This is a genomic window from Pseudomonas sp. TWI628, from assembly GCF_039673865.1.
Taxonomy (GTDB): Bacteria; Pseudomonadota; Gammaproteobacteria; order Pseudomonadales; family Pseudomonadaceae; genus Aquipseudomonas.
The window spans coordinates 57,672-115,342 of sequence record NZ_JBDJMM010000011.1 but is presented as its reverse complement, the minus strand read 5'-3'; the positions used below and the strand labels follow the sequence as shown (position 1 = coordinate 115,342).

51 protein-coding genes and 3 pseudogenes (2 of these 54 cut by a window edge) are annotated in these 57,671 nt (G+C 52.1%); 35 read left to right on the top strand and 19 right to left on the bottom strand.

The genetic code is table 11. The annotated features are described in order from the left end of the window. The 3 genes in view from ABE528_RS10780 to ABE528_RS10770 are tightly spaced (at most 11 nt apart) and all read right to left on the bottom strand, a layout consistent with a single transcriptional unit that may run on beyond the window. Positions 1 to 871, bottom strand: the 5' portion of a protein-coding gene (locus ABE528_RS10780; RefSeq protein ID WP_346652920.1) for an NAD(P)H-quinone oxidoreductase. Its footprint begins 125 nt before the window's first position; the window shows 871 of its 996 coding nt (coding positions 1-871); its start codon is at positions 869 to 871; the stop codon falls past the left edge of the window. Further along, positions 868 to 1,206, bottom strand: a complete 339-nt coding sequence (locus tag ABE528_RS10775; protein ID WP_213883142.1) for a carboxymuconolactone decarboxylase family protein — start codon at positions 1,204 to 1,206, stop codon at positions 868 to 870. The genes ABE528_RS10780 and ABE528_RS10775 overlap by 4 nt, the downstream gene beginning before the upstream one ends. Positions 1,207 to 1,217: 11 nt before the next feature. Then, entirely contained in the window at positions 1,218 to 2,654 is a 1,437-nt protein-coding gene (locus tag ABE528_RS10770; protein WP_267273191.1) for an NAD-dependent succinate-semialdehyde dehydrogenase, read from the bottom strand. Positions 2,655 to 2,882: 228 nt separating this feature from the next. Between ABE528_RS10770 and ABE528_RS10765 the strand changes: the two genes are divergently transcribed. Together ABE528_RS10765 and ABE528_RS10760 are read left to right on the top strand one after the other, a co-directional pair. Further along, positions 2,883 to 3,812 carry a LysR family transcriptional regulator gene (locus ABE528_RS10765; RefSeq protein ID WP_346652948.1) on the top strand — a complete coding sequence of 310 codons (930 nt, stop codon included), beginning with the start codon at positions 2,883 to 2,885 and terminating at the stop codon, positions 3,810 to 3,812. A 421-nt stretch (positions 3,813 to 4,233) separates the two neighbouring features. Next, entirely contained in the window at positions 4,234 to 4,443 is a 210-nt protein-coding gene (locus tag ABE528_RS10760; protein WP_338444692.1) for a hypothetical protein, read from the top strand. A gap of 9 nt (positions 4,444 to 4,452) precedes the next feature. Here the strand turns inward: ABE528_RS10760 and ABE528_RS10755 are convergent, their stop codons facing one another. Continuing rightward, the gene (locus ABE528_RS10755; RefSeq protein ID WP_346652947.1) at positions 4,453 to 4,929 is read right to left on the bottom strand and encodes an SH3 domain-containing protein; all 477 of its coding nucleotides are present in this window, start codon (positions 4,927 to 4,929) and stop codon (positions 4,453 to 4,455) included. 959 nt (positions 4,930 to 5,888) lie between these two features. Between ABE528_RS10755 and ABE528_RS10750 the strand changes: the two are divergent. The 4 genes and pseudogenes from ABE528_RS10750 to ABE528_RS10735 all read left to right on the top strand — a co-directional run bounded on the left by ABE528_RS10750 (position 5,889) and on the right by ABE528_RS10735 (position 8,554). Next, positions 5,889 to 6,213: pseudogene (locus ABE528_RS10750) on the top strand (hypothetical protein). Further along, positions 6,213 to 7,391, top strand: a complete 1,179-nt coding sequence (locus ABE528_RS10745) for a hypothetical protein (protein ID WP_346652919.1) — start codon at positions 6,213 to 6,215, stop codon at positions 7,389 to 7,391. Before ABE528_RS10750 ends, ABE528_RS10745 begins: the two are co-directional and overlap by 1 nt. A gap of 73 nt (positions 7,392 to 7,464) precedes the next feature. Next, positions 7,465 to 7,830 carry a histone-like nucleoid-structuring protein, MvaT/MvaU family gene (locus ABE528_RS10740; protein ID WP_121161486.1) on the top strand — a complete coding sequence of 122 codons (366 nt, stop codon included), beginning with the start codon at positions 7,465 to 7,467 and terminating at the stop codon, positions 7,828 to 7,830. Positions 7,831 to 8,320: 490 nt separating this feature from the next. Further along, on the top strand, positions 8,321 to 8,554 hold the full coding sequence (locus tag ABE528_RS10735; RefSeq protein ID WP_346652918.1) for a hypothetical protein: 234 nt from the start codon (positions 8,321 to 8,323) through the stop codon (positions 8,552 to 8,554). A gap of 83 nt (positions 8,555 to 8,637) precedes the next feature. On the opposite strand, the gene ABE528_RS10730 is transcribed toward ABE528_RS10735, so the two are convergent. Then, complete coding sequence (locus tag ABE528_RS10730; protein WP_346652917.1) at positions 8,638 to 8,973, bottom strand: XRE family transcriptional regulator; 336 nt, start codon at positions 8,971 to 8,973, stop codon at positions 8,638 to 8,640. A 198-nt stretch (positions 8,974 to 9,171) separates the two neighbouring features. Here ABE528_RS10730 and ABE528_RS10725 point away from each other — a divergent pair, with 198 nt between their 5' ends. The 12 genes from ABE528_RS10725 to ABE528_RS10670 all read left to right on the top strand — a co-directional run bounded on the left by ABE528_RS10725 (position 9,172) and on the right by ABE528_RS10670 (position 22,128). After that, positions 9,172 to 9,420 carry a hypothetical protein gene (locus ABE528_RS10725; RefSeq protein ID WP_346652916.1) on the top strand — a complete coding sequence of 83 codons (249 nt, stop codon included), beginning with the start codon at positions 9,172 to 9,174 and terminating at the stop codon, positions 9,418 to 9,420. Between the two features lie 189 nt (positions 9,421 to 9,609). Further along, complete coding sequence (locus ABE528_RS10720) at positions 9,610 to 10,968, top strand: DUF4041 domain-containing protein (RefSeq protein ID WP_346652915.1); 1,359 nt, start codon at positions 9,610 to 9,612, stop codon at positions 10,966 to 10,968. A 49-nt stretch (positions 10,969 to 11,017) separates the two neighbouring features. Beyond that, positions 11,018 to 14,824: a hypothetical protein gene (locus ABE528_RS10715; RefSeq protein WP_346652914.1), complete on the top strand. Its 3,807-nt coding sequence runs from the start codon at positions 11,018 to 11,020 to the stop codon at positions 14,822 to 14,824. A gap of 83 nt (positions 14,825 to 14,907) precedes the next feature. Beyond that, positions 14,908 to 15,117 carry a hypothetical protein gene (locus tag ABE528_RS10710; RefSeq protein ID WP_346652913.1) on the top strand — a complete coding sequence of 70 codons (210 nt, stop codon included), beginning with the start codon at positions 14,908 to 14,910 and terminating at the stop codon, positions 15,115 to 15,117. 517 nt (positions 15,118 to 15,634) lie between these two features. Further along, positions 15,635 to 16,051, top strand: a complete 417-nt coding sequence (locus ABE528_RS10705) for a hypothetical protein (RefSeq protein WP_346652912.1) — start codon at positions 15,635 to 15,637, stop codon at positions 16,049 to 16,051. 685 nt (positions 16,052 to 16,736) lie between these two features. After that, positions 16,737 to 16,946 carry a hypothetical protein gene (locus ABE528_RS10700; RefSeq protein WP_346652946.1) on the top strand — a complete coding sequence of 70 codons (210 nt, stop codon included), beginning with the start codon at positions 16,737 to 16,739 and terminating at the stop codon, positions 16,944 to 16,946. 126 nt (positions 16,947 to 17,072) lie between these two features. After that, positions 17,073 to 17,282, top strand: coding sequence for a hypothetical protein (locus ABE528_RS10695; protein ID WP_346652911.1), 210 nt, complete (start codon positions 17,073 to 17,075; stop codon positions 17,280 to 17,282). Positions 17,283 to 17,663: 381 nt separating this feature from the next. Then, positions 17,664 to 18,473, top strand: coding sequence for a hypothetical protein (locus tag ABE528_RS10690; RefSeq protein WP_346652910.1), 810 nt, complete (start codon positions 17,664 to 17,666; stop codon positions 18,471 to 18,473). Positions 18,474 to 18,553: 80 nt separating this feature from the next. Beyond that, positions 18,554 to 19,144, top strand: a complete 591-nt coding sequence (locus ABE528_RS10685) for a hypothetical protein (RefSeq protein ID WP_346652909.1) — start codon at positions 18,554 to 18,556, stop codon at positions 19,142 to 19,144. Between the two features lie 163 nt (positions 19,145 to 19,307). Beyond that, positions 19,308 to 20,504: a phospholipase D-like domain-containing protein gene (locus tag ABE528_RS10680; protein WP_346652908.1), complete on the top strand. Its 1,197-nt coding sequence runs from the start codon at positions 19,308 to 19,310 to the stop codon at positions 20,502 to 20,504. Positions 20,505 to 20,616: 112 nt separating this feature from the next. Next, on the top strand, positions 20,617 to 21,732 hold the full coding sequence (locus ABE528_RS10675) for a hypothetical protein (protein ID WP_346652907.1): 1,116 nt from the start codon (positions 20,617 to 20,619) through the stop codon (positions 21,730 to 21,732). A gap of 246 nt (positions 21,733 to 21,978) precedes the next feature. Further along, positions 21,979 to 22,128 carry a hypothetical protein gene (locus ABE528_RS10670; RefSeq protein WP_346652906.1) on the top strand — a complete coding sequence of 50 codons (150 nt, stop codon included), beginning with the start codon at positions 21,979 to 21,981 and terminating at the stop codon, positions 22,126 to 22,128. Positions 22,129 to 22,587: 459 nt separating this feature from the next. Here the strand turns inward: ABE528_RS10670 and ABE528_RS10665 are convergent, their stop codons facing one another. Both ABE528_RS10665 and ABE528_RS10660 read right to left on the bottom strand, forming a co-directional pair. Next, positions 22,588 to 23,553 (bottom strand): LA2681 family HEPN domain-containing protein, encoded by a 966-nt coding sequence (locus ABE528_RS10665; protein ID WP_346652905.1) that lies wholly within the window; start codon positions 23,551 to 23,553, stop codon positions 22,588 to 22,590. Between the two features lie 68 nt (positions 23,554 to 23,621). Beyond that, positions 23,622 to 23,936: a hypothetical protein gene (locus tag ABE528_RS10660; protein WP_346652945.1), complete on the bottom strand. Its 315-nt coding sequence runs from the start codon at positions 23,934 to 23,936 to the stop codon at positions 23,622 to 23,624. Between the two features lie 259 nt (positions 23,937 to 24,195). On the opposite strand from ABE528_RS10660, the gene ABE528_RS10655 reads away from it, so the two are divergent. The 4 genes from ABE528_RS10655 to ABE528_RS10640 all read left to right on the top strand — a co-directional run bounded on the left by ABE528_RS10655 (position 24,196) and on the right by ABE528_RS10640 (position 30,601). Then, complete coding sequence (locus ABE528_RS10655) at positions 24,196 to 26,313, top strand: AAA family ATPase (protein ID WP_346652904.1); 2,118 nt, start codon at positions 24,196 to 24,198, stop codon at positions 26,311 to 26,313. Then, on the top strand, positions 26,310 to 28,313 hold the full coding sequence (locus tag ABE528_RS10650; RefSeq protein WP_346652903.1) for a UvrD-helicase domain-containing protein: 2,004 nt from the start codon (positions 26,310 to 26,312) through the stop codon (positions 28,311 to 28,313). Before ABE528_RS10655 ends, ABE528_RS10650 begins: the two co-directional genes overlap by 4 nt. 49 nt (positions 28,314 to 28,362) lie before the next feature. After that, the gene (locus tag ABE528_RS10645; RefSeq protein ID WP_346652902.1) at positions 28,363 to 29,196 is read left to right on the top strand and encodes a hypothetical protein; all 834 of its coding nucleotides are present in this window, start codon (positions 28,363 to 28,365) and stop codon (positions 29,194 to 29,196) included. Between the two features lie 1,084 nt (positions 29,197 to 30,280). Continuing rightward, on the top strand, positions 30,281 to 30,601 hold the full coding sequence (locus ABE528_RS10640) for a hypothetical protein (RefSeq protein ID WP_346652944.1): 321 nt from the start codon (positions 30,281 to 30,283) through the stop codon (positions 30,599 to 30,601). A 118-nt stretch (positions 30,602 to 30,719) separates the two neighbouring features. On the opposite strand, the gene ABE528_RS10635 is transcribed toward ABE528_RS10640, so the two are convergent. After that, complete coding sequence (locus ABE528_RS10635) at positions 30,720 to 31,970, bottom strand: hypothetical protein (RefSeq protein ID WP_346652901.1); 1,251 nt, start codon at positions 31,968 to 31,970, stop codon at positions 30,720 to 30,722. Next, on the bottom strand, positions 31,963 to 33,210 hold the full coding sequence (locus ABE528_RS10630; RefSeq protein ID WP_346652900.1) for a site-specific integrase: 1,248 nt from the start codon (positions 33,208 to 33,210) through the stop codon (positions 31,963 to 31,965). Before ABE528_RS10630 ends, ABE528_RS10635 begins: the two co-directional genes overlap by 8 nt. A gap of 1,246 nt (positions 33,211 to 34,456) precedes the next feature. Here ABE528_RS10630 and ABE528_RS10625 point away from each other — a divergent pair. The 5 genes from ABE528_RS10625 to ABE528_RS10605 are packed head-to-tail and all read left to right on the top strand — an operon-like array spanning position 34,457 to position 39,773. After that, positions 34,457 to 35,710 (top strand): site-specific integrase, encoded by a 1,254-nt coding sequence (locus tag ABE528_RS10625; protein WP_346652899.1) that lies wholly within the window; start codon positions 34,457 to 34,459, stop codon positions 35,708 to 35,710. Positions 35,711 to 35,721: 11 nt separating this feature from the next. Continuing rightward, positions 35,722 to 37,242, top strand: coding sequence for a tyrosine-type recombinase/integrase (locus ABE528_RS10620; RefSeq protein ID WP_346652898.1), 1,521 nt, complete (start codon positions 35,722 to 35,724; stop codon positions 37,240 to 37,242). After that, positions 37,229 to 37,912: a hypothetical protein gene (locus ABE528_RS10615; RefSeq protein ID WP_346652897.1), complete on the top strand. Its 684-nt coding sequence runs from the start codon at positions 37,229 to 37,231 to the stop codon at positions 37,910 to 37,912. Before ABE528_RS10620 ends, ABE528_RS10615 begins: the two co-directional genes overlap by 14 nt. Next, positions 37,864 to 39,342, top strand: a complete 1,479-nt coding sequence (locus ABE528_RS10610) for a hypothetical protein (RefSeq protein ID WP_346652896.1) — start codon at positions 37,864 to 37,866, stop codon at positions 39,340 to 39,342. The genes ABE528_RS10615 and ABE528_RS10610 overlap by 49 nt, the downstream gene beginning before the upstream one ends. Before the next feature lie 8 nt (positions 39,343 to 39,350). Then, complete coding sequence (locus tag ABE528_RS10605; RefSeq protein ID WP_319901043.1) at positions 39,351 to 39,773, top strand: hypothetical protein; 423 nt, start codon at positions 39,351 to 39,353, stop codon at positions 39,771 to 39,773. A 231-nt stretch (positions 39,774 to 40,004) separates the two neighbouring features. Here ABE528_RS10605 and drt3b read toward each other — a convergent pair whose 3' ends face one another. Continuing rightward, positions 40,005 to 41,966, bottom strand: a complete 1,962-nt coding sequence (drt3b, locus tag ABE528_RS10600; protein ID WP_346652895.1) for an antiviral reverse transcriptase Drt3b — start codon at positions 41,964 to 41,966, stop codon at positions 40,005 to 40,007. Then, positions 41,959 to 43,227 carry an antiviral reverse transcriptase Drt3a gene (gene drt3a / locus ABE528_RS10595; protein WP_346652894.1) on the bottom strand — a complete coding sequence of 423 codons (1,269 nt, stop codon included), beginning with the start codon at positions 43,225 to 43,227 and terminating at the stop codon, positions 41,959 to 41,961. Before drt3a ends, drt3b begins: the two co-directional genes overlap by 8 nt. 79 nt (positions 43,228 to 43,306) lie before the next feature. Between drt3a and ABE528_RS10590 the strand changes: the two genes are divergently transcribed. Together ABE528_RS10590 and ABE528_RS10585 are read left to right on the top strand one after the other, a co-directional pair. Further along, positions 43,307 to 43,786 carry a hypothetical protein gene (locus tag ABE528_RS10590; RefSeq protein ID WP_346652893.1) on the top strand — a complete coding sequence of 160 codons (480 nt, stop codon included), beginning with the start codon at positions 43,307 to 43,309 and terminating at the stop codon, positions 43,784 to 43,786. A 75-nt stretch (positions 43,787 to 43,861) separates the two neighbouring features. Next, the gene (locus ABE528_RS10585; protein WP_346652892.1) at positions 43,862 to 44,143 is read left to right on the top strand and encodes a HigA family addiction module antitoxin; all 282 of its coding nucleotides are present in this window, start codon (positions 43,862 to 43,864) and stop codon (positions 44,141 to 44,143) included. Between the two features lie 11 nt (positions 44,144 to 44,154). Here the strand turns inward: ABE528_RS10585 and ABE528_RS10580 are convergent, their stop codons facing one another. Next, the gene (locus ABE528_RS10580) at positions 44,155 to 45,654 is read right to left on the bottom strand and encodes a hypothetical protein (protein WP_346652891.1); all 1,500 of its coding nucleotides are present in this window, start codon (positions 45,652 to 45,654) and stop codon (positions 44,155 to 44,157) included. A 181-nt stretch (positions 45,655 to 45,835) separates the two neighbouring features. Beyond that, positions 45,836 to 46,150 (bottom strand): annotated as a pseudogene (locus tag ABE528_RS10575) (IS5/IS1182 family transposase); the annotation flags it as partial. A 103-nt stretch (positions 46,151 to 46,253) separates the two neighbouring features. On the opposite strand from ABE528_RS10575, the gene ABE528_RS10570 reads away from it, so the two are divergent. The 3 genes from ABE528_RS10570 to ABE528_RS10560 all read left to right on the top strand — a co-directional run bounded on the left by ABE528_RS10570 (position 46,254) and on the right by ABE528_RS10560 (position 49,068). Then, positions 46,254 to 47,177 (top strand): hypothetical protein, encoded by a 924-nt coding sequence (locus ABE528_RS10570; protein WP_346652890.1) that lies wholly within the window; start codon positions 46,254 to 46,256, stop codon positions 47,175 to 47,177. Positions 47,178 to 47,653: 476 nt separating this feature from the next. After that, entirely contained in the window at positions 47,654 to 47,935 is a 282-nt protein-coding gene (locus ABE528_RS10565; protein ID WP_346652889.1) for a hypothetical protein, read from the top strand. A gap of 203 nt (positions 47,936 to 48,138) precedes the next feature. After that, positions 48,139 to 49,068: a hypothetical protein gene (locus ABE528_RS10560; protein WP_346652888.1), complete on the top strand. Its 930-nt coding sequence runs from the start codon at positions 48,139 to 48,141 to the stop codon at positions 49,066 to 49,068. Between the two features lie 110 nt (positions 49,069 to 49,178). On the opposite strand, the gene ABE528_RS10555 is transcribed toward ABE528_RS10560, so the two are convergent. The 4 genes and pseudogenes from ABE528_RS10555 to ABE528_RS10540 all read right to left on the bottom strand — a co-directional run bounded on the left by ABE528_RS10555 (position 49,179) and on the right by ABE528_RS10540 (position 53,290). Then, positions 49,179 to 50,090, bottom strand: coding sequence for a hypothetical protein (locus ABE528_RS10555; protein ID WP_346652887.1), 912 nt, complete (start codon positions 50,088 to 50,090; stop codon positions 49,179 to 49,181). A gap of 2 nt (positions 50,091 to 50,092) precedes the next feature. Further along, complete coding sequence (locus tag ABE528_RS10550; RefSeq protein ID WP_346652886.1) at positions 50,093 to 51,814, bottom strand: AAA family ATPase; 1,722 nt, start codon at positions 51,812 to 51,814, stop codon at positions 50,093 to 50,095. Positions 51,815 to 51,971: 157 nt separating this feature from the next. Continuing rightward, positions 51,972 to 52,162: pseudogene (locus ABE528_RS10545) on the bottom strand (DUF1302 domain-containing protein); the annotation flags it as partial. A gap of 198 nt (positions 52,163 to 52,360) precedes the next feature. Further along, the gene (locus tag ABE528_RS10540) at positions 52,361 to 53,290 is read right to left on the bottom strand and encodes a LysR family transcriptional regulator (protein WP_152957403.1); all 930 of its coding nucleotides are present in this window, start codon (positions 53,288 to 53,290) and stop codon (positions 52,361 to 52,363) included. A gap of 228 nt (positions 53,291 to 53,518) precedes the next feature. Here ABE528_RS10540 and ABE528_RS10535 point away from each other — a divergent pair, with 228 nt between their 5' ends. From ABE528_RS10535 to ABE528_RS10525, 3 genes are read left to right on the top strand one after another with little or no spacing between them, the layout of a single operon-like run. Next, positions 53,519 to 54,955 (top strand): NAD-dependent succinate-semialdehyde dehydrogenase, encoded by a 1,437-nt coding sequence (locus ABE528_RS10535; protein WP_152957402.1) that lies wholly within the window; start codon positions 53,519 to 53,521, stop codon positions 54,953 to 54,955. A gap of 11 nt (positions 54,956 to 54,966) precedes the next feature. Further along, positions 54,967 to 55,188 (top strand): carboxymuconolactone decarboxylase family protein, encoded by a 222-nt coding sequence (locus tag ABE528_RS10530; protein WP_152957401.1) that lies wholly within the window; start codon positions 54,967 to 54,969, stop codon positions 55,186 to 55,188. Beyond that, positions 55,185 to 56,207, top strand: a complete 1,023-nt coding sequence (locus ABE528_RS10525; RefSeq protein ID WP_346652885.1) for an NAD(P)H-quinone oxidoreductase — start codon at positions 55,185 to 55,187, stop codon at positions 56,205 to 56,207. Before ABE528_RS10530 ends, ABE528_RS10525 begins: the two co-directional genes overlap by 4 nt. Positions 56,208 to 56,254: 47 nt before the next feature. On the opposite strand, the gene ABE528_RS10520 is transcribed toward ABE528_RS10525, so the two are convergent. Further along, positions 56,255 to 57,160, bottom strand: coding sequence for a MurR/RpiR family transcriptional regulator (locus ABE528_RS10520; RefSeq protein ID WP_346652884.1), 906 nt, complete (start codon positions 57,158 to 57,160; stop codon positions 56,255 to 56,257). 12 nt (positions 57,161 to 57,172) lie between these two features. After that, positions 57,173 to 57,671: the end of a C45 family peptidase gene (locus tag ABE528_RS10515; RefSeq protein ID WP_346652883.1), read on the bottom strand. Its footprint extends 539 nt past the window's final position; only the last 499 of its 1,038 coding nucleotides appear in the window; the start codon falls outside the window, past its right edge; it ends in the stop codon at positions 57,173 to 57,175.

Here is a 57,671-nt window from a genome sequence, read left to right as displayed (position 1 = left end):
CTCCCTCAAAACGATCAAGCCAATGTTCGCGGAAGCGTTTGACCATCGCATGTTTTTCGGGCTGTGTGCGGGACTTCATTACCGTGCCTATGATCTGCAGGTGGCGATACAGAATGTCCTCCAATCTGAGGCCGACATCGCCCCCGCCGCCCAGGATACCGACCTGTACCAGTCGGCCACCCTTGGCGAGCGACTTGATATTCCTAATGAAGTAGGGCTCGCCCACAAAATCGATGATGACATCCACACCTTGACCATTGGTGTGATTTGCGACGACCTGGGCGAAGTCCTGCGTTCTGTAGTCGATGGTGAAGTCGGCTCCCAAATGCTCGACGCGGGACATCTTGCCGCCCTCGGTCGTGGCAAAAACCTTGGCGCCTGTGGCGTAAGCAAGCTGCACGGCTGCTGAGCCAACGCCTCCAGCAGCAGCATGAATGAGTACTGACTCGCCTTGTTTCAGTTTCGCCAGGTGGATCATCGCTTCGTGAGCGGTCACAAAGACTTCCGGGATCGCTGCAGCATGCACGTAGTCGAGTGCAGCAGGAATCGGCATCGCCATGCGGTAATCGATACGCGCGATTTCAGCATAGGCGCCGCCACCTACAACCCCCATCACCCGATCGCCGACCTGATAACCTGACACCTCGCTGCCAACCTCGAGCACCTCACCCGAAATTTCCAGGCCGATGATCAGCGAGTCGCCGAAGTTGGGACGCCCATAGCCACCGGTACGATGGGTCAGATCAGCTCGGTTAACGCCGGCAGCATGCACGCGAACCAGCAGGTCGGAGGGGCGAACTTCTGGCACAGGTACATCACTTACCTGGAGGACTTCAGGGCCGCCAAAGGTTTCAAAGGTGATCGCTTTCATGGCTTCAAAGGCTCCGAGTCAACGAGCGTGGAATGGGCTATGGCAGATGCAGTGATCGCTGCAGGAAATCCTGCATAAAAGGAGAGGTGGGTAATTGCTCCGGCAAGCTCTTCACGCGTTATCCCGTTGGCAACGGCTCGCCGTAGGTGGGCCGGCAATTCATCGGAGTGGCCGCCAGCAATCAGTGCTGCGATGGTGATCAGACTGCGGTCGCGTGGTGACAAAGAGGCGTCCCCCCAAATTTGTGGGTACAGCGTTGAGTCAATGAACTCCGATAGTTTCGGCGTGAAAGCCCTGGCGGCCTCACGAGGGCTTGTAAAGTTGAGACCTGTCATGGAGCGGCTCCTCAAATCTGGCTGATGAATTTGTTGGTGAGGTAGTGCTCGATACCTTCGATGCCGCCTTCCGAACCGTAACCGCTATCCTTGATGCCGCCGAAGGGAAGCTCTGTGGCAACGATGCGGTACTGATTGATCCCGATCATGCCGGCCTCCAAACCTTCGGCAACATCGATTGCCGTCCGTGCATTGGTGGTGAAGGCATAGGCCGACAGGCCATAGGGCAAGCGGTTAGCTTCGGCCAATCCATCAGCCAGGCCATCGAATGGCATCACGATAGCGATGGGGCCGAACGGCTCTTCATGCATGATTCGAGCGTCCATCGGCACCTCGGCCAACACCGTTGGCGCGAAGAAGAAGCCCGGGCCAGGCAACGCCTCACCGCCGGCCAACACCTGAGCCCCCTTGGCCACGGCATCAGCCACCAGTTCCTCCATCTTGTTTAGTTGTCGCAGGTTGGCGAGTGGCCCGACCTGCGTATGGGGGTGCATGCCGTTTCCAACCCTCAGTGCTTTAGTAGCAGCCACGAAGTGGTCGACGAATTGCTCGTAGACACCCCGTTGAACCAGGAAACGGGTTGAAGAAATGCAGACCTGGCCGGTACCGCGGAAGCGGTTGGCGACGCCCTCCACAGCGGCTCGCTTCACATCGGCATCATCGAACACCAGCACCGGGCCATGGCCACCTAGTTCTAGCGTGATCGGCTTGACGCCTTCGGCTGCGCGACGCGACAACAGACGGCCAATAGGCACAGAGCCCGTGAAGGTAACTTTGCGAATTATCGGCGAGGCGATCAGTTGGCTGGAGACCTCATCGGGCACGCCGAAAACTACCTGCAGCACGCCTTTGGGCAACCCAGCATCATCCAAGGCACGAGCAAGGGCGAGGGCAGTGGAGGGGCTTTCCTCACCAGGTTTGAGAATGACACTGCAGCCGGCCGCCAGCGCAGCAGACAATTTTCGTGCTGGCGTAATTGCCGGGAAATTCCACGGTGTGAACGCGGCAACGGGGCCTATTGGCTGGCGCTTGACCAGCTGCAGCACACCTTGGCGGTTGGCGGGCACCACACGGCCATCGATGCGACGCGCACTTTCAGCGAACCACTCGAAATATTCTGCCGCCCGGGTGACCTCATCCATGGCTTCGCCAATGGGCTTGCCTTCTTCCTGCGTCATTTGCGCAGCGATTTGTGCCGTACGTTCCAGGATCAGGTCAGCAGCGCGCTTGAGAACCCGGGCACGCTCAGCTGGAACCGTGTTGCGCCATTGCTCAAACCCTCGCTGTGCCACCTCAAGGGCGAGATTGAGCTCTTCAGCAGTAGCCAGCGGCACCTGACCGATGATTTCTTCAGTTGCGGGGTTTCTGACGGTCGCAGTTTTATGGCCGTCTGCGTCGATCCATTTGCCGCCGATGAAAAGATAAAGCGAGTCATAAGGTGTGTTCATGGCTGTGACCTTCATAGAGTTCTCTGGTTGGCCTGCACTGGAAGCTACGCAGGGCTTGGAAGACGGTGGCTGGCGCCGGCCCGTGGAATTGAGTCTATGGAGGTCGCCGTGATGGATTTAGCCCAGATGAAGGGAATGATTGTTGTGCAGAAAGGCAAAGTCGCTTTCAAAAGCGCACGGATTTGCACACAGTGGCAGATGAATGAGCCGGCTCAGGGGAAGAGGGTGATGGACAAGTTTTCTAATATGTCGGTGTTCGTGAAGGTCGTTGAAATGGGCAGCTTCACAGCGGTTGCCAACCATCTCGACTCAACCGTGGGGAATGTTTCGCGGGCGGTGTCGGCACTCGAGCAGATGCTTGATACGCGCCTGTTACAGCGCTCCACCCGGCGCTTGTCGGTCACCGATGCGGGCAGACGATTCTATGAGCGCTGCACCGCCATCCTTGCCGACCTCGAGAACGCTGAAGCAGAGGCGAGTAATGCATTGCTCCAACCCCGAGGCACGCTTCGCGTCCATTGCGTGCCTGGGCTCGCTCGACACCTTGTAACTGAGGCTGCACTGCAATACCGAAAGGCGTTTGGTGACGTTACAGTCGATTTGATGCTCTCACAGCGCATGCCAAACCTGCTAGAAGACCAGTTGGACGTGTCCATTCAGATCGCCAGGGTGCTGCCAGACTCAAGCTATGTCAGCCAAAAAATTGGGGTCAGCCACTGCGTGTTGGTGGCATCGCCCGAATACTTGGCGAACCATGGAGCACCCGAGACACCCGCAGAGCTGGTTGATCACCAATGTCTCTTACTGGGTACTGTGGATTACGCGCGAGATGAGTGGCAACTGAAGAGTCGAATGGGTGATGCGACGTTTATTCCCAGCGGGCCAAGCTTCAGTGTGAATGACATGGAGGCCATGTCTGTTGCTGTCAGAAGCGGTGCGGGTATCGGCTTGCTCGCGGGCTTTGCAGCCATCAACGATCTACGCTCGGGGAAAGTGGTGCGTGTGCTACCCAATTATTTCACTGAGGAACGGAATGTGTACGCGGTGTATTCATCGCGGCAGTTCATCGACGCCAAGATCACCCGGTTCATTGAGTCTCTGAAGGACAAGGTCGGGAGCCAGCTGGCGGTGATTGCCGAGGAGCTAATAAATAGTTAACGCTGGTGAGCGCTCCAGTCCAACGGACGAATGCCCCGAAACGATGAGGAGTTGCGGGCAAAAAGAAAGCCCGCTGATAGACGGATAAGGGAGCCTGTATCACACGTAGGGGTAGCTACAGCCTCTTGGCGTCCGTTGTCACGGGACAGGCCCATGCGGACTTCTGCTGGGCTGCCCAGTTTCTTGAGGGAGTCTCCCGCTGCGCTTTTGGTGCGGTGTAGGAACGATGGCAGTGTAAGCATTGAGATTCGCAGAAGGCTAAAGGATTCCGCGCCGTGGGAGTGGCCTAAACTGGATAATCTTGAACTGGCCTCCCTGCTCAACTGGGATCTAGTTGAGTCCGATGCTTCAAATATTGAAATGCTTCGAGCCGTCGTCATCGACTCAGAGCTACCCGTACCCATGTCTCAGAGTAATCAAGATGAAGAAGGATCTCAGCAAGGTTTTGCTTCCAGACCATCCGATGTACACCGATGCAGTGGATGCTTTGAAACGGTACCACCAAGCTCAAGCCAACGGTGTGACGGGGGCTGAGCTTGAGCGCCTTCGTCTCATGGCGGAGTACCAGTTTCAAGCAGTCACCGACTATCAACTGCGCGCGCTCGGTGGGCCGGCGGAGCCTAGCCACTGAAAGTCCCTATTACACACCGTACCGCTTGTTCCCACCAGAAGTGATGCAGTAGCGACCGCCCCGGGGGCCTATACAGACTCGACCTGAAGAGCAGGGGCACGAAGAGCTATAGTCGGACGTGTTGATGCGCGCAGGCTGGGGAGCTGGCTGGTTTCTTTTCGGCTGCCGGGTAGCGAAGCAGTTGGAGCCGCTGCAAAGATTTTTGTAAGAGATCCATCGTTGCGGCTGGCCGTCGAGGCTGATACGCGCCCATTCCTGTTTCTGGTCATAGACCTGAACCTTCTCCCCGCGCTTGAGGCTGGAGATCACTATCCCTCCCGGTTGAGCGCGCAGATTTAGCTTGTCCGCGTTGACGAAATACTCCGGTGCCGAGGCTTGTGTAGGTTGTGGTGCTGGTGATGAGGTTGCGGCCAAATTACTAACCGGCGTCTGGCTGGGTGGTGGCTCAGTTTTAGGCGAATCATTCTTGCCAATGGCCCAGACCATAACGAAGAGAACTAGAAGCGGCAGAAACCATGATTGACCATTTTTGCGCATATCCTTTGCACCCTCGAAATGATATCTGTCCTTTTAGAGGTGGCCGGCTGGGGCCTGGCGAGCAATTTTTCATCTTCCATCGTCGATACTATTCAGCTTAGCCGAGTGAGGCTGTTTGGAGCGGCAGTCGTCTTAGCGGTCTCAACCGGCCTTCGAAAGATCATTAAATGATAGACCGCAAGCGGAGCGCGCCGCGCTGATAGAGGGTCGCCCAAGGGCCGAGTCATTGCAAGGCGGTGGCTCGGTTCACGACAGCCGGGCCTGGTAGGGTACGCCCTAAACGCTCTACAAGGCTTTCAACATGCGCTCCAGGCTCTGATGCTCCCATGTCGATAATAGGGCAACCGGATCTGTCCGGTCGCCAGGATCGAAATCCCAGCGCTGTCCATCTGGGCTAACGCACCGCTCGCAGTAGTCCAGCTCATCACAGTCGTTGTAGATCGTGATCCGCCATCCCTCTACGTCGACTTCGAAATGGCTAGCGTACACCTGCTCCCAGGACTGGCTGCCAATCTTAGTCATTGTCCGGCGACCGAACACCGCCTCTCGCAACACTTGGCAGACGTCTCGCGCCGTCAAAGCGCCTGATGGTGCGTCGTGCCGGTTATGTTCAGTCATACGCTGCCTGTGTCTCTTAGTGATCAGACATCGATAATACCCTGTGTCAAAGGTGCTCCGGAAAAAACGCAGGGTAGGGTGGCTGGTGGATGCAGTGACAGAAAGAGGTTGGAGTACAAATATGCTCCGTAGCGCTAGTGAAAGCCGACTAGCTCCATCTCGTGCATTCAGCCGGCAGGTTGCGCTGCCTGCACAAATGACAATTCAGTCATGTGGCGATCTATTTCCCCTACATGCAGCCATAGAGTCATCTCTGGTGTCTTTGATGTATCGCTCACGAGATCTGCGCTATGCATCCCACGACACCAGACGGACGCTATTTTGTTGTCAACGGTCAGCTCTGGCGCTGCACGAATCCTTCGCTGACTGCGCAAGAGCGGCAACGCCTTGTACATGACCTGATGGATGCTCGACGAGATGTCAAAAAGGCCAAGCGCGCTGACGATTAGAGCATGCTCAACTCTGCGCGTGCGGGAGTGATTGCTGCCAAGGTAGAACTGGGCGAGCGGGGGCCCGTTTGGTGGCACGACGGCACCTGACTACAATCGTTGTCGAATAGAGCTTACGCCTTACGCTGACTGGTACAACGCTTTGGATGACACAAAGGATGAGTAATGTACGTCGAAAAGACCTTCACACCTCAACAGCTTTTTGAAATGGTGTGGGAGCGGCCCGTTCTGATCATTGCGAAGGAAATAGGTGTCTCGGATGTAGGCTTGTCGAAGGCCTGCCGCAAAGCGGGTATTACGTTGCCTACGCGGGGGCACTGGGCCAAGCCGGTCTCGAAGCGCCCCCGTCGTCCAAAGCCTCCAGCCACTACCACGCCTGTCACGTTTCACGTTCTGAATGTCGAGAAGTCTGCCAGACTGAGGCCAGAAAACGTAATCAAAGACCCTAAAATCTTGATCGTACCAACGGAGTTATCTGACCCTCATCCGTTGGTAAAAATATGGCTTGGTGCAGCGAGGAAGGCCAAAGAGCTCAACAATGCACTGATATTCGACAGAACAAAGGTATTGAACTCGCACATATCTCGGAGTGAGGTGGATCGCTGCGCGCTTCTCTACGACAGCTTGATCAAAGCCAGTGAGTCGTCGGGGTACATCTGGGGTATTGGTAGTAACGGTAGCTTCGTGCAAGTCGACGGGGAGGAACTACTGATCACGATCCAGGAGCGCATAAAACGCTTCGATATTCCACCGCCAGCTCCCAAAGCTATCAAGCCTGGGCAGCGATGGGAGCCTGATTTCGCCGCGATGAGGGCCGCTCGTTTTGGGTGGGAGCCCACTGGCGTATTTTCCCTCGTCGTCGATGCACGATCCGAGGTTCTCATTCAAAAAACTTGGACTGACAGCAAAACAGGGAGGCTTGAGTCGAAGCTCGGGCAGATCCTCACAGGTTTCGTTCGTATCGCCCTATCTGTGAAAGCCCAACGATCATCCGATGAGGCTAGTCGCCGTCGACGCGCAGAAGAGGAGCGAGTGCGCAAAGAGGGAATTGACCAGCAGCGTCGGTTGGACAAGTGGCGTCAGAATCTGATGAAAAATCTAGAACGCTGGGAGCGCGCTCAACGGCTGCAAGCATTCATCCATGCGACGATTCAAGGTTCGCCTCCGGACGAGGCAACTCAAATGGCATTGGCAATGTGGGTTAGCTGGGCTACACAACAAGTCGAGCTGCTTGATCCATTAAAAGTAGATATTCTGAAAGTTATTGACCTATCCGTGGACTTGCCGAGCTCAGACTACGGCTACTGGGGCAGTAGCAAGAAAGTCGAGGACTGGTGGCCCTGATTTTCATTTGGGTTTGAACTTAACCTGCGTTAGGATTCTCTTAAGACCAACTACACATTACGGAGTGATGCACATGTCGCGATTGGCCGAATTTCGTCAGCTTGAGCAAAAATTGGCTGCCCAGCTGGCTGAGCTGGAAGCTATGAAGGGGAGCAGTGAGCTTCAGAAAGAGATCGAGTTTGAGACCAAGCTGCGCGACTTGCTGGCCAAGTACGGCTTCAGCTTGCGTGACATCATCAACCTCCTGGATCCGCAATCTGGTCGCCGTGCTGCGCCTGCAGTGGTTGAGAAAGCTCCGCGTCGCGCTCGCCAGGTCAAGCAATATAAGAACCCCCACACAGGCGAAGTGATCGAGACCAAGGGTGGCAACCACTCGAAATTGAAATCTTGGAAAGCTGAATACGGTTCAGATGAAGTTGAAAGCTGGCTCTCTAAGTAAGTCGTAAGGACTGAAGAAACCTCCGCTTGCGGAGGTTTTTTTTGGGCTTGAGAACGAGGTCTTAGGTGCTGAGCCCACCAGCAACGGCAACTCATGCGTAGACCCGCTGGATATTCAGGATCGCGAGTCTGCTTTCGGTAGGGCGGATAGAAGAGGCTCAAGACGATCAATGACTTCATGCTCTTCAAGCGGATGGACTCACTGACTCGATGCCGGTTTCTAAACTACCTTCAGTTCGGAGCCTTTTGAGCCCGCCAAGGCGGGATATGAGCGATGGCTCAGGCCGGCTAGCTTTGCATTCGTGAACAAATTTAGAGCTGCCCCCAATTTTTTTGAGCTGAGACCAGGCAGGTTGCGATGTGCAGGCGGCGCTGGAAAGAAGTGGGTCGCACGAACACAATTCGGTTGCTCGCATAGATCCCGAACACCTTTGAGGTTCTTCTACCCAGCAGGCAAACGGGTAGACGTCGGCGCACATAGAGGCCTTTTCATGCAGGACGACTACAAAGCTCAGCTCACAAAAGCCACAGAAGGGCTGCACTACTGCGACTTGATCCTGACAGCTCAAGAGGCTGAGGATCTGCGCGCGCTCGTCCAAGAACTGCAAGGGACGGGGAGCTACCCTGGGCTCAGTGACGTGTTCAGAACGATCCTTGAAGAAACCCGGAGCAGTGACAAACCTTGGCCGACCATCTCATCACCAGCGGCGTCCGGGCGCGATTGAGGTTATGCGACACCCAGCGGGCGACTCGCAGGAATACTGCCTGTGATTCATGATGCTGGAGGGCACATCTGTGTTAGCCGTGCCTACGACGCCAGCGGTATGCGCGATTCACGGGCAGCCTGTTCCAAGCCCGGCATATCTCCATCGCGCTCCAATCTCTCAATTTCTGAGCGGAGGTCGTCGATGAGTTCCGCTGCAGATCTACCAGACTCCTGGCTCAGGGTAAGAGTCAGCAACGTCAATGAGCTCAGTTCAAGCCGGTGGCTCACCTGCTCGAGCTTGTCGAGCGTTAGGCTTGATCGGGCGCCTTCCAGTTTGGAAAGGAAAGTCCGGCTGGTATCTCCGAAGTCGCGCTGCGAGATGTTTCGCCTGGTGCGAAGCGTCCGCAGCACGATGGCGAATGATGACTTCAGTGACATGTGCAACTCCTCCATATGTGCTCGTCCTCAGTAACGCCACGTTGAGGTCACGGCCTCGCTCAGCCTGAATGTTCCTCTGTTCAGGGCAGGGAGGAGGTGTGACGAGCGTTCCCCTATGTCGACGCACTGTTGATGCATACAGTGTATCTCGCTAAGCTCAGAAGGAGAACATTTGTACTCCATGCGGTGACGAGCGCTATGAAGAACTCACACGAGACCCAGGACGACTGCTTCGCGTTTTTCTCGCGAGAGGAGCTGCTCGAGCAGCAGTGCCTTCTGCTTGAGAGTCAGCTGCTTGTGATGGGCGAGGAGTTAAGCGCCTCTCGCGAAAAAATTGCCACCTTGGTTCTGATGTGGACGGGCACCCAGAATGAGCTACGACAAGCGGAGGTGGAGTTGAGTGAAGCGAGGCAGCAGCTTGATATGAGCACGACTGGTCACTCGTAAACCTCTTCACCCTAGCTGTCTTCATGATGGCTTTATGATTTCACTCCGGTTACGCTCATTCGCAGCAGGGAAGAGGTGCATTGAGCTAGTGCCGTGTGGGCTTTGCGCGGCGAATCATTGTAGGGCGTTCCGATACCTACCTCGTGCTCCCCCGGTCTATGCACTCGACTCAAAACGAGGAAGGAACCCGTGTCATTTAGCGACTATCTGAAAGGCCCAGCTCACCGACAGCGTGCGGAAGCTCTCGAAGCACAGCTTGCGGAGCTCCAGGTACAGCATTCGCAGCTGCAAGAGCTGGTCACGAAAATCGGCGCCATGGACGTAGTGAATATCCAGAAGCTGATTGAGCAAGAGCAGGCGAAGCTGGCAGGTGTACGCGAAGAGACCCGACGCTCAGAGAGGGAGTTGGCTGCACTCGCACAGCGCTCGACTGACCTGCAGGGGCAGATACTCGTCTGGGAAGAAACGTTGCTCCTGGAAAGCTTTGCCCTGTATGAGCCCAAGTTCAAGCTGACAACCAGCCAGGAGTACAAGGCTCGACTGGATCACGTTCGTGATCGTCAGAAAGTCCTGATCAAGAATGGGCAGGCCGCCACCGGCAACATGAACTGGACGGTGAACAACAGCCAGGCGCAAGGTCGCAAGCTTGTGAACGACATGATCAAGCTGGTGATTCGCTCGTTCAACAACGAAGCTGATGCCTGCGTGGCCAATGTGAAATTCGACAACGTTGAGCTCGGCGAAAAGCGAATCCTCAAATCGTATGAAGCTTGCAACCGGCTAGGCAAGATCATGAGCGTAGAGATTTCAGGGTTATACCTCGACCTTAAGCTCGATGAGCTGCACCTTGCCCATGAGTTCCAGATCAAGAAGCAAGAGGAAAAGGAAGAGGCCAAGCGCGCCCGGGAAGAACTTCGAGAGCAGCAGAAGCTGGAGCAAGAAATTCGCGCGGCCCGGGAGAAAATCGCCAAGGAGCGCAAGCACTTCACCACCGCGATGCGTGACCTTCAGGCCCGCCTTGAGCAGGTGCAATCTGAAGAAGAGCGTTCAGCGCTGTTGGTGAAGCTGGCCGAGGTCGAGGCAGGTCGCGCCGAGCTCGAGAGCGAAGAAAAGCTCATTGATTATCGCGAGCAGAATGCTAAGGCCGGGTATGTGTATGTGATCTCTAATCTGGGTGCGTTCGGAGAAGGCATTTACAAGATCGGCATGACTCGCCGCCTTGAGCCTATGGATCGAGTTGATGAGCTGGGCGACGCGTCGGTACCGTTCTGGTTCGACGTGCATGCGATGGTTTTCTCGAACAACGCTCCTGCATTGGAAGCGAAACTCCATGAGCATTTTGCATCAGGCCGGCTCAACAAGGTCAACGGGCGGAAAGAGTTCTTCCGAGCCGAGATTGCTGAGATCGAGAAGGTCATCCGAGAAAATTACGATGCTGTCGTCGAGGTCACGCATGAGGCGCCGGCGGAGCAGTTCCGTGAAAGCCTGCGGATGGCGTTGCCCAAGCCGGCGATCCAGCAATCAGAGCGCATGGCTGCGCAAAGCTAAGGCACGTGCGCCCAGAGCTGCACAGCAGGCCAAGAAACAGGATCAGCGAATGTTACGGAGAATCGTACGCGGCGCCAGCCGCTGTTGGTGGGCGCTCGTCGCCGGTGGACGGGCAACCCGGCGATCGTTCACGGCTTGGCGTAGTGAGGATGGGCTCTTTTTCGAGCCATTGACGCCGGTGCTAGTGGAAGACGACAGGGCGGCACGGTATGAGCGCGAACTCTTGCGAGCGCTACAGAACGATGAAGTGCTGAACATCGCGATCACCGGTGGCTATGGGGCAGGGAAGAGCAGTGTCCTGAAGACGTTTTTCGAACACCATCGCAGCTTCAAACACACTTTCGTATCGCTGGCCACGTTCACCAAGGCGAACGCGCCTCCAGCTGTTTCGGTGAAGCCACTTGATGAAGCGTCTGACTCTACAGCGCCCGAATTAGCGTCGCCGGCACCGGTTGCAGGCGGTTCCGATACGACAGCCAGTGACGACCTGATCAACCGGATCGAAGAGACGATCGTCCAGCAGCTCCTTTACGCGGTACAAGCTAAGCAGCTACCCAAGACACGGCTCAAGCGCATTTCTCACGCGTCAACGCTGCGCGTTTGCTGGCGTACCCTGTGCGTCGCAGTGATCAGTTTCGCCGCACTGCGCCTGGCGGTACCGAAGTTGCAGACCCTCTCCGAGGTAGCAAAAGATTGGGCATTGAAAGGGCTGATGTGGCTGCCCGAACTCGTCGCCCTTGGTGTCGTAGTGGCAGGCGGTGTATGGGCCCTGTATTCAGGGTTGAAGCTTCTCTCACTCTTCAGCGTCGATGGCCTGACGCTGAAGGGGGGCAAGCTTGAGGCAACTCATCATGGTTCGGTACTGCACAAGAACATCGACGAGATCATCTACTGCTTCGAGCGCAGCGACATCGACGTCGTGGTGATCGAGGATCTGGACAGGTTCGACATCCAGGAGATCTTCTTCAGGCTGCGCGAGATCAACTTCATCATCCGCCAGTCTCCCCAGGTCAAACGTCCTATCCATTTCATCTATGCGCTGCGGGATGAGATGTTCACCGTCACAGACAAGACGAAGTTTTTCGACCTGATCATTCCCATCATCCCTGTGGTGAACTCGGAAAACTCCCGTGAAAAACTGGTCGAGCTGCTGGGCAAGCGACATATGGGTGGTCAGCCGCTGAATGCAGGCCTCACGCCCAAATTGATCGAGACCGTGGGGTATCATATCGACGAGATGCGGCTGATCAAGAACATCGTGAACGAGTTCGATATCTACGCGAACATTCTCGCGAATGATGGCTTGCCGCTCGATCCGAACAAGCTCTTTGCGATGGTGGCGTTGAGGAACCTCCATCCAGATGTCTATTCGGATCTACTCAAGCGCAAAGGTGTGGTCTACCAGGTCATCGAAGGCTATCCCACGTGGGTCAAATCTGAGATCAGGCGTCACCAGGCCGCCATCACTGAGCTGAAACAACGCCGAGAGGAACGAGAGGCGGAAGTCGCCAGTGACATAGCGGGCCTTCGTGCATGCGTCTGGTTTGAGCTAATTCGCAAGGGAGACGTCCACAACGCCACCAACCTGTGGCTGGAAGACCATACGGAGATCTCCCTGATGGACTTTGTCACGGACAGCGTCTTTGAACGCGTAGTCAGTCAGCGATACGTCTATCCCTACGTGAACTCCAGGTCGTTGGGATATAAGAGAGGGGAACCCTTGGCCCCCAAGGCGGTTGTACAGGAGCTTTCATATCTCGAGCGTGTCACAGGCCTTGAGGTATCCCTCGACGAGATTGATGACGAAATCAGCCTCATCCAAGCAGAAATCACCGGGCTCAAGACCATGCCTTTCCGGGCCGCCTGCAGCAATGCCTATGGAGAGTCATTTGGCTCCATCCTCCAAGGCTATGAGCTGATCACTTTCCTGCTACGACGAGGCAACCTGGACACCGATTACACTGACTACCTCGGCTTCTTCTACGAGGGCTCGCTGACCCAGTCGGACAAAATGCTCACCATGGCCCTTGCCCGGGGCGAAATGCTTGATGTTGGTACGCCCATCCGAAATCCCGAGCGCGTAGTGAGCAAGCTGGATTTCGACTCGATCGACAAGGGCAAAGGGCTGTTGGTGCACTTGATGGCGGAGCTCGTTCGACCCCGGCACGATGATATCCACGCTAGGGATGAAAAGCTGTCAGTAATCATCAAGAGCAGTTTTCAGCACTTGGCGCGCCTTGCAGAGGTGGTCGAACTGCTGCCCGATGACGCGAAGCCTGGGTTCTTCAAGGCATTGTTCAAACACCATCCCAACGTTATCAATGAGCTCGTCGGCTACGACAAGGCGAACCTGGTGCGCGAAGACTTGGTGATCATGGTGTTGGACAGTTTGATGGCCGACCAGGTCAAACAGCTTGAAGGGCGCAGCGACACGCTCTTCAACGTCATCAACGATCTGCGTGATATTTCGAAGCTGATTCCCGGATTGGCCTCAAACCAGATGGGATGGGCTTGGCTCAGACAAAGGCCCGCGCAGTTCTGGAATGTCAGCGAAACATGCACCGTTGACGAGCTCAGAGCCCTGGTGGAGTGGGGCTGTCTGGCGCCTACATTGCGGATGTTGGTGCTGCTGTGCAGCACCCTGGAACCAGGCACCAAAGCAGTCATGGTTTCGCATCATCAGCTCACTCAGCTAGAGCTCGTGGGCTTCGATCAACTCATCGGGCAATCAGCCTCCGAATACGTGTATGAGTTGCTGAGTCAGGAGGGAACCCTACCTGAAACGGAGAGCTCACTGCTTGATCTGTTTGCATTGGTGGACGGTACCAAAGACATGGAGACGCTTCAGCTAGCGCTCTTCAAACACACCGACTGCTTGATCACGGATCTTGAAAAGCTTCCTCATGCACTTTGGTTGCCGGCTCTGAAGTCTGCGCGCCTGTGCAACCTCGGGGATGCGGTTTGGACATTGTTCAACCGCGTCATCACCAGCACCGGAGACGCCTCATCGTCCGAGGTAGCACGGTCAGAGCTTGGTCAGTCTGCAGTTCCGAGCTTCCTAGATTTTGTCACACGCCACTCAGCAATCCTGGCCAAAGAACTTTGGGCAGGCGACGGCGATGAAGAATTGCAAACGTTCATCATCCAGCAAGAGCAGCTCACCAATGACACCCTGACGACCCTGTTCTCGTCGATCGTCCTGTCGCCTTCCGTGCTGTTGAAGAGCGCCATCCCGACGAGCCGGTGGCCCTGTTTCTCCAACGCCTCCTTCGTCCCATACAGCTCAGAAATCAGGCAGCTTCTAGCCCAGTATGATTCCTCCCTGGAGGGACGTTACATTGTCTACCATTGGCGGGACGCGCGTGACACCCTCAGCCTGTCTAGCTTGCCAGTTGGCTTGGTTACAGCCCTCAGCCGTTCAGGTGTTGCGTCTTTGGTCGATACCATGACGATGTGGCAGGGCATCACCGCAGAGATGTTAAGCAGTTGGGAGGGCTCGGTCGTAGAGCTGGCCAACGCTTGCGTTCGTGCGAACAGGGAGCAAGCCACGTTCCCAGGCAGCTATCTGCCTGTGATTCGGCATTGTCTTTCGGATGTCTCGTTGAGCACTTCGCAGCGGACAGACATGGTCATCCAGGCGTTGCAGATGAATTGTGCGTGGACTGACGTGGCCGAGGTGCTCCCTCTGCTGGGAGAAGAGCATGCCGAGCTCGTTGGGAAGAAGCGTGCACACCTTCCGCCGTCCTCAGACGTAAGACGGCTGGTCGAGGCCCTGAAGCGTCGTGGGTTTGTAGGGGTCGTGAGGTATGAAGCCAAGCGTACGGTGGTGTTCAGCAAGCGAAGCCAAATGGCCTAACCTGAAATTGGCCTGGACGGGCGAATCGCAGACTTGGCTGCCGGCGCCGTTCAGGCATCAGGAGTAGAGAGCTGGAGCGGATAATGAAACGAGACTTTCTAAAGATCTACGTGGACAGCCAACCGCTATCTCAGCAAGCTGTGGATGTCCTTAGGCGATATCACGAGGCCATGGCAGCCGAGCTTCCAGCAGAGGAGGTCGAGCGTTTGCGGACTGAGGCTGAGGCCCTTTTTCAGGCCGTATCTGATTACCAGCTGAGGGCGATGGGTATGCCATCTCCGACACTGCAATGATGTTGCACAGAAACCTGATTCTGATATGCCACGGGGCCGTAATAGGTTGGAGGGGATGGTGGTCTTGTCGGGCTTGAAAATGAGATGGCCAGCCCTCTGCCTGTCACTTCTTCTGTCAGCGCACGCCGTTGCGGGCGGAGATGTTCACGTCAGGGGCTATTACAGGAGCAACGGCACCTACGTGCAGCCTCATTACCGCTCTGCGCCTGACGGTGTGTTTTCTAACAACTGGACTACGTTGGGCAACGTGAATCCATACACAGGTGAGGCTGGGCATCTGGCGGCTCCGCCCGCGCATAATGGGCAAGCCTCTGAGCAAGTGCCTGCTGATACCGACCGATCACCCACTCGTCCCGTGCGATCCGTTGCTCCCACGAATCCCCTGACTGCTCCCATATCGTCGGCTTCTCCAACGGCGGGCAGCGAACGCTCACCCTCCAGCGCAAACGGGGCTGCCGGTAGCCCCAGCAGACCGGTCGTTGCAAAACCGCATGGTTCAACGAAACCTTGGATTCGTGTGCAGTCGGTAGGACTGGGAAATTACCAAGTCGAAGCCTCACAGGAAACCGCCAACCGGATTCGAGCACTTGGGTATAACGTTGATCCCAAGGGGAAGTCGCTTGGTGACCTTCTTGATGTCGAGAGCCGACTGCGGACTGCCCAAAGGCTCAAGGCTCTGGGGTATGACGCCGACTGGAAAGCATCATCATTGATGACGATGCTGGACGTTGAATCACGCATCCTGGCCGCTCGCCGTTTGCGTTCGCTTGGGCACAACGTTGATTGGCAGCAGCGCACGTTGATGCAGATGATTGATGAAGAGTCCAGGATCAGCAGCAGTCAGCGGCTTGCCCGGAAGGGGATTTCCATAGATTGGCGCCAGCACTCACTGACCGAGATGCTGAAGCTCGAAATGAGCAACCTGCAGAAGTGATTGCTTTGACTGGAGGCACGGCGGGTCGTGAAAGAAGCGAAGGCTTTGAATAACACAGACCAGCTTCAAATGGCACGAGTGAGGGTTAAGGCAGCTAAAGTCGCCTTATGGGAGAGGGTCTGCGTCTGATGGATTGACGCTAGCCAGACAACGACCGACGAAGGCAATCAATACACCCTGTGCTGACTGGTTCGCCTCCCTGGGCGACACTGTCTTATGTCCGATATAGCTCGCCAATCCCCGCAGGGGCTACTGCCGCTGTAGAATCCTGTAGAGGTAGTAACGGCCAGATTTGCCTCCAAGCGATAGCACAAATTTAAGGAGCGACACCTGGTGTTTAGGGCGGTCATGGAATTGATATTCGCGGTGAGCGTGGCTATGACAGTGTTCACTGTCGTCCTCTTACCGTGCATCATCCTGTGCCTCGGACTGCTGCTCATGCTTGGCATCGATGATAGATTTGTGAGCCCAGTTGTGCTTTACGTGGCATTCCCTGAGGCCGTTTTGATCAGCGGGTACCTGCTGCTTCGCTACAGGAGGCAAATCAGCGAATTCGTGAGCTCGATTTCATCGTGACGCCTCTCGTGCTGATCCATCGATTGCTCGCGTCAAGGCTCCCGATGCGTCGATTCTCAGCGGTGTCGCGTGCATTGGAGGACTCGGAGGAGTATCCAAGATGGCTGGATTGAAGCGAACGCTCTTGGGCATGGCAGAAGCAGGTGAGCCGCTGCTGAGGCAGGCGCTCGAGGCAATTAGAGCGTACAACGAGGCGATGGCCCAGGGCCGGCCCGATGCTGATCTCGAGCGCCTTCGCGTCGCGGCTGATCATCTCTACGAGACCGTGGTCGACTATCAACTGCACGTAGCTGGTACCTTAGGTGAGTCGGTACACTAAATTGGAATGTGCCGTTGTCAGGCAGCTCACCTTCGCGATACTGATTACGGAGTTATCCTCAGTGAGATTTCACCTCCGCGACAGAGTTGAAACCGGTACCGCAGAACCTGACATGGAGTTACTACGATGGGGAAGAATCTCAGCAGCGTTTTACTTCCTGATCATCCGATGTACACCAATGCTGTAGAGGCTATGAAGCGGTATCACCAGGCGCAAGCCGACGGTGTCGGCGGGGCGGAGCTCGAGCGCCTGCGGCTTTTGGCTGAGCATAGGTTTCAGGCCATTACTGACTATCAGCTGCAAGCATTAGGCTGCCCATCCGAGACAAGCCACTAGTAATAGCTGCCAAACGCGGTGTCGCTTGTCCCCCACGAGGCGGGCTATAGCAGCTACCACTGTGTGAGTGGGTTACCAAGCAAGCTTCTCACTTACTAGTATCCAAGCTTGTCATTCACCGGCGCCAGAAAATTGGCAGAAGAGCTTAGTCCACGCTACCTTTCATGGCATGAGCGGGAATTCGCGTTGCTATTTTTGCTTGGGCGTGATCGATAGCGTCCGAATATAATTAAAACATGTTGCGAATGATGCAATGGTAGTTATCATAAGGCCACCATTCGTGTGGCTGCCCGCGCACCAGTTTTTTGCAGTAGCGTTGTGTGATGTTTCAAGTGTTTCAGCTTAGAGGAAAATTCGAGGTTGCCTTTCAGGGAGGTTGGGGTGTTAAAAAATTCACTAGGTACATTGGGTCTCGTTTTCGGACTTGCCGTGTCACTGATTGGGGTCTATCAGTGGGTAACAGCTCCGGTTATAAAACTGCGTGCTAACGTTGAATCTGGGATTTATAAGAATTACCCGAGCGTTCAGAAATTTATTGATGCACCATTGCTCGATGTTGATGAGATTGCCGCGAATTTGGTTCTTAGTGGTCAACTGAAGAAGCATGGCCTCAGCATTAAAGAAGCTAAGCCTGCGGCCGAACTCCTAAGGCAGCAGAGGTTCGATATAAAGTACAGCTTAAATAATAGCGCTAAAAATTTTCTAATCTATAAAATTGAGAATGCTGGAGATAAGAGTGCGCTAAAGGTCGCCTTGGTGAATTCATTAGATGGAGTAGCTTTGGTTGATGAAGAAGGGCAGCCGCTTGTTGTAAAGGAAAAAGATTCGATTGAGCTTGGGGAGATAGCTCCGCGCTCTGAGAAAGTGGTTTATTTTTGGGCGTCTAGTTATTATTACTCACGATGGGATAAAGCCTTTGTAAGGCACTCGGACGGCGCCGTAGATGTGGAGTCCACTGTTCCTCTCGGTGGTTGGTATAAGCACTTTTATGACTATAACGAGCTTTACAAATTTCTTGTTTTTGTAATCGTCTTTTCCTTGTTGCTTGCTTTTGGAGCCCACAGGCTTATCACGCGAGCCTCTACTGATGCTGCGACAAAAGCCTCCATCCATTCTGGTTCGTCAAGACGAAAGCGCAGAAGGCGCCGCCCTAAAGCTAAAGTCTTGCCTGCACCGCCTACTCAAGGGTAAATACTATGAAAGGAACGACTATCGTATTTACGCTTTTTTAGAAATGCGAATTTCAATAATTGAGATGAGGAAGGGAGTAGATGAGTTCAGTAGGTGAGGATGCATGGCTGGAAGATGTCGTCAAGGAACTCGGGGGTGACGACGAATTTATTGAAAATACTGAGCCTCTCATGCCTAAGGATGAAAGATTAGTTGGGCGGTTTGTCCAGCAGTATTGTTGGGCGGATTTTAACTCGCGCAGAGCGATCAATTATCTACGGCAAATAAATGGCAAGGGTGAAAGCAATTTTTCAGGCGGTTTGAATGATACGGATGTTGTCAAACATTTGGGCTCTGAGTCCGCGTCATTAAGTGGACTTCCAGCCGTAAGTGATGGCTTGGGTAGAACGGCAAAGGCATTGAAAATGCATCGTGATCTTCGGCACCACTTCGCTCACTGGGCTGTAAGACGGGCAAAGCATCACGAAGCATTTGTTTTAATGACCACCAATTCTCCCCAGGCTAAGAAAAAAGGCATAGCTCCATTGGAAGTCGGCATGCTGGGTTTTTCAGTGGTGGCAATAGAAGCTTTAGAGCGAGAGCTTGGTATCCTTGCTTCTCAGAATGAGTACCTAGCGCAAGCTGTTAACTTTCTAGGGAATTATATAAAGGATCCAGCATCTGTTTTGTGAGTTTGCAGGTATTTAGTAGCGAATCGAGTTTTGGCGCTTAGCAGGGCTGACCAATCCTGTGCTGATGCAAAAACACGATTCCGCTAAAGTCCGAGCCAAGTACATGTTGCATTAGTGATCTACCTGAGCAACTATTTCCTACTTGCAATAGAGGGGCGACGAATTGGCACAAAAAGTTAAGCTGCTCGTGAATGGGTGTGAAACAGATCATGGCGAGGAAGTAGGTGGGCTACTTGCTAGTGCTGAGCACTTAGAGTGTATGGTTGCGTTTGCGAAATCTTCCGCAGGTGGCGAGATTCTACAGATTCTTCAAAAAGCAATTGATCGAGGAATGACTGCACGAATAGCGATTGGCCTCAGTCTGTACGTGACCGACCCCGAAATACTGTATGACCTGTTCAAGCTTCAGAAGAATTCTATAGGAAAACTGGAACTGTACCTGAGCTCGACGGAGTGCACTTTTCATCCAAAAGTGTACGCAGTGAGAGAGGCAGAAGGTCACCGCGCAATTGTCGGCTCAGCAAATCTGACTGCCGGTGGTTTTTCTAACAATTACGAGGTATCAGTCATCGTCAACGATCAAAATGGTGTTTTGATGGCGTCAATCCAGAACCATTTTGACTATCTGATTGAGGAGGGTGAACTCACTCGTGCGACAAAGCCGCTTATCGACGGTTATGCAAAACGTCATGCCATTCATGAAGCCTGGAGGAAGATGGCAAGCCGACGCGCGGAAAAAATCAGCAGAGGTGACTTTCAAAGTTTAGAGGTGTTGGCAGACCGGCTTGCCGACATGAAAGCTGATAATACCCAATATGGGTTTACGGCTCAGCAGGCTCACAGGACGAAAAGTCGGTTAGTAGCGAGGACGCGAATTAAAGAAATGGCTGGGTTAGGCAAGGTTGACCGAGATGATTTCCTCATGGCATACGAAAGCTTGATCGGGTGCTTCCATTCAGGGGGATTGCATCGAGGAAAGCGTATCATCTCGAAAAAATCAAGACTCTTTGTCAGCGCTCTCGCGGATGTGTTGAAGATGAGTCGCGCAACACCCAGCCAAGCATTCAAGCTCATGCACAGTTACTTCGAGGACATAAATCGAGCAGGCATTAATGTCCTGACGGAGATTCTTCACGCTCTAGACAACAAAACATATGCTGTGATGAATCAGAATGCGGTAAGCGGCTTGATTATAGCTGGCTATGATCAATATCCTCTCCGACCTTTGAAGACCAACGTAACCCCTCAGCTATATGAGCAGTTTTGCCGAGATACGAAAGAGGTTCAGTCCCAATTAAAGCTGGATAACTTGTCTGAGGTTGATGCGTTATTCAACTATGTATATTGGCTCGAGGAGTAAACCACTGAAAATCCGGCTAACCCCCAGCATGCGAGGGGCGCGAAACGTCATTCTCTACAAGCACAGTTAAATTCTAAGAAATTATCAGTCCAGCACACCAAGGAAAGCTTGCATGAAGCGATCTTTAGATATGACTACGAAATTTCACAACATGCTACAAGCACTTAGTTCAAAAAAGGCAAAGCATATTTGCATGTACCCTGATTGTGCAATGCAAGCGATAAACTCGCATGCCATTTCAAAGGAAAATTCTTTAAGATTCATATCGAATAATGGCGAATTAATATCACCCGAATTCATCCGGGACGATAATGGATTTTATAAAGAAATCAAATTCAAAAAAAATGGAGTAAAGCAAGCAACCACATTCAAAGGATTTTGCCTGAAGCATGACGCTATCTTCAACGCCTTAGATACAAGGGGTCTGATCACGATAGGGGACTTTTTCCTTCAGTTGTACAGATCTTTCGCAAGCTTTATATTCGAAGACACAATTTATCGCGAAAGTGCAAGGCATGCAGGTGACCATGAAAACTTCAATCCCGAGCATGAGAAGGCCAAGCTTTTGAGTGCCGACCTCAGCTTAGCTCTCGCATATGATCTTATTGACGGCTATGAAACTGCAAATGAGCCATTACCAGAGGGGGATAGTATCATTCTGGAACCTTATTCACAAAATTACGGTATTGATGCTTCAGTGATCATACGTCGACTGACTTTCGATTGCCCAGTAGCACTTCAAAAAAGGTTTTGCCTTCACGAGGATGGCGATTATTTTGATACATTTGTGTTTGTGATTCCTGGAAGAGAACACTCTACACTTATAGTGGTTACGAAAGACATTCACTTGAACGCCCTGTACTCCAAAGTCTGCTCAGACATCAAAGCGCTGAACTTTATTGAGGCGTGTATGATAAATGACGGCCACTGGTGGTTGTCACCTACCGTATTCAATAGCTGGCCCGCCGAAAAGCTAACGTGCCTCGAGAGTGACTACTGGAATTTTCACGAAAGAAAGTACCTTGAAGATTATGATCTCTCTCTATTCGACAGCGCGAGGAGAGCCATATGCAGCAAACTAGACAGCAAAACAAGAATCAGAGAGTTGGAGAAGATTGATCGCATCCCTGCACGTGAACCAGAAATCATTAGAAGACTTGGATTCAGCATCCGAAGTGAGAATGATAAAAGACGGGTAACTTCAGCCCACCCGGGCAAGCCTGATTGAGCCTTGAACGAGAAATTTATCTTAAACGGCCTGAGCCTACACCCGAGCGGGAGGGACGTGAGCTTACGCCAACCGCTCTCCCATCCACCACCTCGCAGAATCGAATTCAAAGGGAGTTCGATACTGCCCCACTCAGAAGGTAGCGCCCAACCGGCATATCCAGTTTTGCAGTGGCCGCCCCGCACATCCTGTCGTCACGACGCACAACGGAATGTTGCATCTTGCGATAGGATGCAGGGAATGCATATGGCAAAAAGAACCAAGGTTTCACCGGGCTATTACGGCGAAGCAGCAGGCTTGGCCCGCATCGGCACCATCCTTTTCTGGGGCTTTTGGCTGCCAACCCTCTACATCATCTTTATGCCTTGGTTGAGCTTCGCGGTCGTCGAGGTTTAGTCGACCCCGTCTTCGCAGGGTGCTTTGTTGCTATGGCCTCGTCAGGCTGGTTGATCGCCTCTGTATCGCGTCCTCGAGAGCCGCATACCGCTCCTGATAGAGGCCGCTCCGACTCATCCCTCCAGCTTCCTGATTAGGCCACCAAACTGCTGCGCCGGCTCTACATAGCGAAGGGCTGATTTCATGTCGTTCCAGCCTACGTATTCCATGAGCGTTTTGATGTCCCAGCCTCAGCTAGCAGCCCACGTAGCATACCCGCATCGGATCGAGTGAGCACTGTAGATCTCACTGCGTCAGCTGGTCGCGAAGCAGGGGGAGCCATCCCCGCTGCGTGCGACTGGACGCATCCCTAATGTCCTGTGACCTAATGGACGAGGTAAGCCCGCGGCCAGCAAACTCAAAATTTCTCTTTGTCGGCTGGTTCACCCAAATTGGATGACGGTGCAGTCGCCGCCAGCCTCAGGTTTTGAGGTCGTCCGGATAGTCCTCCACTGGCAACTCCCCAACTGGGCCCTCGGGCTTATGCTGCGATTCCTCAAAGTGCATTGCCAGGCACAGATAGATAAGCGCGGCCCTGGACAGCTTCAGCATCAACAGGCTCATCGCGTAGAGGTCATCTCTATCGAGCACAAATGCTAAGTGATCACTCCAGAGCCGTGAAGGCTCGCCAATCCAATGGCAGGAATCCACGATTTTGGCGTACTTGTGCTCAAGGTGGTTTCTCAATTCATCAAGCGCCTGAGCATCAGGTCGAGCTACATCCTTTAGCTCCTTGGAGTAGATGTCCTGGGATACCCAATACAGCGCGCGAAGGGGAAGATTTCGCGTGGATATGAATTCATCACGCACAACCCGCGGCTGGAGTAAGCGGCCATTTTTGTCCGATTTGAACCATACAGTCCTGAAGCCTACCGCCTTCTCGGGTATGCCCAGCTTCCAGTAGGCGTTGATAAAGTAGGCAAGCTTATCCAGTAACGAATAGGCGCTGCGATAGGCCGTCTTGATCTGCTCTAGACCCATGCCATAGAGCGCGTAATCGCAATTGAAAGCGAGTGACATGCCCCTGTCCGCCACATGACCGGGTTTGGCGTGCTCCCCCAAATAAAGACAATGACGGGCGAACCCGTACTCCTGCTTCAGCTGGTTGTAAAAGCCGAGGTAAGTGATTCCAGCCTTGACATCATGACCGGGTAACCTCAGGACGTCTTGAGCGGCGGCGGGGAAAGCTCCTAGGTCGTTCATGGGATTAAGGAACAACTCTTCCTCAAGGCACCATCGCCTGTAACGCCTTTCCTCCTTCGATGAGCCAAGACTGTGCTCTAACAGCTCTGCGTCACCATCGTCGTCGACGGACTCTGCCAGCCTGTCATGGTGCCATTTGAAAAACTCGATCGCTTCAGGATAGGTCGCGCCATCACGGCCCACGCCACTTATTTTAGCTGCCTTAGCCGACCGTCTACTAAGTCAAACCCGTGCAGCTCTCTCCTGGCCGGCTATGAGGCACTCAACAGCTTTTCAAGCTGCGCATGCTCCCAATTGCTCAATAACTCTACAGGGTCAGTGCTGTACGACTGCGATGAATTGAAAACGTACGCGCGGCCATCAGGGCTGTAGCAGCTGTCGCAGTAATCGAGGGCGTCGCAATCGTTGTAGAACGTGAGCACCCAGCCATCGGCCTCGACAGTCATCAAGCCACAGTAGATCTCAGCCCACGACTGCTTGCCAATGCGGCGCATCGTGCGACCCCCTAGCGCAATATCTCGCAGGATTTGATAGGTCTCGCGGGCTGTTAGTGGGTTTGCTGCCAAACGAAAATACCTGTGCATATTGGGGCTTTCGGCCTGTTCGCGCCCGGCCTGGGCCGACAGCATGGTAAATGAAACTTGGCGTCTTGGGCGGGCTACGCGGCCATCAATTTGGGCTGAATTGATGCCCGCGACGGCTACACCACCACACGGGTGTGCCGAATGACCAAGCCCCCGGTAGGAACCGGCCGAATCGTCTAGCCCCAGTGGATTTTTCATGGCATATAGCTAGCACATCCAGGGAGGGATGGTGTCGGCCAGGTTGACGCTCAGCAACCCTCTCCCTGCCACTGAATCAGGTGAGGGCAGCGCTGTGTATCTTTCGGCTTTGAAAATCGAAAACTTCCGCCAGTTCGGCCAAGGCGGTCATGCGTTGAACATCCAGTTCAACGAAGGGGTGACTGCCCTCGTAGGTGAAAACGATGCGGGTAAAACCGCAGTCATCGATGCGATTCGCTACGTTCTGCAGACACGTGATGCTGAGTATCTCAGGCTACAGATCGAGGACTTTCACATCGCCAACGATGGCACCCAGGCGGAAGCCATCACCCTCAGGTGTACGCTGGAAGGACTGAGCCCCGCGGAACTCGGCGCTTTCGCTGAGTACGTGACCTACAAGGGTGGCGTTGGGAGGCTATACGTTCACTGGTCGGCTCGCCGAATCGTTGCCTCTGCCTCCACCCGTAAATGGGTCGACATCTCGGTTCGCTCGGGTGAAAACGGAGAAGGCCCATCTTTGGACGTGGGTGTACGGCAACTACTGGCCACCGCGTACCTGAAACCGCTGCGCGATGCAGAACGAGAGATGTCGCCGGGCAGAAACTCCCGCCTGTCTCAAGTGCTCAGTAGTTTCCCGAATATTGACGCCGGCAGCGCCTTTGATCCTGCGGCGCTTCCAGCTGACCTTGCTGACGCGGAAGCCCTCAGCATTGCAGGCATAGGTGACTATCTTCGCCACCTGGTGAACAGCCACGGCGCCATCGTCTCCGCGCAGAAGGAAATCAACGAGACCTACCTGCGTCCACTCTCCCTTGCTGGCCAGCCACTGACAAGTCGCATTGGTTTCGGGGAGGCGGGAACGGATCCCGCCAAACTCAAACAGATCCTGGAGCGTTTGGAGCTGGGGCTGTTGGATCACGCAACAGGTGAAGCCCGCGGCGTTTATGGGCTGGGCTCAAACAACGTGCTATTCATGGCCTGTGAGCTACTGCTGCTCGGTAAAGAGCCCGACGGACTTCCGTTGCTCCTTATCGAAGAGCCGGAAGCGCACCTACATCCTCAGCGCCAGCTCCAGTTGATGGAGTTTCTTGAGGCTGCAGCTCAGCCAGCTACAGGCTTGAGGCCGGTTCAAGTCATATTGACCACGCACAGCCCCAACCTGAGTTCGAAGATTCCGTTGCAGAACCTGGTTCTGATGCAGCGGCAGCAGGCGTTCTCCCTTGCCGAAGAGCAAACCTGCCTTGCTCCCGACGACTATCGCTTCCTCAGCCGTTTCCTAGATGTGACCAAAGCGGGGCTTTTCTTCGCCAAGGGGTTGCTGGTCGTAGAAGGCGATGCCGAAGCCATTCTGCTGCCTTCACTTGCTCGGCGACTTGGCAAAGATCTCACCAAGCATGGCGTATCGATCATCAACGTGGGCGGTGTTGGTTTGCGGCGGTACTCGAAAATCCTGCAGCGAAAAGACACCTCCAAGGGCGAGATATCCGTGCCTACCGCCTGCATTACTGACATGGACGTGATGCCGGATTGTGCCCCCGAGATTCTGAGCCTAAAGGGAGTAAAAGGGGCTGTATGGCCAGCCAAAGCCGATCGACACTGGCGCGCGATGAAGGACTTCGGTGCCACCGCGCCTGACCTTGAAAAAGGCCTCAAGGAGCACCGCGAGAAGCGTGCAGAGAGTGATGGACAATGCGTGCGCACGTTCGTGGCGGATCACTGGACGCTCGAGTACGACCTAGCGTTCAAGGGGCTTTCGAAGGAAGTCCACCACGCCGCATACCTGGCCATCAATGAAGACAAAATCGATGAAGGTAAGGAGACCAAGGTCACGCTGCTGAAGAAAGCGCAGACAGCCTTCGACAAGATCCAGACCACCTACGCCACTGAGGATGCGCGGTGTTCCGCGATCTACAAACTGTTCAAAAGAGCCTCTAAAGCCATCGCAGCCCAACACCTGATCGACTTGATCGATGAGCGATTTGAAGCCAGTACCCTGGACGCCACGACTCTGCGGGGGCTGCTGCCCACTTATGTTGTCCACGCGATCGAATACGCAACAGGTGGTGCCGCACTGACCACTACCTCCAGCCCGGTTCACACTCTCGTGGTGCCAGCAGCACCGGCAGGCTCAGCTAATCCGCTGGAAGAGGTCGCCGAATGACGCTTAGCCAACTGGTTGCCCCCATCACAGATGCCGATGTGGATTGGGTCATCAAGCTCATGGGGCTGGAAACGCTCGACGAGCCTCGTCGTGATTTCTTGAAATCCATGGATACCATCGATGTAGCGGCTTGCCCGGGGAGCGGAAAAACGACCCTGGTCGTGGCGAAATTGGCCATCCTGGCTCGCCATTGGAAGAGCCGTATGCAGGGTATCTGCGTGCTTTCACACACCAACGCGGCCAAGGAAGAGATCGAGAAACGCCTCGGCGGTACGGAAGTAGGTCAACGGCTGCTGCGCTTCCCTCACTATATCGATACTATCCATGGTTTCACCGGACGATTCTTGGCTTCGCCCTGGTTGCGCTCGAAAGGGATTGCACTGCAGGCCATTGATGATGACCTTACGCATAAGGCACGCCGAAGAAAGCTGACGGATAGCGAGCATTTCGGGGCAAAGACGGCCTTTGAGATGAAGCACAAAAGCCTCCACAGCTTGCGAGTCCGGTCTGCCGATTTCGATCATCCACTGGGGGATGATGACATCGGTTTTGCGCCACACACTGCTACCTACAAACGTGTAGTGAAATCGCTGAGCGGCGCTGCCAATGCAGGTTACTTCTGCTTCGATGAAGTGTTCGTGCTGGGCCACGCATTACTCGACCAAGAGCCGGCCGTGGGCGGCGCATTGCGTCTGCGCTTCCCGTGCGTGTTGATCGATGAGATGCAGGACACCCAACCCGACCAGGCGGGCATACTGCAACGCGTCTTTCCTCACGATGATCCAGATGTTCGGGTCATTCGCGTCGGCGACCCAAACCAGGAAATCTTTGACAGGAAGACACCATTGTCAGATCCGTTCCCTGACCCAAAGCGTCAGTTGGAGATCGCCAGCAGCTTCCGCTTTGATCAGGCCATTGCATCGATTGCCAACCCGTTTGCCTATGTCCCGATCACAGATGGCTTGAAAGGGCTGCGGGCTGAAGGGGAATCCAGCACCATCCCGAACACGATCATTGTCTTTCCGGACAAGGATGCAACCGGAGTGCTGGACGAATTCGGCAAGCTGGTGCTGAAACATCTTCCGGAAGATATCCGCGAGAAGGGAGTGTTCGCCGTCGGCGCCGTGCATCGGCTTGAGAACTTCAAACCCAACCAGTACCCGAAAGCCTTGGAGCATTATTGGCCATCCTATCGGTCTGACACGACCAAGACGTCGTTCAAGCCCCGCACGTTTGCCGAGGGCGCACATATCGCGCGCCGCTATGCGATGAAGGAACCCACGGCCAATTCCGCCGTCGAGCTGCTGGCCTCGTGTCTGATCAACCTCGGTGAGCTGGCTTTCCCTCGTAGCCTGGTTCAGATACGAGGTCGGCACCAAGCCGCTGTACATGAGAAGTTCACGACCAAGCCCGAAGCCTTCGCTCAGTACCGCGAGTGTCTCCAGCAGATGCTGTTTGTGCCGTCCGAAATCACTCAGCAGGACTGGGTCAAGATCATCGCACCGAAACTCATGGCGCTGGCTGCCGCGCTCTATGATTCTGAGGGTGTGGCAGCTGAAATCCTGGGCCGCCAATACCTTGCCTATGAGCCAGCTCCGGTTGCCACCGAAGACGGAGAAACAGGGGGATCCCTTGTAAACACCTACCGGTTCCAGGATGTGTCCGCTGGCGTTGATATCCGGATGTCCTCCATTCATTCGGAAAAGGGCAAGACTCACGCGGCGACGATCATCTTGGAGACCTTCAGGAACAGCCACTTCATCCAAAAACTCATGCCATGTCTTGAGGGCAAAAAAGCAGCTACCAAGAGGCCTCAGGAAACAGCGAAGAAAGACATAATGCTGATGTACGTCGGGATGACCCGGCCGTCGCACATGCTGTGCTTGGCCATACGCCAGAGTTCACTGGGGGAGGGCGCTACTGGTGTGAAACGCAGGGCTGCGCTTGAGAAAGCTGGCTGGTCGATTTTGGAGCTTGCAGCGTCAGCCCCTGCCCCTTAGATCACCGACCGCCTTTGTGCGGACAGTCAAACCCGATGCTTTGCCATGAATGACCAACAGCAAGGAAGCAGCAACAATGAAACCTGAGATGTCAGAATTCTCCTATGGCTTCGCCTTCACCAACGAGCTGATCACAGCGCCTGGCGCTCATGTAGTGGCTGCCCCCGAGTTTCCTTCTCTTCAGAAGGAGGGAAAACCGGGTGGTGGCTACGACGTCAAGATTCCTTTCGGATCGCCACTGTTTCTGCAGTTTAAGCTGAGCCATCGCTTGGAACGCACAAACTGCAAGGAATACGCGCTGATGGGGGGGGCCTACTACCGTTGGCACCTGCATGCGTTACGGCATTCCGCGCAGCATGACTTGTTACTGGAGCTCGAAAACACGGGCAGCGAAGTCTATTACGTAGCCCCTGCGTTCTATCTAAGCGCCGAGCTCAACACGCATTACCTGTCGAAGCAGATCGTTGATAACTCATTCGGGTTCCGCCCTAATGATATCGGCGTGCTGCCTGATGATGATGAGCACTACGTCGTGTTTAATAGCCATCCTGTGGCCTACCGATGTTCGGATAACCCATCGCAAGTGAAAACCCACATGATGAGTGTTCTTCTAAGTAACTACCGAGATCAACGAGCCCCCCGGGATCTGGATGAGGGCGGGATTCGCCAACTTGGCCAGCTGATCGTCGACGCGCTCCGGAAAAGCAGAAGTCGGCGCCTGATCGGGCACAAGTCGGTCAATCCAGATGAGGTCGCGCGGGCAATCGACGCCCAGCCTACGCTTCGCACGCTTGCATTTATTTCGCGCACAGTGTTGGACTCCGAACTGCTCATCGTCAGAAATGAGCCAACGGCGAAGCGCATCCTTCGCAAGCGAGCGTAGGTGGGTACTGTGTCGTCTGGGCCCTGGACTCCAGCTGCGGTCTTGAAGGGCTCCCCACGACCAAGCAAATGTTGAATTCTGGGGGAGCCTCGCACGCATTCGGCTGGGCAAGTCACTGCTTAAGATCGAGATCTACTAAGGTTTACCCTAGTTTTTACAGTTTTTGTCACGTTTGGCTAGGGAATCTAAGCTATTTCTTAGTTTTGGCACGGCTGCACCAACGCGTTGGCTCTAGTGCGCGAAAGGGTGAGAGCTACTTGTCATTCCCCGCGCATGCTAATGGTCGTCTGTTGTTGGCGGCTAGCGGCTCACCGACGCACCGTATTCACACATTGAGATGCTGCAGGCGTTCGCCTCTCACATGAGAGTGCTGATGACGCGTTCAGATTCAGGGCTTGAAGATGTAGGTGGGTGCTACGAAGACCTATTTGGCCAGGGGCGGGTGTTCGGATACGAACAGCTCGATGTCTACGTTCTTTCCAAGGGTGCTGACGCAAGCACTGCTGAGAGAGTGGTCGTCATCGACATGTGTGAACGTCCATTGGCTACAGCAGGGTTAGCCACCCACACAAATAGGCGATTGAGTGTGCGGGTTAGATCAAGCTCCGCGTTAGGAGGGCGTTCCCAGGTTTACTTCCGCAAAAACTTTTCAGCTCGCATGCTTGGTATCCAATAGCGCTTACCGTCCTTAGCCATCGACCAAGGATCAAAAAAATCACAGAGGTGAGGTAACTCTTTTTCGGGGTCTTGGACGAGCCGCTGGCGTACAGCGTGACGATAGCTCCTATGCCAGACCTGCTTGTCAAATCGCTCACTAGTGGCGGTGGTGATACCGCATATGGTGTTTTTGCGTCGGCTTCTGCTCATATGGGGTGAGCGTTGATGAAGCACGCAGGTTCGCGTGCTTGCTCTGAACTGCATAACAGATCAGGTTAACACGAGATGCCTCAGATCCCTCCATCGAGTGGCTGCCCGGGCGGATGTGACTGCTTGGTCGTAAGGAGTACAAATGTACTCGGCATCTAGCGGCAGTCTTCGAAGCGTTTTGAATGTCGGTCATGTAACCACACGCGAGATCTGCCCTATGCATCCAACAACGCCAGACGGTCGCTACTTCGTAGTCAAAGGTCAGCTCTGGCGCTGTAGCAACCCCGCGCTGCCTGATGAGAAGCGTCAGCACTTGGTGCACGACTTGATGGAAGCCCGGCGAGCCGTGAAGGAAGCCAAAGCACTGGATGATGAAGACAAGCTGCATGCCGCTCGAGCATCGGTGGACTTGGCGAAAGTGGCACTAGGGGAGAGGGGCCCGGTGTGGTGGGATGACGGTAGCCCGGACTACAACCGCCACAAGGCAATCAACACGCCCTACGCTGACTGGTATCACTCAATCGATGAGCAGCAGTGAACATCCTTGTGGGTCTAGTAGGCCTGATAATACAAGCCTGCACAGCCAACTACCGATCGTAGGTGCTGATCCTGTAGATGGTTTCCTAGCAAGGTAGACACAATTAGCTTCTCGATCCTTAATCAGAATCAGACTGAAATTGCCAGGCATAAAAACGCGCATGCGCAGTGTCATAAGTAGTTTCACGAATTGAGGGATACAGCTCAGTCAACGACATTGATTTTGCGGCTTGCACCAAGCCTGTTTCCCTAATCCATGAAAGAGTTGCACGACGAAAGGATGAGTCATCAGACACTATTCCTCCACCCAGCTTAATTTTCACCATGACCTCAGAACATACCTGCTTAAAAAGCAAGTTGGCATGGCGACTACTTACTCCAGGCCTACCGCTCTGCGTGGAAATTAGAGGGGTAGGATCACGATCCAGAGGTATCAAGCCAGTCCCAACATAGGCCCTGTATCTGGCAACCCATCGGGTAACATAGTCACTCGAAATGCAGACCCTCTCCAATTCTGGGTATCCTTCAACCCTTAAGCCATAAGTTCCGTCTTTACGTTCAAACAATGACTTTATAGCCAAATTCGCACCAAATCGGTCAATATCAGCGGGGCGCAAGAAAAGATGATAAATACTCATCAACAAAAATAGCCTGCGCTCAAACTCACCATCGCTGATCGCTAGGCTTTCAGCTGCCTCAACAAACAAATTCCAATCGCTGATAGAAAAGCTCTTGGCACCATTATGAACGGCCTCACGACCGGAATAGTGCTTCGAGCGATGCAATGAGCCAACGGGATTGATATCAATCATATCCTCCGCGCAAAGAAATAAGTAAAATGAATTGATAACAGCCAGTTCTACGGCTAGAGAAGCATAGCCTGATATCCTTGCTCCACTAATTTCCTCGCCAACTGGGCCTGCCCTGAATGGCCTCCAGAATGCATTAACCACAAATACTTTTGAAGTGCGTTTGTTTGAGGCACGCCTCAAACGCTTTTCTGGCTGCTTGGCTACCCAGTCATCAGGTGGGTATAAGCAAAAATCCATGAACGCCCTAATATCTTGCTCGTCGAGCTTTATAATTGGCTTCTCTGTGACTAACAAACACCACAGCAAAAGCTTTTCAATTGCAGAACGATAGATGCCGTATCGACTATCCAGTGCATGCTCAAGCAAAAAAGCTTTGACTAGCGAGTAACTAGAGATGGCAGCACATTTGACATCAATCCATTCTAATTTCTGCCTGACTTCAGAGTTTTCCTTATCTAGGTCATGAGTGTTCAAGCCTTGAAGATCCTTCAAGCCAAAAAAGCAAGGAAACGGCGGCACATCCATTTTCCAACCTCCAAGCAACATGAGTTCAGCCACGATCCTTCATTGAGAGCTTCTGAATCGAATAGGCTCTTTGATTATCATGACTGCTATAATAAATGTTTTGTGTAGTGGCAAGACTGCTATGACGAAGATCTGCTTGCAAATCTTTCGGATCTCGGAATGGTGCATCGAAGGTCGCTGCTGTATGCCGCAACCAGTGAGTGGTGGCAACGCCCAAATTTTGGATTTCTTCCTCATGGCGGCCTTCACTAACCATCCGGTCGATTGCAAAATCGAAAACCTCTCGCATGATAAATCGCACCATACGTGTTGAAAGCCCAGCTTTGCCGTTAAACGCCATCAAAAGTGGCGTAGATTCGTTGTGCGAGGGCAGGGGGCTCAACCCTAAGTGCAGACGATATCGCTTGAGGTAAAGCTCCACGTACTCCTCTCTGACAGCGATTTTCCCCGCTTTATTTCCCTTGCCAATGACATGGAACCACCAGTTCCCCTCATGATCCTGACGAAAATCCCCCATTGAAGGTTGCCAATTGTCACGACCGCAAAGATCTGAAACCCTGAGATACATCGAGAACATTGTCGCAGCTATATATAGTGAGCGTTCATGCCGTTCCGGCTCAGAATTCGCCATCGACTCTGCTGCTTCGAGCACGTACTCCCATTGAAGAGGTGTAAGTGACCTGGTCGTTAACTCTTGTACTGAGCGATTTTTAAATTTCGATTTTTGTTTTATGGCCCGAAATGGATTCACTACTGTGCAAACCCCTTCGTCAATGGCGTATTCATAAAGACTACTGCACACCGAAAAAATTTGCGCGATGCTTCCGGCAGTCAGTTTGTAGAAGTTGGCCTCGCGTGATGTTGCAAAGGGCCTCCAATCGGGATTGGGAGCTATGCTGTCATTCTTGCTCAGATAGCGATTTCTTACAATTTTCCCGATCCAACCCGAAGGCGGACTCATACAAAAATTAAGAAACTCTTCTGCATCAGAACGACGCAGATCAAGCAAAGGTCGCTCACGAACCAGCAGCGACCAGAGTAGTAATCGTTCGGCATGGGTGCGGTAAGAATTGAACGTTGCCTCATTACTAGCATAGGATTCCAGGAAGTCGCGTACTGCCTCATACCCATCGAGGGCGCACAGCCGGGAGTCGAAGCCAGCCAGGTATTTCTGAACAGCAACTACAGTTGAATCATCCAGATCATCTGATACTGAAACAAACCAGCGATAGGTACCAAACAAAGGGACAGGCGTACATGAGTTATTTTTCATAAGTCCCAATCACTTCCGGTTCTGACACTTATCGGAAATAGGAGAGGCATCTCCCCCAAAGCGTAGGGCACACAAACTGAGCTGCTTCATCAAAATCACCTTGAATCGAATGCACAATATGAAGCTTCTACGAAGCTTCACTCCAAGAACACTGTATTGTCAAGCCTTACATGGCCTGCCCCGTACAGCAAATCACTAACCTAGAGACCGATCTGATCACTTTTAAAATAAAAATGATCACCCCTCTCTTTCCCATTAACGATATAGCTAGGCTAAGTATCTGTCGGCAACGTCATTTGAAAATGATCAGCACGCCAGAAGGGGTAGCCTTCCATCTCTAGAGCCAAACCACCCATATAACTCGACTAAATGGTTATTTAGTCGAGTTAAGTAAAGACTCACCCTGGAACCACAGGGTGGGGCATGGATGCGCCTTTAAATTGCCAAACGTTAAGCGCGCTAAAACCAAGGCACCAAGACGATCAAAGTCAAAAAAACGCGCGCCCCTAATGTTACGTCAAGCTGATGATCTTTTTTGACTGACATAGCGTTGAACCACCTTCAATTTCGTAAACGTCTAGTTTCGTTGAGTCATCATGGGAAAACTGGGTTCGCGCTGCATGTCTAATACCGTGGTCATTTTTAAGATTTGATCATTTTTTCCCGACACTGAGCCTTTTGATGATCATTTCTGACTGTGCACGAATTCACCAATCGAATTTGGTGATCCACCTGCAAATCCATCCAATTTTCAGCCCCCATGAGCACAATGATCAAAATTGCTCCTGCACTGATGATCAGTGTTGTCATGCACGCCAGTGGCTAACTTCTTGAACATTAAGAGAAATCCGCAGACTTGAGCCGAATCGGATGGTTTTTGTGCATGGTCAGAATTTCGTGAGCGTCACAATTGGCGCGTAGTGTGTTCCAGGTCGACGCGTGACGATCGTAGAGATCGATGATCTGGTCAGCAGATGGATGGTGGGACATGAAGGTAGGCATCCTTGGATGAGCTGGTGGCAAAACATCCTTTAAGGGTTCGAGCGCTTGAAATGTACCTTGGCTGGGCATCGTATGGGAAATACGAATCTGCGCATAATGCATATTATGTTAAACCATATGCGATGTTAGAAATGTTCATGAGGCTCTTAAGGAACTGATTCGACAAACCCGGTTCTGCGATCCACTCTCTCAAAGGGTCATGTACTTCGTGTTCATGGCGCGTCCTTGCATGAGGTGGCTGCCAATGAAGCTGATTCAGTGTCGTTTCTCGTCTGGTCAGCGCGTGCCACTGCTGGTGCAGGATGGTCTGACGGCACCGTTGCCCATCCTCGTTCCATTCATCTACGTCCAGCTCAAGCTTAGGCATCGTGCCTACAACACTGCCGCAGCGCACCTGCGTGCGATCCAGGCGTTCTACAGCTATGCCGAAAGTCGAAAACTCGATATCGATGAGGCCATCTTGGACGGTCACTTTGAAGCGATTCTGGCACTACTGGATGGTTACGCCATCTGGCTCCAAAGCGGCCGCCAGGCCGATAATCTGGCGGCTCGAATCGGCACAGCTAAAATAGATTCTTTTCCGCAGATTGATTCACGTACTCGTGACCAGTACCTGCGGCTCTTGAAGCAATACCTGTCCTGGTGTGTCTGCCGATACATCCCGCGCGCCCGTCAGGGCTCAACCACTCTAGCAAACATCGAGGTAGCATTTGCGGATGTCGCTGACGTCATTGAGCGGCGCTTTGAGAGCCATATCATCAATGTTCGGCCCGACCGCACCCGTTACCGCAGCCTGACAGACACGCAACTCCAGATCATTCGGACACTGATTGTCCCCGGCTCTGCGGAGAACCCTTTTCCGGAACGAATGCAGTTGCGCAATTGGCTAATGATTGAATTGCTTTTGGAGGCAGGTATCCGTCGCGGGGAGCTTCTAAAGCTCTGTACCACCGATATCAATCAGGGTTCTCAGCATGCCTACGTGAGCATCAATGACCGTGAACATGACCCAGCCGACCCGCGCGCTGAAGAGCCTGCACTGAAAACCCACGGGCGGACTGTCGGTATCTCCACACAGCTATATGAAGTCTACGAACGCTACATTCAGAGCGAGCGACGTCCGCTGCGGAACGGCAAACCGATGAAATTGCTGTACCGCTATCTGTTCATCTCGGACCGAGGGCGCCCGCTGTCGATCCGCGCATTGTCTAACGTCCTCGACCGGCTGTTTCTGACCATTGAGCTGGCTCATCCCGGGTTGTTGCCTACACTATCCGCGCATGATTTCCGCCACACCTTCGCCGACCGTTTTTTGGCTTACCTGGTCGAACAGCGCGGACATGACCTCGAGCGCGCCACTGATGAGCTGCGACGAATCTGCGGTTGGTCGGAAAGTTCGGCGATGCCACGCCGTTATGCCAGTCGTTATCTAGCCGAGTCGGCTAACCGCCATAACGCCCAGCGCACCTCGGCAGTCTGGAGCCGGCTTGACAGTTAAGGAGGCTCATCGTGACCAAATTAGTCGATCAAGAACACACGTCACCCTCCTCCTCTTTGCGGGCTTACGTATTCGAGGGGCCGGCTCAGGTTGCCATTCGAACTCGCACCAATGACCAACCAAAGTACGTCGATACTAGATTGAGCGTTTGGACGTGGTATGACGGCGGAACGGCTATGAAAATAGATTGGGATGCGCTCCGCCTGAATCCGAACCTCATGCAAATCGCTAAAGCTTTCGTGGCCTATGCACTGGAGAAGTATGCACCTGTAACGGCATTCAAAGCAGCCGGGGTGTTCGGACGACTAGCTGAAAACGATATCTCAGCCAAGTTTCCTTGGACGCGACAAGACGTGGTCACGACCATAAGTACTTGGGCGAAATTCCGCGAGAGCACTATTTTTTTTAGAGCGTTTTATCGCTGGGCCCTTAATCGAGGAATATTGGGCTTTGATAAAGAAACATACCTAGCACTTAAAGAAATCAAGACGAGCCGCCTTGATCCGTACGAACGTATATTTCTATCCCAGTCCGGTTTAGCCTTTGATGAAGAGATCCGGCTACTGCAGCGAATTGAGCGCGATATCCAGACCAAAGACTGGAGTGAAGCTCAGCTCAACATGATGCTCCACTTAAGTTTCGAATTGGGCCCGCGCTCGATTCAATTCCATTCGCTTGACATTGCGGATTTTGAGTTCATCGAAAGCGCTTATCATGAAAAGTATTACACACTGTGGTTACCCATGGCCAAAAAGGTCGGTCAGCGTAGACCTGAGCGCCGGCCCCGCAAAATAACCACGCGGTTGGGTGAAAAAATCTCACGGCACATTTCAGAAATTCAATGCCGATTTGGTAACGACTGTGAACCATTATTTGTCAGTCCTGGTGGAAGGCGCCTGTCTGTAACCGAAATCATTGTGGGCCTCAAACACGAGCTACGTGAAGCTGGGATAGACAAGCCGAACCAGGTAACCATGTTGTTGCGTCATCACCTCGGGCAAGGTTTGGCAGACCAGGGAACTCCGGCAGATATGATTGCCGAACTGCTCGGGCACAACAGCACGGTTGCGGCGCGTGCGTATGTAACCGCAACCCCCAACATTGCCCGGATTAAAGAGAAAGCACTCGGTAAAAGCCCTTCCTATCAGCGCATTATGCGCAGTCTCCTGACGGGGGAAGTCGTGCAGCGCCGCAATACTGCTGATGAAAGAGCGATCCGTGGCGTGATTGATACACAGTATATCGGGGACATCGGTGCCTGTGCCCTGCCAGCTCATACGCACTGTCCCTATAATCCCGTCTACGCCTGCTACACCTGCAAGAAATTTCACCCCTTTGCTGACGGCCGCCATGAGCAGGTGAAAGAGGCACTGCAACGTGAAGCGCAACGTTTCATAGACATGGCAGAACAAGCCGGAGACCTCATTCACAACCGGCCTCTCGCCCAGCACCAGACAACCATCCTGGCAGTCAGCGCAACGATCGAGCGCTGTCGGCAGCATATGGAGGATGCCAAAGATGACGCCGTCTAGGGCAAGGCAGACTCTTGAAAGCTTTATCAATCAGGAACAAGCGATTTTTCAGTCGTTGCCAATTTCGACACCGTGGGCGTCACCGGTGTGGGACGTCGGAAGTTGGTTACCACAACGGGAAAACCAACATGCTCTTACCTTCGAAACGCATCGGCAAGCCCTCGAGAAGACAGGCTATCCTGCGCCACCTAAGGGGCCACTCCCCTTCACTTTCCAAAGTTTTAGCAAAGCCTTAATTGTGTATTTACAGCGCACCCGAAATTTAAAATTTTCGATGGTGGCTGCATACAACATTGCGGTTCGACGTCTTTTTAACCCTTTGTTTGAACGCGGTGCATCCGACCCCACGCACTTAACGCGAGGTGATTTCGATCGCGTCGTAAGATTTCTCCGTGACAGTGATTACAAGAACCTTTACGACGCGATCTCCCACCTTCAGGTGATAGCAGATACGATTGACAGGTTACAATTAACCGAGATCGCCATCCACTTTGAGCATGATGCAAAACCAGAAAAGCGTCGCCACGGCTATATATCGTTGCACGATCCTGATCGTGCAGTAAGACAGCGTAAATCTGATGAGCGCTTACCCTCGCGTGAGGCAATGGAAGCCTATGCCATATGTTCGAAAAACCGATCAGTGAAGGCGAAGAGATTTTGTTACGTGTGATCGATCTACTGATTGCAACTGGGCAGCGAGGGAACGAAGTAGCAGTCATTCCCTATGATTGCTGGGTCGAAAGGCCGATCAAAGGGACGACAGGAGAAGTGGTGTTAGATGCCTATGGGGAGCCTCTGGTTGAATGTGGGATTAGGTACTTTGCGGAAAAGCAATTTCAATCCCGTGTTCATTGGCTGGCTGAAAGTGATATTCCTTTAGCCAAGCGAGCAGTGGAACGGTTAAAAACGCTAACCGAAGATCAGCGAAATGTTGCCTCTTGGCAAGAAATCCACCCGGGACGGATTTGGAGCTATCCTCCTCAGTCAGTGATCTCCGATGCAGTGGTTTTGGATTGGCTAGGTTTTAGCGAAGCCAAGAGTGCAAGTAGAAACCTGTACCTTTTTCTCACGCGCAATGGCATCTATCCGTTCGATGAGGAACCGGTTGAGAAGCGTGGTAGGTCGCTGAGGCGACGCTACGTAGCAGGTGAAATAGAAAAGCTGATCCTCCCAAAGCTCCGAGGACACGCAGCACTTGTAGAAAATGTCGGCGGAGAAGCTCATGTAATACTTAGAACCAGCGAGACTCTTGCCATCGCTTTCGACGGACAATTTCGTTTTAGTGGGCGCGAGGCAAATGTGTTTCGTGCGGTCCCGCGTAAAGTCACTATTACGGATATCAATCATGCGTTAGGCGACAATGAAAGATATGCATCTATTTTCTCGCGTCGGTTATTAGCCGAATCGGATGGCTCTCCAATTAGGCTTACAAGTCATCAGCTTCGGCATTGGAGGAACACTATTTATCATCTAACCGGCCTGAGTAATGTCCAGCAAGCGCTGGCCCTGGGCCGAAAACGTCTCGACCAGAATGTCTATTATCAACACTCAACCATTGAAGAAAACACCGCTGCCCATCATGACTTCTTGACGTTCCGCAGTCATCACGAGCGTATTGACTTCCTACATTCCGGTATAAGAGATAAGCGCATTCATGGCGCCGTTACTGACAGTTACCATGCATTACTCTTAGATAAAGGTATCACAAGTGCCGAAGCATTCCTCAGCGTACATGCCACGGCTCTGCACGTAACACCCTTCGGAGGTTGTATCCACGATTTCTCGCAAGCCCCCTGCCCTAAGCATCTTCAGTGTTGGAATGGCTGCTCGCATCTCCATCTTATGGGCACGCCAACGGAGCGTGCCAACCTTCAGAAGCAAGCCGAGAGTCTTACGACCGCAATTACTATCATGCGCGATGCCGGCGCCGGAGAGGCAGGCAGCGATGTATGGCTGGCGGACCAGGAGGACAAACTCAACAATTTAAAATCCGTCCTCGCACGCGACACCAATGCAGGTGTGCAACGCGTATTTCCCGATGGGGATCCAATGACGGTTGCTGACACAGATAGACGCCACAGTTCGGTTTCAGATGAATAGAGGTGACCATGACGCAGCGAAAAACCTTGAGAGGCGACGTGTTGGACGAAGCAATTGACACTCTGCTCGCCCAAATGATCAGTTTGGGGTTTGAGGTCGCGCCGATCTCACGCCCCGAAGTGCAGCGTCGTTTAGGTCTGACAAGCCGTGCGACGCTTGTAGGTGATCGGGGTAAACGGATTGAGTCCGCCCGTATTGCACAATTAAAGGAAAGCGGAAGAGATCCAGACGGGGCCCGGAAGCGGCGGAGCTTTGAAGAGCGGATTGCTCAACTGCAGACGAAAAACGCCGCTTTAATCAAGGAGCGTGATAGTCTTTACGAGGCGCTGACTGTTATTGCACAAAGGTGCTTATTGAAGGGCTTGGATTTAGAGGACGTGATGGCGTCCCTGCGAGAAAAAAAATCAATTATTGGTCATTTAAAACAGTAGTCTTTCGACCCGCTAGTGCGCAGACAATTAATGGGCAGAAACTTTAAAGGCGGAAAATGGTCTCACCTCATGAGTGTGTGCTTCCAGCAATAGCCAGTTGCTCCTTAAACAATATATGAAATGACATCCTTTACGGAGCATCGCACCCTTTGTGAAAGGTAATCGGCTCATCAGCAAGCTTCAGAGCCGTGGAGAGTATCTTGACCACTTCCCAAAACGAACATTACCACATCAATATACTTGCTTCAACTCTTTTCGCTCCAGCGCATTCAAAAGATCAACCTCGTGCCAGTTAGTAAACCAATACCTATTTTCCGTCCCAGCAAGGAATCGATTGATCACAGTTCTAGGTGGTGCTGTGATGTTAACAGCTCGATACAGGCGCCTTACCCATTTTAGTCTGCGTACCACAGGAATGAATGGGCACGCTATTGCATCTAACCACAGGCTCGCTTGCTCGGCTTCAACTTGTATATTTCTCAGATCCCCAAGGCGTTTGTCGATATCAGCCACTATCGTCGCGCGCAAATCAGCATAAACTTCTTGATCTTTTATATAAAAGAGACAAGACATTAGATCATGATAGGAGCATGAGGATTTTAAAAGTCGCCACAAGACATCTGGTGGGAGCCAATAGTCTTGCCCAAGCTCACTGATTGCCAATACAATATTTAGAGCTTCAAGGTAAACGAATTTATCAACGGCAGTCTCGTACTTAGCTAAGTCTCCTGTTAGTAAATCCAGGGTCATCTGATAGAGACGCTGCTTTATTGTGTGTTCGCTTTCTTTAAGGTGAGACTCTGTAAATCTAGCAATCAGGACCACTGACGCAGCCAGCTTATAAGATGAGCTGACTGATGGCGCAACCGAATAGAAGAAATAGCATGACTCTATAATTACCTCTAGTGCATCAACATACATCTGCACACCAATATCTCGCACCTGCGCAACATCTGAATTGATAAGCCTTTTTGTCCTTTCGAATAGTGCAGAAATTATGTAAGATGAAACAGAGTCATAGGTAGTTCCACTTTCCGTGCAGACCGACTTAACAGAGTCGACAAAGCTTTGCGCTAACTTGAACTTCCTGTAGATTTTTTTCGGTATAAGCTTCTGATTTCCGTCCTCTCCCTCAAGAAATCTCTCGGAAAAGATGTTTACAGCAGCATCAATCTCTCTAACAACTCTAGATTTTGAAGAATAGAACGGCCTTGTGTATCGCAACGACTTAGATGCGTTTGAGTGAAGATTATATGACCTCAGGCGATCTGTATAAACCTCAGATACTAAATGAGCAGTGGCCACGTCTTGAGCAAAAATAAAGATATCATCAACATATCTTTTAATGCTGTAGTCTTCTTCAAATACCTTGCCACTATTCCTCAGGTGAGCTTCCACCTGCACATCTATGTCTTGAAAGATAATCTCTGCAAATATTCTACTTACTTCCGGCCCTATTAGGATGCCGTTGGTTTCATTATAATTAGACTTCTGCATCAGTCCATCAAAAGACTGCCCAAATGTTGAGCTTACGCTTACCTTATCTTTAACGTGCTCTTTGGATTTTGTTGCCCATGCTATAGAATGAGTATAAATGCTATCGAAACACTTCGATACATCAAGAGTCCAGAAGTGAGGAAATCGAGTCTCAAGACGCATGAATTCCGAAGAGTTGTAAAACTTGTATAGTCGGTCATAACCTCTGTAGGCATAGAAAGACGAAGAGTGCTTTACAAGCTCATCACTTTCCGCCTCGCTGACTCCTCCCCGCTTAAATTTACTAACGTTTTCCCAGGAGTTCTTATAATAGAATGCAGAAGCAACACTTTTTGGGGATCTGATCGAAAAATTGCTTTGACTGGTATAGTGGCAAATCAAACGCTCGTATCTTTGGTAAAATCCTCTTATTTCCCATTGCGAGATCGGATGAATTATTGATAGAGACCTGAATTCTGTGGAGTTTTTCTTGATTTTATATGTATAAGGGATGCTGTATTTTTTTGTTCTTTTATCACCCTTGATGAGACACTCAACTATGAATTTAAATATATTACAGTCACTTTGTACGCCAACATTCCTATAAAGCCCATCATTGGAATACATGATGGGCGTTTCGTAAGGTATAGTTTCCGTAATTAAAACTCTATCATAGTCAGCTCGGCGAACCTTTCTTCTTCCGCTACTCTCAGACATACTTCCAGCACCTTTGGATTTCACTCATTTTGCTGTGCGAGAAATGTAAAAATATTTTTTCTACAAATCCCCTCACGAAACTTATGCGCAATACCTCTCTTCTCTGGGATACAGTAGTGGTTGAGTGCAGCTTACTTGATATGCTCCCCCAGCCTGAAGATGCAACTTTTACCAAATACTCATCAAGATCTTTAAGGCTTTCCGACTCTTGAGCATTTACGCGATGGTAATTATAGAAAATCCCAGCCATCCGCTTTCTATCTCTATCAGCATCCATCACGCTATAATTACTGCTTAAGAATTTCAGCCTAGCCAGCAGTAATTCGAAATTTCTATCTGAATTATAAGCTAGAAATGATTTCGCAATCCTGGTTTTCGTTTTATTTACTTTCGACTTAGCTATATCCAGCCGAACATTACGGTGATGCTGTCCAGGCCTCATGCCATTTATCATTTGAGGGGATGTAACTATAAACCTATAGCCTAAATATTCGAACTCTAGCTCTTTTGTAGGCGTTACGCCCGCCTTGTGCGGCTTGACGTCTCCTAAAGTTTCGCAGACTTTCTGTTTTTTGTTGTTGAGCGTTAGGCCAACCGGAAGCGCCAGGCGAACAAATTTTACAAACTTATGAATCACCTCCTTTCTGTCAGTTATAATTATGATATCATCCACATATCGACCATAATAAAAAACATTTCCATGTTGTTTTATCTTTTTGTCGAACTCACTCATGACGATATTTGCCAGCGTGGCGCTCAAGGATAAACCTCTCGGCACGCCGCTACACCCTCGCTTAATGTGCTCATCTAAAAATCCAAAAACAAACCTCTTGGTTGGCTGGCTAATAAGCTGTGAGCAATCTAGGTGATGTTTAATAATTGAATGATTGATTGACTCGTAAAAACTTTTTATATCTAATCGATAGATGCGATACTCAACGCCCTCGCTGAGTAGCTCTCGTAGATTTGCAATTACACTATCCCTACTATCATTGGCAGCACCGAAACTCTTGCTGAGGTTGCTATTTATTTTTCGTATTAACAGTTCATCACTGAACTCTGCCGACCTAAAAACACTCTTCCCCTTCAGTAATGATTCGAGGAGGCAGCCACTTATATCCCAATGACTGTTTGCCTTCTCGATCGCTCTATTGAGCTCTTGCTCTTTAACTGCCGCTGCTCTAAGCCTGGGTTTCTTGATAAAATCGCTTTTGCGCAGCTCGTGACTGATCGTTCTGAACGTAAAGCTTTGGTCATACATACCTAGATCCTTAGATTTTCCAGCGTATCACCCTGGCAGCTATACTAGATTTTCCACTCCAAGTGCCAGGGTTCGACCCATGTCCTACCTACCAACCGCTGATTTCAGCGATGATCAATGGCAAGCCTTCGCCGAGCAGCGCTGTGAAGAGCTATTGCCCCACTTGGCGGAATTCTTCGTAGATAGATTTGCCTACAAACCGAGATTCGTCCATCAGCACTTATGGCGATCGCTCACAACTGTCTCAGCACGCACCACGAAATACGACATCTACGTTCGTATGTTCAACCAACCTTATGCATTCTGGTCGCGAGAGTGCCTAGTGATGGCGCGGATCGGCTTTAAAGAGAAGCGTGTAGGTCATGGTCAGGCTTTGGTGGAGCTGTTTCTTGCGTTGGCGCCCAAGCTTGGATATCGCTTTATAGCAATCGAGTCTGCTAATTGGCAATCCTCTGCGTTCGCCAAACGATTAGGTTTCGTATCATACGAAAATGGGGAGCACTGGGTGGGCTCTGTTGAGGCCATCGCACATGCACTAGGCTCAGGATTGAGCCGCTAGATGGGTTGTGGGCAGGATCGCCCTAGACCCCCGAAAAGCGTATATTGCTGCATGTGAACCTGCAGGAGCGACCTCATGAGTATGCACAACCCCTCGCATCCCGGCGCACTGCTCGCCGAGGACGCCCTTCCTGCTCTAGGCATCAGCGGCAATGATTTAGCTGCTCATCTGAGCTTTCCTGCGCACATTCTGCTAGATGTATTACAGGCCCGTGCGCCACTTAATGCTGATTTGGCTGTGCGCTTAGAACTCGCAGGAATCGGTATGGCCCATAACTGGCTCGCTATGCAGATGGCTTTCGATCTCTGGCAAGCGCAGCATCGCACGCTGCCAGTCGTCGAACGCTTGGTCCCATGACGGTACTTCCTTTAATCATGGTAACCAATAACCCATTCGCCCAATGTCAAATCCTCGCCTTCCCACTCAGTAGCCCAGTGCTTTCGCAGGAAACTGGCAATGCTACCGTATTCCAGCTCAGCCAGCGAAAGCCCCTTCTCTTCGAGGACGTCACGAACTCGCCTGGCGACAAGAGACGGTGTCCGATTTTTTGCAGCCTCCACGGCTATTGATTCACACCAGGAGCGAACGAAGCTTTCCCACGCCGCAGTGTCTTGCCTGAAACGTGGCATATCTGGAAACTCGTAACCGTTAACGTACCTGTTCCTGAAATCTGAGTCCTGCGCAAGGTGGAGGTCTTGTTCAAGCTTTTGGATGAAACGATCTCGGTAGATACCTGGATTCAATTTACCGTTCAGGCCCTCAAGGTAAAGTTCCGGCCGCACATCAGCGGCAACGAGGTCCGACCAGACCTGTTCTAACGCACTCAGCAGCGCAGCGATCCTCTCTTCTCGCCAGATCGCATCGCGGCCTTGCCCAAGAAGCCGAGAGACCTTTGCGTTCCGGGCTGACGAGGCTTTCGATTTCATACTTATTCGGTGACTTCGGTAGCACTCGTACGAAATCCAATCACCCAGATGAGTCCAAACGCCGTAGCGAGACTTCCAACGAGGGATTTCAAGATCGCTGCCATCCAGAGCCGGATCTTCGGAGCCGTTTAAATAGCCATAACGTACGATATTGCGCTCACCTTTTTCAGTAAAGCTGCGATTAGCAAAAATTCTGGCCACCAAATCTTGAGGTAGTGCCTTTTTAAGCTGTATGTTGAGCGTCGCGAATTGAGGTGCGTTTCGGTACTGGGCAGCCAATACTCCTCTTTGCAGCCACGCGTCAAAACCTGAAGGCGCTTCCTCAGGTATCACACTTGTAAACTTAGGGAGGTAAAGAGTTGGCATTCTGCTGAGTTCCACCATGGCACACTCGACTACACTTGCGTCCTGCTTGTCAAAGGTTGACAGAATGGCAGAAAAATAATCGGCAACATCGGAGTCCTCAATTATCGCGAGATCTACTTCTGCGATAAGCTCGGCATTACGTTTTCCTTGAAAGGCTGCATGCGTGGCATTTGCAGAGCCGAACAGAAGCCGGCGCTTTCTGCGTTTAGGCGTACCTTCTCGAACAAATTCAAAATAAAAAGCCTTCATATGCATCAACCCTCTAGCTCGGGCAAGCCGGACCTCTAGCTCTACACATCTGCGACGCTGACCATGAATCGCTTGCAGGTCTTCCGGACGTATACCGTCATCGACTAAAAGGCACAGCCTTTTGGGTCTCATCTTTGCCACTAACTTATCCATGAATTTCTGATCCACATATGGCGCGACAATCAGAGCCACTTCGGTACTATAACCTTCTGGTGCAAACAGTAAGTCGAAACTCATTCCAATTTCTTCCATACAGATAACGATAAACTGCACCACTGATGAAAATGAAAACCTAACCGCGATGATGTCAGTATTGTTAGTTGGCATTAGTCAACCATCAATACGATGGCGATTCTACACATAGTAACAGCACTGTATTGATTATTGCAAAACGCCACTACTCTGTTGATGAGAGTGTAGGCGCGCAACGAGCCGCCTAGCGTCGGCGCAAGGGTGTTTTTTCAGTCGCTAATCGGATTAAAATCAGGTTCACCTTGATTCTTACCAGCTACAGGCCCACCTCTCCCACAGCGCTCATTAACTGCCGATACGCCATCCACTGCTTCGACAGAGCGAGTAGCGTCGTTAGTCGCGCGTACTTTACCTTCGCGCGCACTTGAGCCTTGACCTTTTCGATCTTCTGCTTGGCTTTGTAAAGCGCGCTAAGTTTGCCCAGGTGCTTGTTAGAGCTGCGTTGTGGAACACCGGTTAGTCAATCAGAACAGGGGGTGTCCTCTGCGTCATGCAGCAATTGTGCAACTTCCGTCATGTCAGCCGCGTTGAAACCCGTGCTGTGCACAAGAAGCCCAATTGCCTGCAGATTTGGCGAGAATTATTTGCTAACCTGAGATCTTCTAAGTTATCATGCGACCGTCGTTGGCACATAAAATAAACAATTGCCTTGTGCACTTTTCAAGGAGGAATGCATGTTAGATCCTGATGCAAAAAGAATTCCAGACCCTTTGTATGATCTCGGCCTTTATATCCACACCTATCATCAGCACATGGTAGACGAAGACCTTGACTTTCTTTTCAAGAACTTTTCTACACATTTCAAAAAGCTATTTTATTCCTCGTGCTTGCTTTATAAGCTACAGACTGATAAAGATTTTTTGCAAAGGTATGATAATACAAAAGCCGTAAGCGTTCAAAATATAGAATATTGTTTTTATAAAATAAGCACTATTTGGGAGATGGCATTTGATATCATAGCCAAGCTGGTCGACGTTCCGAAAAAAAAATCTAGGAATAACCATTTTATGGAGAGGTTTTCCCATCATGGTAAACCTTTTGACTTGCGTTGGTACAATGAGATAAACGAAATCAGGAATAGAATTACTCACGGAGGAATACGGATTATGCCGTATCACACCGTCGACGATAGCAATACCCCTAGAATTTGCTTTCAGGCATACAATATTGAATTTTCAGATCGGACTGCGCACAATCCTTATTATACCAACATCCATAACAACCACATAAATTATGCGGATAATTATTTTGCCTATCATACGCATCTGCTTTATCGGTTTTTGGGTAATTTATTTAGAGTGACCATGCTTGATGTGGCCGAGAGCAATGGGCACGACATTAGTGACTTGAAAGAACCTCCCGAAACTTCCTTTTTTGAAAGCGAAGTGATCTCACTAAAAACCTGGCTTCTATCTGATACTGATGCGTTCCAATCAATTACGGATAAAATGATCTATCTGAAAATCACTGGCGGCCATATGCGTAAATTTGATGAATTTCCTCGTGAGAGAATTGTCGAACAATACGAAGGTTTTCCTTTTGATCTGATGAAGATCATTTCGACTGCAGAGCGATTTGCTTATCCGGCAGAGGACTGACACTGCAATCTTCATTCGGTTATAATTGAGTGAGGATCCTGGCAGGCCTTGGATACAGTCTATGAACACCAATCAATGAACAGCCGCATCACTTCGAGAGCAGATAAGCCTATGTTGGAGGGCCCGCGAGCGGCTTATGAACATTTGAAATCGCCCACTTGTTGAATTACGTATTAAGCGCGAGCCAGTTTAGATGCAACTGCTGTTGTGACCGTCACTTAATGAATGGAATGGCGCCCTCTCTGGCAACCAGCTGATTTCAATGGTTTTTTTGTTCGTCCTCATAATCTGTACCACTTGAAAACGTAATTATTGAGTGGAAATCATCCTTCGGCACGACTGCATCTACAGATTTTCCATCCATTAAGAGCGAAACACACCATATTCGCGTCATACGTTGCTAACCCTCCACCAGCTTGAAGACTAGGAAGCATAGCCGCGAGAATGTGCTCCCTGCGGACTTTCAGGCCGGGAGCATGCTGCGTGCTGAGCTTGCGGATCGACGAGCGTGCAGGTTTTTTGCTAGCTTGTCAGCAGAGCATTTCAGGACATACGAGATGAAAAGAGCGGAGTTTTTAGAACACCAAGATACCAAGGACTTCATTTCGTGGCTGATTTTGTATCTGCCTGCCCTGTCCGTGCATTTGAAGGTGCTGAAAACCGATTTCGTGCATGAGAAAATCGACTGCCAAGTGAAAGGCATCGAAGCTGACGGATCCTTCATTGCCTGGGCTCATAAGGTTGAAAGTTTTTGGTAAACGGCCTCACAAATTTCGCGAAATGAGCGGGTCGTTTGTTATGGTGGAGACAAATGACGAGTGGGAATTCGCAGGGATGGTTACACTCGCGAGCGACATCGAAGGTCTGCTCAACTTCATTCCTGCTGAGAAGATAGTCTACTACCTCGACAAGCTGACGAGTGGCACACCACTTGCGCAGAATCTAAATCAATAGATTAAAAATGGGCAAAGAAATGATTGAAAAAAAAGTACGAAAAAACGCATGGATTTTTCTTCGAAAGGCTATCAACCAGCTAGTTTCGCATGACGACTCTAGTGATAACGGGCTTTCGGAGGAGGTTGCAGTAGTTGCTACCGTTTTCATCCAGACGGCGTTCGAGTTAGCCCTCATCGCCTATCTAATCGAGTGCGAAGGCATTCATGCAGTGGTTAACTCCCGCGATGGAAACCTTACCGAAGAGCAATTACTGGAGAAATTTACCAACAACGAATTGAGCACCAAGTCGTTTAACTCGCTAGCAGAATATGCCTCAAGCAAAAAACTTTATCTGAGAGCAGATGACTCTGATCTCGTCCAAGATTTTCAAAAAAAGCGCAACAAGCTTGTGCATTTAAACTTTGAGTTTCAAACGGGTGATTTGTACGATTTAAAGTATGAGCTGGTTTACTTCTTGGTTTATCTTGTTATCCCAATTTTGACGAAAGAAGAAAGCCGCCCATCTGAAGCAATTGAAAATTACCTCAACGCAGAAGACTTCCGTAAGCTAATAAAGTTTTCTCCATATGCTATGGAGATGAAATTTAGAGCCAAAGATTTTTCCAGCGATGTTTACAAATGCCTCTATTGCGGCAATGAATCCCTTGCGGCAAGTGACTACGGAAATGAACACTGCTTCTCATGTAATCAATACTATCACCACGTAGGTTTTTCCGATTGCTCCAGATGCGAGTCTAAAAATTCGATAATTTATGATAAACTTAACATTGAGAGCCAGCCGGATAGAACACTTAAAGGCAAGTGCCTGAAATGCGATGAGGACGATCTAATTTACTCATGCGAGGCTTGTGGAGAAGTAGTGGCGCTAGAGGCCACGCACTATGAGAGATGTCATCCGGGGTATTGTCATCAAGAGGTGTTAAGTCCCGAATAAAAGCCGAAGCCCGCTTAATTCAAAACTGAGAATTGGCCTAAGGTTAATCGCCCTCGAATTTTGCGGCCAACGCAATGGTTGCTTGTGGTTGGCCCTTCCTTTGCCCAATGTCAGCCACTGAAAGAATCGTAAATGTCGGCAAACATTTTGCCCAGAAGATATTGAGAGTGCTTGCTTCGATCAAATCTCAGCGAAATAATCTCACTGAATTCAAAATCAAATTGAGTGTTAGAGACTGCTTCTTCATATTGCATCTTCGCCAAATAAAAATCAATTGCCTCTAGGCTCAACATGTCATACCGCTCATTGATCACAAACGTATTGAGCGAGCTCTCTGTTTTGGAGCAATTTCGTATAGCCTTTGCTTTAACTTGAACTTCGGCGCTCTTGGATTGAATGGCATCTACGAGAACAGAGGGGTCGTCACCGGCAGCAAGATAAAATTGAATGTTTTCGGCATCAACCAGAGGATTCAAGTGAGGTTCCGCATAAAAATCAACTTCACCCTTAAGGCTTGAGTTGCAGGACGCGCAACTTGGAACCAAATTGTAGAGCGTCAGCGCCAGGTGGGGATACTCATCCTTGAAGTAAAAATGATCGAGCGTTGGTCGAAAATCGCCATTTTCACTTTGGAGCGTGAATGCGTAAGCGTGGTTACAATAGGGGCAGATCCGTGCCTTAGATTTCCTGCACAAGGCATAAGCGTTCCATTTGGATGTCTTCGCCGTGAAGCGCTTATAGTTAAAAACACGTCCAATTTCCGCAACAAACTGGCCATTAGATGCACCCATCCTATCCCTATATTTGTTGAAGATATCAATACTGAGCAGAATATCATTCAGTTCGTGCGAGAGGACAAGCTTCTCTACCTCCTGAATAAAGTGATAAGCGGCCATGTGTTCCACTGATTTTGGTCCCACGAACCCTTCGACAGCCAGGAAATATTTCTGCATCAGTTTGCTAAGAAAAATTCCATGTTCACCTTCCGCCTCGCACCAGTTACGAACAATAGACGAAATCATATTCAGCGTGCCTCACCTTTGACGCGCCGCAGTACCTCCGCCTTGATTATCGGATTATCAATGCTTGAGACTATGAAATCAGCGAGTTCAGACCGCACACCCTGGGAGGCATTGCTGACGACTTCATTGATTCTTCTAGAAGCAAACTCACCCACTGTTTTCGCCCCAAACGATTGATTTATTAGCTCATGCAGTGGCGCGGCAAATGCGCTTGAAGTCTCGTCACCATGATTCGCCTCCATCCTGCAAACAAACTCCTTTGGGACATCTGTAGCCAAAAGCGGAGAGTGAGTCGCCAAGATCACCTGGAGTGCAGCGAGCCCATACTCATCTTTGAGCATAGAAAGCATCCTGTTGAGGTGGCTGATATATTTCCGCTGCCACTCCAAATGGAGAAATGCATCTCCCTCATCAATCAAGATCAAAACTCTCCTTAAACCCCTCTCATGGAGCTCCTTGACAGCCTCAAAGATACATGACAACTGCGTAATTATTGCCAGCTGGCCAGAGCTCATATTCCTGAAGCCAACTTCAAAAATATGGTCGACACCCGATTTCGAAAGGGGAGCCTTTTCGTTCAAATGAAGTTTTGCTTCAAGAGAGGCACGACTTCCTAACTTAACTTTAGCATCGCGCCCCTTTAGGAATTCCAGTGAGTTATGAATGTCGTCTAACGCTCGCAGAGCGAATTGTGATGGCTCATGATCACGTTCCCCGTCGCTACGGCGCAGCAAAGCATGCATAACCGATTCAATCACTTGCGGAACTCTATTCCCCCGAGAGATATACTTCTCAAGTACAGCAAATACGCAAAATGACTCGACGTCACTATTAAGATGATCTCGAATTAGACGATGAACATTCATCGCCGCTTTTTCGATAAATTGCTTTTCTCTTCTTTCATTTTCAACGCGCTGGTCCGGAGTCAATGAGCCGCTTGATGTCGAGGCTTGTGATTTCTGAAGAAATTCAAGAAGAGGTAAGGTCACATTTCTCAGGTGTTCACTGTCAATAACAGTCCTGGGAAACGGCTGCACGATAAGCGTTTCGACGATTGTTCTACAGACCTTACGTACGTCTACATTTTTCTGAACATACAGCTGCGGGGAAATATCGAAATCGCGTAAAACATCCTCATAAGCGCGCATTTCGAAAACCGATAGCGGTCTTGCCCAGTTTGGCGAAGCGTCGATAAAGTTTTTGCTCTTATGTAAACGCCGGCCATAGGGAATAGGAGAATAATAGATAGCGCCCCATGCCTCCCTCATCTCTTGAAAGCTCATTACTCGGCCTGCATCCATAAAAATCTCGCATGAATAGCGATCAACCTTCGCCTTGAGCGTAAATTTATCTAGAATTCTATTCAACAGAAAAGTTTTGCCGGAACCATTAACCCCGATGACAAGCGACACGGAATCAACGTCAAATATATTCGGGATACCAACGCCAGTTTGATTTAGTTTTATTGTGCGATCTTCGACCACAATTGACGAGATGACCATTTTAGCCCCAGCAAAGCGTTTGCATATAGTTAAAATCCTTCCCCATACCACCTGTCGAACAGAGCCAAGCCCGGTCGAACCCAGTGAACGAGAGCAATTTATTTTACCCGAATGGAACAGAAGCAGTTGAAGAACAGAGGTCTCACTTGATTCGCAGGCTCTATAATCGGCAAAGTTGTGTTGTGCGCACTTTACCAGCAAGAGCTCTTTCAAAGCATCCACCTTAGCTCCACTCCCTCTTGTCTCTTCGACGAGGGAAGTCGAGCTTGCCGCGCAGGTGGTTGCTCAGTCGCGTTTCCCCGGCCGCCGCGCCGGGTACCTGGCGCGGCGATCCGGTGCAGGTTTGTGGTCCCGTGGGGCCGGCACCTTCGCCGGTCTGCAGTTCGCCGGAACCGAAATCGTGCTGCGGCCAAAGCGCAAATCACTGCCATCGCTATCGCCCAGGCGGTTGATGCGGTTGTATCCCACCTCACCGATCACGGTCAGGCGGCTGGCCCCCATGACCTGGTCGAAGAGTTGCGTGGCCGTCATCTGCGCCTGCAGCATCGGCATGCGCCCATAGCCCTGCAGTGGATCGCCACCGTCTGCTGATGATTTCAGCACCGAGTATGACCTCTATGAACACCAATCGCTGAACAGCCACATCATTTCGGGAGCAGATAAGCCAGCGTTGGTTGGCCCGCGAGCGACTTATGAACATCAAACATCGCCCACTTGTAAAATGGCGTACTATCTGGAAATGTCGATTAAGTGGCAGCGCCCCCACCGTTAAATCTTGATGAGCTCCTCGGCAATCACCGCCAGCCGGCTCCCGACCTTGTCCTTCAAGGCCTCAATGAACCGGGTGATCTTGGCATCGATGAACTGCCGCGACGAGTACACCGCGTACACATTCCGCTCCTCAGTGAAATAATCGGGTAGCACTCGTACCAGTTTCCCAGAACGTAAATCGTCGAGGGCGGCAAAGCCCGCGAGCAAGCCGATACCCGCACCGCTTCCGACCGCTACAGACATGGCCTCCATGTCATTCACACTGAAGCCTGGCCCGCTGGGGATGAACGTTGCATCGCCCATGCGACTCTTGAGCTGCCACTCATCCCGCGCGTAATCCACCGTACCCAGCAAGAGACATTGATGATCAACCAGATCTGCGGGTGTCTCGGGTGTTCCGTGATTCGCCAGATATTCGGCCGATGCCACCAACACGCAGTGGCTGACTCCAATTTTTTGGCTGACATAGCTTGAGTCTGGCAGCACCCTTGCGATCTGAATGGACACGTCCAGCTGATCTTCCAGCAAGTTTGGCATGCGCTGTGAGAGCATCAAATCGACTGTAACGTCACCAAACGTCTTGCGGTATTCCAGTGCAGCCTCAGTTACAAGGTGTCGAGCAAGCCCAGGCACGCAATGGACGCGAAGCGTACCTCGGGGTTTGAGCAATGCATTGCTCGCCTCTGCTTCAGCGTTTTCGAGGTCGGCAAGGATGATGCTACAGCGCTCATAGAAGCGTCTGCCTGCATCAGTGACCGACAAGCGTCGGGTGGAGCGCTGTAACAGGCGCGTATCAAGCATCTGCTCGAGTGCCGACACCGCTCGCGACACATTCCCCACCGTGGAGTCGAGGTGGTTGGCAACCGCTGTGAAGCTGCCCATTTCAACCACCTTCACAAACACCGACATGTTAGAAAACTTGTCCATCGCCTCCTCCCCTGAGCCAGCTCATTCACCCCGCACTGTGTGTAAATCGGTGTGCATTTGAAAGCTACTTTACCTTTCTGCACAACAATCATTCCCTTCAACTGGGCTAAATCCTTCTCGGTGACCTCCATAGACTCAATTCCACGGACCGGCGCCAGCCACCGTCATCCGAGCCCTGCGTAGCTGCGCAGGGGCAGTTCAACAGAGAATGCTATGAAGGCCACAGCCATGAACACACCGTACGACTCGCTTTATCTTTTCATCGCCGGCAAATGGATCGACGCAGACGGCCGTAAAACTGCGACCGTCAGAAACCCCGCCACTGAAGAAATCATTGGGCAGGTGCCGCTGGCTACTGCTGACGAACTTGATCTGGCCCTTGAGGTGGCACAGCGAGGGTTTGAGCAATGGCGCAACACGGTTCCAGCCGAGCGTGCCCGGGTTCTCAAACGCGCTGCCGCCCTGATCCTGGAGCGTACGGCACACATCGCCGCGCAGATGACGCTCGAAGAAGGCAAGCCCATTGGCGAAGCCATGGATGAGGTCACTCGGGCGGCAGAGTATTTCGAATGGTTCGCTGAAAGTGCGCGTCGCATCGATGGCCGTGTGGTACCAGCGAACCGCCCCGGTGTGCTGCAACTGGTCAAGCGCCAGCCAATAGGCCCCGTTGCTGCGTTCACACCCTGGAATTTCCCGGCAATTACGCCAGCACGCAAATTGTCTGCCGCGCTGGCGGCCGGCTGCAGCGTCATTCTCAAACCTGGTGAGGAAAGCCCCTCCACTGCCCTCGCCCTTGCTCGTGCCTTGGATGATGCCGGGCTGCCGAAAGGTGTGCTGCAGGTCGTGTTTGGTGTGCCTGATGAGGTCTCAAGCCAGCTGATCGCGTCGCCGATTATTCGCAAGGTGACCTTCACGGGCTCCGTACCCATTGGCCGTCTGTTGTCGAGTCGCGCAGCCGAAGGCGTGAAGCCGATCACGCTCGAACTGGGTGGCCATGGCCCAGTGCTGGTGTTCGACGATGCCGACGTGGAGCGAGCCGCTGTGGAAGGCGTCGCCAACCGCTTCCGCGGTACCGGCCAGGTCTGTATTTCTTCAACCCGTTTCCTGGTTCAACGGGGTGTCTACCAGCAATTCGTAGATCAATTCGTTGCGGCAACCAAAGTTCTGCGGGTCGGCAATGGCATGCACCCACATACGCAAGTCGGGCCGCTTGCCAACCTGAGGCAACTGAACAAGATGGAGGAGCTGGTGGCTGATGCTGTCGCCAAGGGCGCCCAGGTGTTGGCCGGTGGTGAGGCCTTGCCTGGGCCAGGCTTCTTCTTTGCACCCACCGTGTTGGCCGATGTGCCAATGGATGCCCGCATCATGCACGAGGAGCCGTTCGGCCCCATTGCCATCTTGATGCCATTCGAAGGGCTGGCGGATGGATTGGCCGAGGCTAACCGCTTGCCCTATGGCCTGTCGGCCTATGCCTTCACCACCAATGCACGGACGGCCATCGATGTTGCCGACGGTTTGGAGGCCGGCATGATCGGGATCAATCAATACCGCATCGTCGCGACAGAGCTCCCCTTTGGTGGCATCAAGGAGAGCGGTCACGGTTCGGAAGGCGGCATCGAAGGTATCGAGCACTACCTCACCAATAAATTCATCAGCCAGGTTTGAGGAGCCGCCACATGACAGGTCTCAACTTTGCAAGCCCTCGTGAGGCTATTGCTGGTGGTCATTCAGATGAGCTGCCGGCGCATCTGCGGCGAGCCGTTGCCAACGGCATAACGCATGAAGAGCTCGCCGGAGCCATTACCCACCTCTCCTTCTATGCAGGATTTCCTGCAGCGATCACGGCATCTGCCATCGCCCATTCCACACTCGTTGACTCGGAGCCTTTGAACCCATGAAAGCGATCACCTTTGAAACCTTTGGCGGCCCTGAAGTGCTCCAGGTGAGTGAGGTACTTGTGCCGGAAGTCCGCCCCGCCGACCTGCTGGTTCGCGTGCATGCTGCCGGCGTTAACCGAGCTGATCTGACCCATCGTACCGGTGGCTACGGGCGTCCCAACTTCGGCGACTCGCTGATCATCGGCCTGGAGATTGCAGGTGAGGTGATCGAGGTTGGCAGTGAAGTGTCAGGCTATCAAGTCGGCGATCGCGTGATGGGAGTGGTGGGTGGCGGCGCCTATGCAGAAGTCGCGCGTATCGATTACCGCATGGCGATGCCGATCCCGCGTGCTCTCGACTACGTGCATGCTGCAGCGATCCCGGAAGTCTTTGTGACCGCTCACGAAGCGATGATCCACCTGGCGCAACTGAAACCAGGCGAGTCAGTACTCATTCATGCTGCCGCAGGTGGGGTTGGCTCAGCAGCCGTGCAGCTTGCTTACGCCATGGGCGCCAAGGTCTTCGCCACCGCAGAGGCAGGAAAACTGTCCCGGGTCGAGAATCTAGGTGCCGATTTCACCATCGATTACAAAGCGCAGGACTTTGCCCAGGTCGTCGCGCAGCACACGGATGGGCAAGGTGTGGATGTCATCATCGATTTTGTAGGTGAGCCCTACTTCATGAGGAACATCAAGTCGCTCGCCAAGGGTGGCCGCCTGGTACAGGTCGGTATGCTGGGTGGCGGTGGTGAAGTGAACCTCAAGCTGGAAGACGTTCTATACCGCCACTTGCAGATCATCGGCACAGTGATGAAGTCCCGCACACAGTCTGAAAAACATGCGATGGTCAGACGCTTTCGCGAACACTGGCTTGATCGTTTCGAGGGAGGAGGCAGTCTTGAGCCCGTGATTGATAGCACCTTCCCATTGGCGCGAGCCGCGGATGCTCATCGAAAAATGGAGGCCTCACTCAATATCGGCAAGATCATACTTACGATGCCGCTTGGAGCCTGTCTTAGAGTCAGGCCTAGCCAGTGTTAGCCCCTTTGCCCGCTCCGGCGGGCTTCTTGAAAAACCTCGTGCAGAACTTACAGCGAGGAATTCAACTCAGAGATGAGCTCTTCACGATACTTGAGCGCTGCGACTGCGGTCTCGCCCAAGGCGCCTGCTACCGCACTAAGCAGCCCCTGCGCCAGGAGCATAAAGGCGCACATGCTGTTGCTGAAGAACAGGCTATGGTTGGGCACATAGAAGCTGTGCAGCGCGGTCTTGGCCAAAGGCGAACTGGCAGAGTCCGTCAATGCCACGACCTTTATCCCGTGCCGGTTAGCCACCTCGGCAGTCGCCAGCACGCTCGGGGTATACGGGAAGCAGCTGGCGACAACCAACAGGTCACCTGCATCCAGTTGAGCAAGCGCATCAGCAACACCTTGTCGGCTGGAGTCCAGCGCGCTGACATCCGGCCGAAGCATGCCAAGCCCATAGGACATGAACAGCGCCAAAGAGTTGAATTGCCTCATACCATGGATTCGCACGCGTTTGGCGCTGCAAAGTAGCCCAACAACATCGTCAAACGCAGCGGGATCGACCTGCTCCACCATACTGGCAATGTTGGCGCTTTCCTGGCGACCCAATCGTGCCAATTGGCTAATCGCCCCCACACCTTCCGTATTGACCACTAACCGTGACGCCTGATCGCTGTAGAAGCTTTTGCCCTCTGTCAGCTCTCGTCGGAAGACGTCCTGCAATTTGCTGAACCCTGAATACCCAAGACGCCTGGCGAGCCTGGACAGCGTCGAGGCGTTAACGCCGAACTGCGCGGCCAACTCAGTGATTGAAGACACCGCTGCGTGTTGCGGCGATTCAATCATCTGGGTCAGCACGCGCGTCGAACTGCCGCCCAAAGCGATATCCACCTCTTGTCTATCGATGGCAGCCAGCAGCTGTTTCAGCTCAGTCACTGTTTCTGGTAGGTATTCATTGAACTGCGTCATCGGAGTTATCCGCTATTGGACTAACACAACAGCGCCTTGGGCGTCAGGATGATCTGTCACTCGGCGCGCATAAACCCGCCATTCTACAGCGCTGGATGTCAGCGTGAAGACCGCCGTGGCAAGCGTATTTTCGTCATCAGGATCATCGTCCGCACAGCGGTAGACTGGCAACGTTGCACGCTCCTCGTCGCGCAGTATCTGAAGGGCGAGCGCCAGGTCGAGCTTGCGGTTTGAGCCGGCTAACAGGTGATCGACTCGGTGCTGACGAGCGCCAGAACTCCCTGTCACGATCTGCTTGAAATCCCGAAACGACGGATCGACGAGATGGTTCGAGTGGCCGCTCGATGCTTCAACCTCACGCACTACAACGCCATCTGATGTCGCTTCGACACTGACGACACGAGAGGTACCCGCTTGCCCGAACGCGTGGTGGAAAGCCCCGGCGCGAGGCATCAGGGAGACCGCCGCAATCGCCTCATCCACCGTACGGGCATCCAGCGAAGCACGCCCC

Bases quoted from the DNA above. Each gene is read 5' to 3' on its own strand.
- ABE528_RS10580 (WP_346652891.1), bottom strand. From the start codon at position 45,654: ATGCCAACTAACAATACTGACATCATCGCGGTTAGGTTTTCATTTTCA.
- ABE528_RS10730 (WP_346652917.1), bottom strand. From the start codon at position 8,973: ATGTCACTGAAGTCATCATTCGCCATCGTGCTGCGGACGCTTCGCACC.
- ABE528_RS10570 (WP_346652890.1), top strand. From the start codon at position 46,254: ATGTTAGATCCTGATGCAAAAAGAATTCCAGACCCTTTGTATGATCTC.
- ABE528_RS10535 (WP_152957402.1), top strand. From the start codon at position 53,519: ATGAACACACCGTACGACTCGCTTTATCTTTTCATCGCCGGCAAATGG.
- ABE528_RS10605 (WP_319901043.1), top strand. From the start codon at position 39,351: ATGACGCAGCGAAAAACCTTGAGAGGCGACGTGTTGGACGAAGCAATT.
- ABE528_RS10560 (WP_346652888.1), top strand. From the start codon at position 48,139: ATGGGCAAAGAAATGATTGAAAAAAAAGTACGAAAAAACGCATGGATT.
- ABE528_RS10585 (WP_346652892.1), top strand. From the start codon at position 43,862: ATGAGTATGCACAACCCCTCGCATCCCGGCGCACTGCTCGCCGAGGAC.
- drt3a (WP_346652894.1), bottom strand. From the start codon at position 43,227: ATGTATGACCAAAGCTTTACGTTCAGAACGATCAGTCACGAGCTGCGC.
- ABE528_RS10650 (WP_346652903.1), top strand. From the start codon at position 26,310: ATGACGCTTAGCCAACTGGTTGCCCCCATCACAGATGCCGATGTGGAT.
- ABE528_RS10765 (WP_346652948.1), top strand. From the start codon at position 2,883: ATGGACAAGTTTTCTAATATGTCGGTGTTCGTGAAGGTCGTTGAAATG.
- ABE528_RS10685 (WP_346652909.1), top strand. From the start codon at position 18,554: ATGAGTTCAGTAGGTGAGGATGCATGGCTGGAAGATGTCGTCAAGGAA.
- ABE528_RS10775 (WP_213883142.1), bottom strand. From the start codon at position 1,206: ATGACAGGTCTCAACTTTACAAGCCCTCGTGAGGCCGCCAGGGCTTTC.
- ABE528_RS10755 (WP_346652947.1), bottom strand. From the start codon at position 4,929: ATGGTCTGGGCCATTGGCAAGAATGATTCGCCTAAAACTGAGCCACCA.
- ABE528_RS10675 (WP_346652907.1), top strand. From the start codon at position 20,617: ATGAAGCGATCTTTAGATATGACTACGAAATTTCACAACATGCTACAA.
- ABE528_RS10565 (WP_346652889.1), top strand. From the start codon at position 47,654: ATGCTGCGTGCTGAGCTTGCGGATCGACGAGCGTGCAGGTTTTTTGCT.
- ABE528_RS10670 (WP_346652906.1), top strand. From the start codon at position 21,979: ATGGCAAAAAGAACCAAGGTTTCACCGGGCTATTACGGCGAAGCAGCA.
- ABE528_RS10760 (WP_338444692.1), top strand. From the start codon at position 4,234: ATGAAGAAGGATCTCAGCAAGGTTTTGCTTCCAGACCATCCGATGTAC.
- ABE528_RS10770 (WP_267273191.1), bottom strand. From the start codon at position 2,654: ATGAACACACCTTATGACTCGCTTTATCTTTTCATCGGCGGCAAATGG.
- ABE528_RS10740 (WP_121161486.1), top strand. From the start codon at position 7,465: ATGTCGCGATTGGCCGAATTTCGTCAGCTTGAGCAAAAATTGGCTGCC.
- ABE528_RS10745 (WP_346652919.1), top strand. From the start codon at position 6,213: ATGTACGTCGAAAAGACCTTCACACCTCAACAGCTTTTTGAAATGGTG.
- ABE528_RS10615 (WP_346652897.1), top strand. From the start codon at position 37,229: ATGACGCCGTCTAGGGCAAGGCAGACTCTTGAAAGCTTTATCAATCAG.
- ABE528_RS10735 (WP_346652918.1), top strand. From the start codon at position 8,321: ATGCAGGACGACTACAAAGCTCAGCTCACAAAAGCCACAGAAGGGCTG.
- ABE528_RS10610 (WP_346652896.1), top strand. From the start codon at position 37,864: ATGTTCGAAAAACCGATCAGTGAAGGCGAAGAGATTTTGTTACGTGTG.
- ABE528_RS10630 (WP_346652900.1), bottom strand. From the start codon at position 33,210: ATGAAAAATAACTCATGTACGCCTGTCCCTTTGTTTGGTACCTATCGC.
- ABE528_RS10715 (WP_346652914.1), top strand. From the start codon at position 11,018: ATGTTACGGAGAATCGTACGCGGCGCCAGCCGCTGTTGGTGGGCGCTC.
- drt3b (WP_346652895.1), bottom strand. From the start codon at position 41,966: ATGTCTGAGAGTAGCGGAAGAAGAAAGGTTCGCCGAGCTGACTATGAT.
- ABE528_RS10695 (WP_346652911.1), top strand. From the start codon at position 17,073: ATGGGGAAGAATCTCAGCAGCGTTTTACTTCCTGATCATCCGATGTAC.
- ABE528_RS10525 (WP_346652885.1), top strand. From the start codon at position 55,185: ATGAAAGCGATCACCTTTGAAACCTTTGGCGGCCCTGAAGTGCTCCAG.
- ABE528_RS10520 (WP_346652884.1), bottom strand. From the start codon at position 57,160: ATGACGCAGTTCAATGAATACCTACCAGAAACAGTGACTGAGCTGAAA.
- ABE528_RS10645 (WP_346652902.1), top strand. From the start codon at position 28,363: ATGACCAACAGCAAGGAAGCAGCAACAATGAAACCTGAGATGTCAGAA.
- ABE528_RS10540 (WP_152957403.1), bottom strand. From the start codon at position 53,290: ATGGACAAGTTTTCTAACATGTCGGTGTTTGTGAAGGTGGTTGAAATG.
- ABE528_RS10555 (WP_346652887.1), bottom strand. From the start codon at position 50,090: ATGATTTCGTCTATTGTTCGTAACTGGTGCGAGGCGGAAGGTGAACAT.
- ABE528_RS10725 (WP_346652916.1), top strand. From the start codon at position 9,172: ATGAAGAACTCACACGAGACCCAGGACGACTGCTTCGCGTTTTTCTCG.
- ABE528_RS10640 (WP_346652944.1), top strand. From the start codon at position 30,281: ATGCATCCAACAACGCCAGACGGTCGCTACTTCGTAGTCAAAGGTCAG.
- ABE528_RS10530 (WP_152957401.1), top strand. From the start codon at position 54,967: ATGACAGGTCTCAACTTTGCAAGCCCTCGTGAGGCTATTGCTGGTGGT.
- ABE528_RS10710 (WP_346652913.1), top strand. From the start codon at position 14,908: ATGAAACGAGACTTTCTAAAGATCTACGTGGACAGCCAACCGCTATCT.
- ABE528_RS10625 (WP_346652899.1), top strand. From the start codon at position 34,457: ATGAAGCTGATTCAGTGTCGTTTCTCGTCTGGTCAGCGCGTGCCACTG.
- ABE528_RS10590 (WP_346652893.1), top strand. From the start codon at position 43,307: ATGTCCTACCTACCAACCGCTGATTTCAGCGATGATCAATGGCAAGCC.